Here is a 50,526-nt window from a genome sequence, read left to right on the forward strand (position 1 = left end):
CAGCACGATGGCGGGCTGCAGGGCGAAGCCGTTGGCGGTGACGAGCTGGCCATCGGCATTCAGGTGGAAGGTGCCGTCACGGGTGTAGTTGATGGTCCCGTCGGGCATGGTCACCTGGAAGAAGCCGTCGCCGTTGATGGCCATGTCCAGCGGCTGGTCGGTGGTCTGCAGCGAACCCTCGGTGAAGTTCTTCTGGGTGCCGACGATGCGCACACCGGTACCCAGCTGCAGGCCGGAGGGCAGCTGATTGTCCTGGGTGGACTGGGCACCCGGCTGGCGCCGGATCTGGTACAGCAGGTCCTGGAATTCGGCGCGGTCGCGCTTGAAGCCCGTGGTGGACACGTTGGCCAGGTTGTTGGAAATGGTGGTGAGGTTCATGTCCTGGGCGGACAGACCGGTCTTGGCGACCCACAGTGACGACATCATGATGGTATTCCTCGAAGTGCCGGTTTTACGTCGGCGCTAGCCTTGATCAGGAGAATTGCAAAACCTTTGCCAGCGCCGCGTCGTTGTCTTCGGCGCTGCGCATCATCTTCACCTGCAGTTCGAACTGGCGGGACAGCGACAGGATCGAGGTCATCTCCTCCGCCGCATTGACATTGCTCGACTCGACGAAGCCGGACACCAGGGACACATTGGCATCCATAGGCGGCGCCGCCTGGCCCTGCTTCATGTGCAGCAGGCCGTCGAGCCCCTTTTCCATCTGCTTGGTGTCGGGATTGACCAGCTTGATGCGATCGACCTGGGCCAGGGCATTGGCTGCCTGGCCGGAGCCGCGAATGGTGATGCTGCCGTCCTGACCGATTTCCACCTTGGAAGCGGGCGGCACGGCGATGGGTCCGCCATTGCCGAGCACCGGCATACCACTGCCGGTCCGCAGCATGCCGAGGGGATCGATCTGCAGACTGGAGGTACGCACATAGGCCTCCTTGCCGGAGGGATCCTGGACCGCGACGAAACCCGGCCCCTGGATGGCCACGTCCAGATCACGCCCGGTTTCCTGCAGCGCGCCGGGCGTGAAGTCCGTCGCCGGCCGTTCGCTCATGGAATAGACGCGCGACGGCATGGTCTCGCCGAACACCTGCATCGAGCGCGCCTGCTCGAGATCCTTGCGGAATCCCGAGGTCGAGACGTTGGCCAGGTTGTTGGCATGGGCGCGCTGGGCCATTTCGTTCTGGCTGGCGCCGGTCATGGCGACGTACAGCAGCTTGTCCATCTGATCCTCCGACGGCGGCCGATTGCCGCCAAGCTTGCGTTCGGAGGTTCTTTAGCAAGGCCCGTTCCAGAAAACGAAAAACCTGCTGAATCAAGGGCTTGAGAATAGAAAAGCCTCCCAAAGGAGGCTTTTCCTGACGTCTGAGCGGCAAGCCGTCAGAGAAACGACATCAACGCAGGTTGATGATGGTCTGGGTGATGGCGTTCTCGGTCTCGATGGTCTTAGCGTTCGCCTGGTAGTTGCGCTGCGCCACGATCATGTCGACCAGCTCGGTGGAGATGTCGACGTTGGACGCCTCCAACGCACCGGATTGCAGGGCCCCCAGGGTACCGGCCCGCGGCGTGCCCACCACCGGCTGGCCGGACTCGGCGGATTCGGTCCAGGAAGTCTTGCCCATGGGCGTCAGGCCTTGGACGTTGGCGAAGTTGGCCAGGATCACCTGACCCTGCACCTTGGACTGACCGTTGGTGTAGCGCGCGAAGATCTGACCGGTATCGTCGATCTCCAGACCGGACAGCTGACCGGTGGTGTAGCCGTCCTGGTTGACGCTGTTCACCGCGAAGGCCGTAGAGAATTGCGTCGAGCCGCGCGGATCGAAGGTGAAGCCGCCCGTGTTGCCCAGCGCGCCGTTCCAGCTGTAGTTCGCCGGGTTGCCACCATCGGATATCGCCGGGATCCAGCCACTGCCGCTCGAGCCGGTGGGGTCGGCGGCGAAGGTGATGATGTTGGTCTTGGGATCGATGCTGACGCCCGACGAAGAAGAGGTCACGGTGCTCAGCTTGCCGGCCGCATCGAAGGTCACGCCAAAGCTCTGCGGCTGGGTGCCATAGGCGGCCACTGCTGCGGCGACCGAGGCCGCAGTCGCACCGGTAGCGGCAGCTGCGTTGTTGGCGATGGTCTTCACCTGGGGCGTGGCCCCGGACATGTTGTTGACAGCCGTAGCGACATCATTCGCCGTGGCACCGGCAACCCCTGCCGCCGTATTGGCCGTTTTGGTGGCGATACCCGGATCCAGCGGATTGCGCCCATCGATCAGCACCTGCATCGACCACTGATTGGTGGCCGGCGCCGGTGCCTTGACGAAGTACTGCGACATGACGTGGGAGTTACCCTGGCTGTCATAGATGTTCAGCGAGGTCGAGGAGTTGTAGGTTTTCGGATCCGAGGGATCGAAGGGCGTCAGCGTCGGCGGTGCGCTGGTCGAGTTCAGGTTGAACTGCTGAGCGATCTGGGTGGTGGACTTGGGCGCCTGACTGGCCGTCTCGATGCGCAGGTCGCTGCGTACGCCGGGCTGCAGCAGGCCTTGGGCATTGGTGGTGTAGCCCTGCAGCTTGTAGCCGTTGTTGTCGACGATGAAGCCTTGCTTGTCGGTGCCGAAGTAACCCGCACGGGTGTACTGGACGGCACCGTTGTTGCTGGTCATGAAGAAGCCGTTGCCATTGATGCCCATGTCCAGCGCATTCTGCGTGGAATCGATGGTGCCCTGGTTGAACAGCTGGCCGACATTGCCCAGCAGCACGCCGCTGCCCTGGGCATTCTTGCCGGTGCCCAGCACCGAGGCGGCATAGAGATCCTGGAATTCCGCCCGCGACTGTTTGAAGCCGACGGTGCTGGCGTTGGCGATGTTGTTGCCGGTGATGTTGAGGTCACTGGACGCGGCCTTGATGCCGCTCAAACCGATATTGAAAGACATGCTGGATTCCTCTCGTGTGCCGCGCCTTACTGGCCGACCGCCTGGACTTTGGAGATGCCGATGCTGCCGACGCCGGCAAGGTTGAGTGTCATTTCGCCGCCGTTCTGCCCCAGCGTCACGCTGTCGACGTTAGCCGGCAAACTGGTTTTCATGGCTTCGGTCTTGCCATCGATGCTGGCCTGGGCCTCGAAGCGATAGGTGCCTGCGTCCAGCTTCTTGCCACTGGCATCGGTGCCATCCCAGGTAAAGTTCACCAGGCCGCTGGATTGCTGTCCCAGGTTCAGGCGGTTCACCTGACTGCCGCTGGTGTCATAGACGTTGACCCAGACATTGGAGCTGGAAGCGGTCAGGTTGAGCGCCCCCTTGAAGTCCGCGGTGGTATCCACCTTGACCTGGTCGCTGTCGACGATCACCTTGCGTCCCACCAGGGTGGACGCCTGCAACGCCTGGGAAGACTGGCTGCCGGAAAGGATCGAGCTGACGCTGGTGTTGAGGTTGGTGATGCCTTCGACGGTACTGAATTGCGCCAGCTGCGCGATGAATTCGCCATTGCCCTGGGGCTCCAGCGGATTCTGGTTGTTCATCTGGGCGACCATCAGCTTGAGGAACTCGTCCTTGCCGAGCTGGCTAGTCTTCTTGGTCTCGCTGCCGCTGCTGTCACCCGTGGCACTCGTCTTGTTGAGCGAGTACTTGTCGAGTACCGACTGAGCGGTGGAATTGGTCGTGCTTATGGCCATGGCGCCGGTTCCTTACTGACCGAGGGTCAGCACCTTCTGCATCATCTGTTTGGCGGTATTCATCATTTCCGCATTGGTCTGGAAGGCGCGACTGGCCGAAATCATGTCGGCCATCTCCTCCACCACGTTCACATTGGGGTAGTAGACGTAGCCGTCCTTGTCCGCCATCGGGTGGTTGGGCTCATAGCGCTTCTGTACCTCGCTCTGGTCCTCGACGATGCCCTTGACCTCCACCCCGACCCCGGCCTGATCCTGGTCGTCGAACAGCGAGGCGCCGCCCTGGGCCTCGTTGAGCTGGGCGGCGAACACCGGGTGCCGCGCCTTGTAGGTCTGGTCGACGCTGGAAGACACGGAATCGGCGTTGGCCATGTTGCTGGCCACGGTATTGAGGCGAACGTTCTGGGCGCTCATCCCGCTGCCGGCGATGTTGAACAGCGAACTCAGGGACATGGCTATTCTCCGCGCAGGGCCGACATCAGCCCCTTGAACTTGCTATTGAGCAGGGTGAAACTGGCCTGGAAATTCATCGCGTTCTCCGCGTAGTTGGCCTGCTCGACCTGCGCATCCACGGTGTTCTGGTCCACCGAGGGCTGAGTGGGGATGCGATATTTCAACGCCGAGTCGCCCATGCCCATGTCGAAGCCTTCGGCAGCGATATGGCGGCTGTTGGTGGTTTCCAGCTGATAGTGGCCGGAAGCCCCCGGCGCGCTCTTGGCCGCCTGCTCCGCCATCACGGCGCTGAAATCCAGATCCCGTGCCTTGTAGCCTGGGGTGTCGGCATTGGCGATGTTGTTGCCCAACACCTCGGCACGCTGCGAACGGAAGTTCAGCGCCTGCTCGTGCAACCCGAGTGCTTTGTCGAAACTGATGCTCATGTCGAGAGACCTTTGACGTGGCTTGCAAGCGATTTAGCAAGGCCCGTGCCAGTCTCCAGCATCCATCTAAATCAAGGGCTTAGCGCAGGGTGGCAGTCAGAACGACGGCAAGCGGCAAGGTTTTTCCGCCGTCTTTGCCGGGCCCCGAGGCCGGGGCGGCAAAACTTTGGCGCAAAAGAAAGGGCAGACCTGGGTCTGCCCTTGGGGTGTCCATCGACCGGCCTACTTGGCCTTGTAGATGATGCCCGGATTGCACTGCACCATCTGATAGAGATCCGGCAGGCCATTGAGGGCCTCGGAGGCGCCCAGGAACAGATAGCCGCCCGGCTTGAGGGTGCTGTGGATGCGCGTGAGGATGTCCTTCTTCACCTCGGCGGAAAAGTAGATCAGCACGTTGCGGCAGAACACCATGTCGAACTTGCCGAGGCTGGCATAGCTGTCCAGCAGATTCAGCGCACGGAATTCGATGCGGCTGCGAATCGCCGGCTTGACCGCCCAGCGCCCCGGCTGCTGCACGTCGAAGTAGCGCTGCAGGCGCTCCTGGGACAGCCCCCGACCGATCGCCAGCGAATCGTATTCGCCGGACTTGGCCGCGGTGAGAATGGCGCCGGACAGGTCGGTCGCCACGATCTGCATGCCGCCACGCCCCTGCCCTGCCGCACTGCGCTCGAATTCGTCCATGGTCATGGACAGCGAATAGGGTTCCTGACCCGAGGAGCAGGCCGCCGACCAGACCCGCAGGCGCTGGCCGAAGGTGTTCTTGGTCAACTCCGGCAAGAGGCGGTTCTTGAGCACCTCGAAGGGATAGGTGTCGCGAAACCACAGGGTTTCGTTGGTCGTCATCGCATCGATGACCTTTTCCCGCAACCCGCCACGGGGCTGCATCTGGATGCGCTGCACCAACTCCGACAACGTCTTGATCCCTTCGGTCTCCATCAGCTTGTTGAGCCGACTGGAGACGAGGTACTGCTTGTTGTCACCGAGCAGGATCCCGCTGGATTTCTCGAGGAAATCACGAAAAAGCACAAAATCCGCGTTGACTGCTGACACTGCCGCTCCGCCTTCTGGATACCGGGATAGAGACGCCTTCACCTAGTGACTGTCGACCGCGTTGATGCGCTCGGCTACCCGGGAGGCAAGATCATCGGGGCGGAACTTGGCCAGGAAGTCGTCCGCACCGACCTTCTTGACCATCGCCTGGTTGAAGACGCCGGACAAGGAGGTATGCAGCAGTATATGCACTTTCTGCATCCGCGAATCATGACGGATTTCCGCCGTCAGGGTGTAGCCATCCATTTCCGGCATCTCGATGTCGGAAATGATCATCAGCAATTCCTCTTCCGGGCGCTTGCCTTCGGCCACCATGGCCTGGAGGTAATTCAGGGCCTGGCGGCCGTCGTTGAGGGAGATGACCTCTACCCCGACGGTTTCCAGGCAGCGACTCACCTGCTTGCGGGCCACCGAGGAGTCGTCGACGATCAGGACGCGCTTGGTGACGGCCTTGGCCTGTACCACTTCGCTGATGACGCCGGCCGATACGGTTTCGACGGACGGTGCGACTTCGGACAGGATCTTTTCCACGTCGATGATCTCGACGAGCTGGTTGTCGACCCGGGTGACGGCGGTTAGGTAGTGATCACGACCGGTGCCCTTGGGCGGCGGGTTGATGCCTTCCCAGTTCATGTTGACGATCCGCTCCACCGAGCGCACCAGGAAGCCCTGCACCTTGGTGTTGTACTCGGTGATGATCACGAAGCAGTTGTTGATGTCTTCCAGCCCACGGCGACCGGTGGCCATGGCCAGGTCGATGATGGGAAAGGTGCCGCCGCGAATGCTGGCCACGCCCCGTACCACCGGACTCGATTTCGGCATCACGGTGAGTTTGGGGCACTGCAGCACCTCCTTCACCTTGAAGACGTTGATGCCATAGAGCTGCGAGCCGTCCAGGCGGAACAGCAGCAGTTCCAGACGGTTCTGGCCCACCAGTTGGGTACGTTGGTTGACTGCGTCCAATACACCAGCCATTTGGCGACTCCTCTCGTTGCCACGGACCGGTTGGAAAACTCGGCACAGGGCTTGCTTAGATGTGACTCATGAAGATCGAAGCGACGTGTTTCCGACCTATGAAGACTTCTTGCCGCTGGGCTGCGAATCTTTTGCTGATCCTGACATGCCTGGGCGGAAAGGCCTATGCAGAAGGCGACTACACCTCATCTGACGAACTTATCGGCGCCGTCGAAAGTTTTCTTGAGGAGCGCGTGCAGGAATATTTGCTGGAGACCCATTCCAACGCGCGCCATGAAACCCAGATCAACTCGCTGGATTCCCGCCTGCGCCTGGCCGCCTGCGACAAACCCCTGACGCTGTCGCAGCAGGGCAACCCGACCCCGGTGGGTCGGATAAACGTCAAGGTACGCTGCGAAGGCGCTAGTCCCTGGACGGTATTCGTGCCCGCGCAGGTCAAGTTGTATCGCCCAGTGGTGGTCACGCTGCAGCCCCTGTTGCGTGGCGCGGTGCTGGACAGCCAGAACGTGGCGCTGGTGGAGCGTGATGTCGGCACCCTGACCCAGGGCTACCTGACCAGCCTGGAACAGGTGATAGGCACCCAGCTGAAGCGTCAGGTGGTCAGTGAGCAGGTCCTGGCGCCGTCCTTTATCGAGCAGGCCGAACTCATTCGCAAGGGCGAGCAGGTGGTCATCAATGCCCGCAGCGCCTCCTTCAGCATCCGCATGCAGGGCGAGGCCCTCAGCGCCGGCGCCAAGGACGAGGAGATCCGCGTACGCAACCTCAGCTCCAACCGGGTAATTCACGGTCGGGTCGTCGATCAGGGCCAGGTGGAGGTAGCCCTTTAGCGCAAGAGCCAAAAGAGGTACCTTGAACGTCCGCTTCCTGAACCTCTGCGCGTCATCCTGTCGAAGGATGTGACGGGGCGCACAGGTCTACGGCTAAAGTTTCGGCATTGCACGCCGATAAGCCGGACATGCGAACGAGACGACACGAGGATCTCCACTCATGGCTCTAGATATCAATCGCCTGAATTCGTCCTCTACTGCGGGCATAGGCAATACCAAGGCGGCGTCAACCAAGGACGTGTCCGCGGCTCAGACCAGCGACGTCAAGGCTACCCAGAGCACCGCCTCCGGCGAGTCGGTCAGCTTGAGCGCTGAAGCCAAGCAACTGAGCTCCCTGACGGCAGGGCTCAAGGATCTGCCGGTGGTCGACAGCGACAAGGTCAGCCGCCTGAAACAGGCCATCGCCGATGGCTCCTACAAGGTCGACAGCCAGAAAGTGGCCGACAAACTGATGGCGTTCGAGTCCTGACGCCCGGTTCGGCACGGCCTTTCTGACGATCGTCACTAACGTTCGAAAGGAAACCGTGCCATGCCCAATGCCACCTTGCTCGAGATCACCCGCCACGACATCGACCTGAGCGAGCAACTGCTGGCCCTGATCGAGCAGGAATTCCAGGCCTTGAGCGAGCGTCAGCTCGATCGGCTGGAAGCCCTGCTGGGTACCAAGCAGATCCTGCTCAAGCAGCTCGACCAGCATGCCCAGCAGCGCACTGCCCTGCTCCAGGCCCACGGCCTGCGCTCGGATCTGCAGGGCTTGCAAGCCCTAGCGGCGCGGCTACCCGATGGGGAAGAACTGCTGGCGCTTTCCAGTCAGCTCGCGCAGCTCATGGAGCAGTGCAAGGCGCATAACGTCCGCAATGGCCAGATCATCCAGGCCAACCGCTTCGTGGTCGGCAAGCTGCTGAACGTGCTGCAGGGCACCTCGGCACCCACGCTGTACAACCGTCGCGGCAGCCAGACCGGTGGCGGTTATCAGCGTCCGCTGAGTTCGGCTTGAGCTCGAAGCTTTTCCCCCAACGCGTTTTTGCTGTACAGATGGCAGCTAGCCAGTATTCTTGCTGACCGCTGTTTACAGGAGTTTCCAGGTGCAAGGTTCTTCCGCTAGCGACAACGCCGCTCAGCCACCCCAGATCTATCGCTCCAAGGGCGAGATCCTGGCCTGCCTGCGGCCGGCGCAACAGCAGCACATTCCGCTGCGGATCACCTTCAATCGTCAGGGGCAGCAATTCCAGAGCTTCGTCGTCGAAATCGACGAAGCCAAGGGACTGATCGCGCTGGACGAATTCATCCCACGTGAAGCCGAACGCCTGCTCGAACAGGGCCAGGCGTTTCGGGTGGACAGCTTCCACGAGGGCATCAAGGTCACCTGGCAGATTGATCATCCGGTCGAGTTCAGCGAACTGGACGGCAACCGCTGCTATTGGATCGGCCTGCCCACCGAGCTCACCTATCACCAGCGGCGCAATGCCTATCGGGTCAAGCTGCTGCTGACCCAGCCGGCGACGGCCGAGTTGAGTCAGGGCAACAGCCAGATCCAGCTGCGTGGCCAACTGATTGATCTGTCGGCCACGGGCTGCAAGCTACGCTTTCCCGGCAACGTGACCCACTTGCTGCAACCCGGGCAGCGGGTCCAGAGCTTTACCGCCGAGTTGCCCATAGGCGCCATCAACACGCCGGTGACCATCCGCCACGTGGCCTGTCCGGACCGCCTGGAATACAGCGACGTGGGCGTCTGCTTCGACAACCTCAGTGGCGCAGCCCAGCGCCAAGTCGAGCGCTTCATCTACCAGCTGCAGCGAGAAAATCGCCGGTTCGAGTGACCGATCGGGCGCCCACGGCTGCTGGGCGCCCTCCTCCAACTCTCAGGTCGCCTTGGATTCAGGCGGATTCCGGGGAAACTCGATCTCTTCCTGCAGAGGCGCCCCCTCCTCGGCGGGTTCCTCCTCCATGACCGGATCAGTATGCATCTGGTCGTGTACCACCTGGCTATCGACCCGTGGATCCAGCGCGGCCGCCAGCGGCGAACTGGTCGACCCTTCGGGCATCTGCACATGGCTCAGCGGCGCCTCGTCGACCAGGTGCTTGCCCGTGACTGCATCCGGCCGGATGCGCCAGATCAGGATCGCCCCGCAGAGGACGACGAAGGCATAGAGCATATTGGGTCCGACCAGATTCATCAGAGCCCCCACCACCAGCGGACCGATACAGGCACCGATGCCAAAGGTCACCAGCAGCATGGCACTCAGGGAGACCCGGCGCTCCCCTTCGATATGGTCATTGGACAGCGCCACCGCCAGCGGATAGAGCACGAACTGCAGCAGGCTGGCGATGAGGCCGAGGGGTAGCAGCACCACTGGCGGCACATGGGGCAGCACGGCCAACGGCAGGGCGGCGAGAGTCAGGGCGATGGCGACCACGCGGATCAGCCAGCTGCGATCGTGCCGATCCGAAAGCCAGCCGATCGGCCACTGGGCGATCAGACCGGCGAAGATGCAGCAGGCCATGAACAGGCCGATGCGCTCGGTGGGCAGGCCCTGGGCGCTGGCATAGAGCGGCGCCAGGCCATAGAAGGAGCCGATCACCAGTCCAGCGACCAGGGTCGTCGTCAACGACTGCGGAATCCGCTGGATGAAGAACGTGGGCTCCAGCGGCGCCGGCTTGAGCGGCGCCGGGTGGATCTTGCCGGTGACCGCTACTGGCACCAGACACAGGGCATAGCAGATGGCGACCAGCATCAGCTTGTCGACGCCGAGATCGGGCGAGAGCACCAGCACCACCTGCCCCAGCGCCAGGCCAAGGTAGGAGGCGGTCATGTAGCCGGAAAAGACCTTGCCCCGCTCGCCAGGGCCAGCCTGCTCGTTGAGCCAGCTTTCCAGCACCATGTACTGGCACATCATGCCCATGCCGATCAGTACCCTGAGCGCCAGCCACACCGGCAACCAGGGCAGCAGGCCGATGCCCAGCACCGCGGCACCGACCACCCCGGCGCAGGTCACATAGGCGCGGATATGGCCAACCTTGGCGATCAGCCGATGCCCCAGCTTGCCGCCTATCACCAGTCCTGCGTAATAGGCGGCGGTCAGAGCGCCGACCCAGAGTCCCTGCACCTGATCGGCGGCCAGTCGCAGGCCGAGATAGGTACTCAGCAGACCGGTCCCGATCAACATCAACAGCGTCGCGAAATAGAGCCCGCGAAACGCCGACAGCACACGCACCATTGCCTACTCCATCGTCTCTTGCGCATCAGGCGAGCGCGACGGGATCAGCTTCGTCGTTGCGCCGCCAACTGGGCATCCTCGCCCAGGCGTGGGTTGTAGTGGCCTGCACAGGCCTTCATCAGTACCTGCAACACCGACAGATTACCTCTGACGCTGCTGATCTTGGTGGGTACCTCGCCCTTCGGATAGCGCCGCACGGTGGGGAGTTCCACGCAGCGATAGCCCAATTTCGGTACCCGGTAGGACAGATAGGCCAGCAACTCGTAGGTGGTGAACTCGTCGCGGAACGGTGCCACGCGCGGATCCAGCAGCATGGCCCGGCTGTAGGCGCGGAAACCCTGGGTGGTGTCGGTCCAGTGGAAACCCGAGGCCAGGCTCAGCATGGGTGCATGGATGAAGCGAATGGCGAAGTCACGGGACTTGGGGGTGTTCTCCGCCACGCCGCCGGCCAGAAAGCGCGAGGCCTGGACGAAATCGTAACCCTGCTCGATGGCTTCGATGAAGCGCGGGATGGCGTCCGGATCGTCCTTGTCGTTGCCGTCGATGGTCACGATGCCGGTGTAACCCTCGTCGAGGACGAAGGCATAGGCGCAGCGCAGCTGGGCGCTCAGCTTGCCCGGCGCGGTCTTGACCAGCAGTCCGCGGACGCCCAGTTCCTGCAGCCGTTGCGGCTCCAGCGAACCATCGGTGCTGCCGCCGTCGACGATGATGACATCGGCGATGTCGGCGATCCTGACCGCCGCCATGCGCCGCAGGAGGTTGAGAATGCGCTCGCCTTCGTTGATGACCGGAATCACCACGCAGTGCGGGCGGCTACGGCCGTTCCAGAAGGTCGTCGAATAGCTGGGCACCTGCCAGAGGGCGCGCTCGGTGGCGGGAATTGCAGTAGTCATAGGTCCTCCAGGTTCAACCGACACGGGCCGTGATGAGGGCGACGCCGGCGATGATCAGGACGATGCCTGCCGCCGTGGTCCAGGGAAAGGCTTCGCGAAAGATCACCACCGACAGCAGTGCGACGCTGGCGATGGCCCCGGCCGTCAGCACCGGATGCGCCACGTTCAGCGGCAGCTTGGCGAGGGCGGCGGCGTACAGCAGAAAGGCCAGGCCATACATGAACAGCCCGAGCCAGAACGGCCAGTTGGCCAGGGCGCCCATGGGATCGCTCAGGCTGGGAAAACGCCGCGGCGGCAGCATGGCCAGTTTCACCAGCACGCTCGCCGAGGCGTTGGACGCGATGCCCAGGATCAGGATCAGCCACTTCATGCGGCAGCCTCCGGCAGGTCTCGATAGGCCTTGACCGCGACCTGGACGCCACGCTCCAGCGCGGCCAGGTTGGAGCCCTGCTTGGCTGGCAGCATCTCGATGCTGACGACCTGTTCCGGCAGGCGGCGGGTCAGGGCGAAGGCGATGCCCTCGTGGTTGGTACCGCCCTCCCCCAAGGTCACCAGGTCCGGCTCGCTGGCATGGACGTGACCGATCAGCTCCGCATGCTCTTCGAGCACGCGAGCGGCATCTTCCTCGTTGATGGTCAGGGCGCCGGTATCGAGTTGCATGCGGATCGCCGGATGCTCGACCGCCCGCACCACGGCGGCGGTGGAATCGCTGTCGATCATGAAATTGGCGCCATAGCGGGGCGGATTCGGCTCCAGACAGATCTGCACGCCATGGGTCGCGGCCACATCGCCCAGACGGCGAAAGAAATCCCGTGCCTGTGCCAGGGCCTGGTCGTCACTCAAGCCCGAGCGATCGCGATTGCGCGGCGAGCCGAACACCAGGCGCGTCGCGCCCAGTCCCTCGGCGACCCGGCAGACGCCCTCCAGCTGCGCCAGCAGCGCGCGCTGGATATCGTCGGCGCCAAAGACATTGAGTCCGGTGGTGCCGAACAGCAGGGCCTGCATACCGGTGATCTCGATGCCGCGGGCCTGCCACTGCTGACGCACCGCCTGGATGTCCTGGGCGGTGGCCGTCTTGGGATCGGCGAAGTACTTGCCGGGCGCGATGTCGATGGCATCGACCCGGTATTGCTGCAGGATCTCGGCGACCATGGCGTCATCGGTCGGCTCCCAGGCGATATTGGAGATGGCGATGCGCATCACTGACCCTCCGCCTTGATGACCGGAGGTTCCGACTGGGCATAGGCGCGCACGGCCAGCAGGGTATCGCGGGCGCTGTACTGGTAGCCGTCACGCCCGCCGAAGACCTCGGCATGCACGCTGCGAAAATCGTAGCGCGCCGGCGTACCCTCCAGGGTATTGCCGAAGTCGCGTCCGAAGCCCTGGCGGGCGATGTCCGCCACGCTGATGGGCTCGGCGGTCAGGTGCACCAGGTCCAGCCCGGCGGCCTGGGCGGTCTGGATGTCATAGCCGAGATTGACCATCGGATAGAACTGGAAGACGCCGCGACTTTCCACGGCGTGCAGGTTGTTGTCGTTGAGCAGGTCATAGATCACGTTCTTGCGCAGGCCGGGACCGACCAGGCCAGGCAGGCGGACGATCAGGGCATTGGCGAAATGTTCCCGGACGAACTGCTCCAGTCGATAGCGATTGGCGCCGTACGCGTGCAGGCCCTCTTCGTCCACCGCGGTGGTCTCATCCACCCCGAGCGGCTGCTTGAAGACGTCCACGGTGCTGATCAGCACGAAGGAATCGCACTGGATCCGCGACAGATGACCGATCAGGCCATCGATCTTCTGGCGATCGGCCTCGGGATCGCGATTGGCGATCCACTTCTGGGCAGGGGCGCCGGCGCAGATGACCTGGCCATAGGGCTGGTCGCCGATCTGGTCGATATTGGTGGAGCGAAACAGCGCGCCGAAGGCCTTCTGCTTGAGCAGCGTCGACCCCACGAAGCCGCTGTACCCTATCAATGCGTCGGTCTTCATGTTGCTCACCCCTTGGTCTTGAATCTCAGGCAATAGTCCGGTTGGCACTCCTCGACGGGATAACGCTCGTCCAGGTAGGCCTTGAGTCGTGGAAACTTGTCGTGCATGGAAATGTTGTTCAGGTTGAATGACCAGAAGGTCGTCGAATACACCACCGCCGGCGGATCGGCATGCTGCAGATCGCTGAGCAGATCGGCCTCGTAGGGCGGCGTGGCATAGACCGGATAGATGTACTTGGTACAGGCCGGCAGATCGGTCACCCCGTTGATGACCCCGTTGTTGGCCAGGTCGAACACACAGTGGGCGCCGCTCTCCAGCAGGCGCTGCGAGGCCCATTGCACTCCGGGCGTTGCCAGGGCGGCGTCATCCGGCAAGGCGGCCAGCTTCGGCACCCAGGCGAGCCCCTGGGCCCACACTCGCTCCACCGGCGACTTGTAGAGGTTGAAGGCGGCGAGCAGCACCAGCAGCGCCGCCAGGGCGGGCACCAGCAGGCGCCGGCTGAAAGCCAGCAGCGCACCAACCAGCAGTACCGCGAAGAACGGCGAGGGATTAAGTCCGACCAGCCCCAGCAGCACCGCAGCGGCAATGGCCGCGACCGCCGCGCGCGGGTGGGCCGAGATATCCCAGCCACCGTTGCGCGCGAGGCGCTGCCGCCGGGCGGCATAGAGCAGACTCAGCAGGGGGACCCAGAAACCCATCTGGATGTGCTGGAAGTCCGCGCGATTGACCCCGATCTTGAAGAAGATCGCGAGCAACACGGCCAGGGCACCGATCAGTGGCAGATCCTCGCTCCAGCGCCATGGCCAGGGCAAACAACGGATCAGGGCGAAACCCGCCAGGGCCGTGGGCACCGCCAGCAGCAGGCTCAGGGCCAGCGGCCGGGCACTCAAGCCGTAGCCCCACTGGGACGAGGTCTCCAGGAGGAAGGTCAGGTTCTTGACGTAATCGGTCAGGGCGAAGAAATCGGTACCAACGCCAAGCCAGCCGACAGTCGCCACGAAGCTCAGCAGAGACAGGACATGCCGCCGCTGCAGGAGCAGCGTGAGCAGTACCGCCGAGCCGATGGCCAGCACCCCGGCGATGCCGCGGTCATAGGACCAGAACAGGTTGAAGCCGGCAGCCAGACCCAGCAGCACCTCGCACAGCAGTCGCCGCGGCGTGGTCTCCACCTTGCGATGCAGGCAGAAGAGAAACAGCGACAGCAGCAGGAAGAGATCACGATAGCCCACCACCTGGGTCGCCACGGCGCCCACGGCGACCAGCAGGATCAGGCGCGCGCGGCCCTTGGGCACCGGGCACAGCAACACGGCCGTTCCCCAGAGCAGCAGTGCCGCACCGGTGTTGCACAGTCCATAGAGGATCTGGGTCACCAGGAAGGTGTGCTGGGCGCCGAACCAGGTCTCCGCCAGCCATACCGGGATGAAATCCAGGCCACCATGGATGGTGAAGGCATGGGCGCCCGGCTGACTGTGCAGCAGCGTCGGCAATGTGGCGAAATACTCCCCCTGGTGGAAGGGATCGAGGATGACGCCCTTGCCGAACAGAAAGAAATTGATGATGGAAAAGACCAGAACGCTGATGAAGCCGGCGACGCCGGACACCCCCCTGGGTGTCGCTTCAGTGGAAGGGTTCGGCATCGAGGCGCTCCAGGGCATCGAAAATGTTGTCGATCTTGCCACCCAGCATCGAATAGCAGCCGGGCAGTTGGGGATGTTGTTCGAAGAGGATGGGACGGCCGTCGTCGCCTTCGTTCTTCATCAGAATGGTCTTCACTTCGAACAGCGAATCCCGGTACTCCACCCGCGCCGCTGCCGACATGTAGCGGGCCACGTCGCGCACCATCCAGTCCGCCCGCGAGGCGCGGTCATAGCCGTCCAGCAGCGCATAGGGATCGGTGCCATTGGCGTCTTCCCAGTTCAGGTGCGGGGTGTAGCGCACATGGGACAGGGTGTGCAGACCCCGGGCCGGGAACGGCATCATGGAAAAGAACGGACCGTCCATGACCGTCACCCCGAGGTTGCGCAGTTCCGGAGGCATCTCCACCAGCGCCATCTCGGTGATTTCGTGACGCAGCCGGGTGGCGGTCCCGGGGAAATCGCCACCGTACTGGTTGAGGCCGCTGTAGGTGCAGTTGAAGAGATAGCGGCACTGCATCTCCTCCTGGCCGCCGGCTTCGTCCACCACGTCGACCCCCAGGCCGCCGCGTTCGCCGCGGATCGCCGTCACGCGACTCTTGAAGCGCAACTCGACGCCGACGGCATCCAGTTCGCGACTCACTTCAGCGGCGAGTACGGCGGAGTTGAAGGCATATTCCTCGGTGAGATAAACCGCCTCGATCAGTCGATCGTCGAACAATCGACTTAATTCCTCGGACGCCGGTTGCAGCGACGCCTCGATCCCCTGACAGAAGCGTTCGAACTGTTTGGCCGTGACCTTGGAGTTGTTGCGGGCAATGGCATACAACTTGGTGAAGTCGCGCACCACCACATCCGGATAATCGCGCAAGAAGCGCGGCAAGTTGACTCGACTGCGAAAGGCCGTGACGAAACTGCGGGGATAGTGATAACCGTTATGGACGCGCGCCTGATTGTGATAAGAGGCGCGCTTCAACAGCCCGTCTTCCCGCTCGACCAGAGTGACTTTCGCAAAGCCTCTCACGCGCATGAGATACAGGGCCGTCATGGCCCCGTAAAATCCGCCACCTATGACGATCGCATCTCTCATGATCGTCAGGCCATGCCGGATTGAGTGGCCGGCCTTGCGGCATTGCCGCCCTGCACTACTTCGACATTGAGCTTGTCACGGCGCGTCATGACCGCACTCGTGAACTCCTGGGCGACATGATAGAGCGGCCCTTCGTTGACTCTGTGGGTCAACTGCAGGACATATTCGCCGAGCACCAGCAGGACCAGCGAAATGAGAAAGAACATGCCGGACTGCTGTAATGAAATCGTCACCCAACCTGGCGCGACGTCATCCTTGAACAGGCCGATGGCGATGACGTAGATCGAATAGAGCAGATTGGACAGGGCCCCAACGATGGACAGGAAACTGACCATGCGCATGGGCTTGCGGGTGGAGGACACCAGCAGCCGGGCACCGCGATCGAAGCTGCCGGACAAACGCTTGGGCTTGGTGCTGCGCGGCGGCATGCTGTATTCGAGATTGATCCGCGAGAAGCCCGCCGTCGCCGGCAGATGGCGATAGGTCAGCGCCGGCGCGGGGTGGCGCAGGATGTAATTGATGACCTTCTTGCTGAGCATCCGGTACTGAGGCGCATCCTTGGCCAGATCGACGCCGTTGAACTGCTTGTAGAGACTGTTGAAGCCCTTGGAGCAAAGACTGTAGGACAGGGTCTGCCGAACTTTCTGCTGATTGTTGGCGAACACCACGTCGATGCCACCGGCAGCCTGTTGCAACATGTCGGGCAAGAAGGCGATGTCATCGGTTTCCGGATCTATGACGACCGCGAAGTCCCCCAGCGCATTCTCCAGTCCCACCCAGGCGGCGGTATCGGAGTCCACTTCCTTGGTCAGGGCATATACCTGCAGATTGGGCAGGCCATTGATGCTGGTGAGTTGCTTCAATCGAGCTACGCTGTCATCAGAAGAGGCGTTGTCGACAATGATAAGTTCGTAGTCACTTACCAAGGGACCGATAACAGTTGCCGCGCGCTCCAGGACGCTCTGCAACTCGGTAGCCTGATTACGCACAACGAACACGACTGAAAGTAGGACGGGATAAAAGGCCATGACGCGAACCTCCAGAGGCGCTCCAGATACAAGCAATGCAGACGGTTAGCCAACGGAGAGTACAGATAAATTCGGCAGGTTTTTGTCTGCTGCTCTATGCTGTGATCACAGCCACAAATCGCCACTGGAAGAGCTTGGAAGTCGGACAAGGTCGCCGTTTTTGCCCTATCCTCCAAACTGCTGTAACGGTTCGGCAAGGGCAGTTGAAGGCGTCGGATCGCGAGGAGAGGTTCTGGAAAGGAATCTGGTGTCCCAGAGTGGGGTCGAACCACCAACCTTCCCCTTAGGAGGGGGATGCTCTATCCAATTGAGCTACTGGGACAGGAAAGGGCGCTCATGGTAACGAGCAGCGGAAGGTTTGTCATGTTCCGGTTCAGGCAGCGCGACACTGCGCGCGGGGCGGCACAGGCAGGAAGTTCTTCAGCAGCTTTGCAATTTGTTCTGTACGTCGGTAAATTGACGTCAATAAAAACAGATACCTAGGGACAGGTGGTTACAGAGTCCAAGGTGCCGTGAGTGCTAGCGGAACGAGACGAGGGCTTATGCCTTCACTGATTTTTGACTCCAGATGAAGTACCTCAATGACCCAGGCCATTAGATCCTACTCAAGCCGTACCGCTGACAAATTCGTCGTGCGTCTGCCCGAGGGCATGCGAGAGCGCATCGCGGATGTGGCCCGCAACCATCATCGCAGCATGAACTCCGAAATCATCGCGCGTCTCGAGCAGAGCTTGCAGCAAGAGGGCGCCCTTGGGGACGAACCCGGGCTTCGCCTGGACAGTCCGGAGATCACCGCCAGCGAGCGGGAGTTGCTGCAGCGCTTTCGGCAACTGTCGGGTCGCCAGCAGAACGCCCTGATCTCGCTGATCGCCCACGACATCGACGCCGCATCCTGACGGCGTCCGGGCTGCCCTGCGCCTGGGCAGCCCGCTGCACCCTGCCCTGCCCTACATCAGGAACAGGGTGGCGAGTCCCAAGAAGATGAAGAAGCCGCCGCTGTCGGTGACCGCAGTGATCAGGACGCTCGACCCCATGGCCGGGTCGCGACCGAAGCGCTGCAGGGTCATGGGAATCAGCACGCCCATGAACGCCGCCAGCAGCAGATTCAGGGTCATGGCCCCCATCATCACCAGGCCCAGGGACCAGCTGCTGTAGAGATAGAAGGCCACCAGCCCTATCACCCCACCCCAGATGACGCCATTGCACAGGGCGACGCCCATCTCCTTGCGTAGCAGGCGCGCGGTGCTGGTCACGCTGATCTGCCCCAGCGCCATAGCGCGCACGATCATGGTGATGGCCTGGTTGCCCGAGTTGCCGCCAATGCCGGCGACGATGGGCATGAGCGCGGCCAGGGCCACCAGTTTCTCGATCGAGCCCTCGAACAGGCCGATGACCCGCGAGGCGATGAAGGCCGTGATGAGGTTGGTGGCCAGCCAGGTCCAGCGGTTGCCCACCGATTTCCACACCGAGGCGAAGACGTCTTCGTCTTCGCGCAGACCAGCCATGTTGAGGACTTCGCTTTCGCTTTCCTCGCGGATCAGGTCGACCATCTCGTCGATGGTGAGACGGCCAATCAGCTTGCCGTTCTTGTCCACCACCGGCGCCGAAACCAGGTCGTAGCGTTCGAACGCCTGGGCCGCGTCATAGGCGTCGCCGTCCGGATGGAAGGCCACCGCCTCCTTCGCCATGACCTCGACCACCAGCTTTTCCGGATCGTTGACCAGCAGTCGCTTGATCGGCAGCACCCCCTTGAGGATGCTGTCGTTGTCGACCACGAACAGCTTGTCGGTGTGGTCGGGCAGCTCTTTCAGCCGGCGAAGATAACGCAGCACCACTTCCAGGGCGACGTCATCGCGGATGGTCACCATCTCGAAGTCCATCAGCGCGCCCACCTGGTCCTCTTCGTAGGACAGGGCGGAGCGCACCCGCTCGCGCTGCTGGGCGTCGAGGGCCTCCATCAGTTCATGGACGACGTCGCGCGGCAGGTCCGGCGCCAGGTCGGCGAGTTCGTCGGCGTCGAGCTGACCGGCCACCGCGAGGATTTCCTGATCGTCCATGTCGGCGATCAGCGTTTCACGGACGGCGTCCGAGACCTCCAGCAGGATCTCGCCGTCACGCTCGGTCTTGACCAGCCCCCAGACGGTCAGGCGGTCTTCCTGCGGCAGGGCTTCGAGGATGAAGGCGACGTCGGCCGGGTGCAGCTCGTCCAGCCGGGCACGCAGCTCTTCGAGGCCCTCTTCGGGGATATCGGCGGGGGATACGGGGGCGCGATCGTGGTCTTCACGCGCCTCGACGGCGAGGTCGTAGCGCTCCAGCAACTCGACGACCTGGGCGAGACGCTCCTGCAGCGTCTCGTGGGGCTTTCTGATTTCTGCTTCGTTCACTACGGTCATAGCGCACTCCGGCCCGCCGGCGGAGCGCACCGACGAACCCTATCTCAACAACGGGACGAAAAAGGCGATTGAGTGTTGACTGGGTAAGTCCATAAGGGGGGATGACCACTGCCCCGGCGGGGCTGACGGCGGGGATGATACACCGGACCGGTTATGGGTGCGAACGCAAAAGGTTTTCAAAACAGCTATTTGCAAGGGCTCTGGGCCGGTATCGAAGCCGCGCTTGCAACGCTCGTCCCGCGGTCGTTAACCCGCTAAGCTTGAGCGCTACGTCAAGGAGGACGTCCCATGAAGAAGCTCGTCGTGCTCGGCCTGTTGCTGGGCTGCGCCTCTGCCCAGGCGGCCACGGTCTATCGTTGCGAAGATGCCGCCGGCCACCTCACCTTTTCCACCAGCGGCTGTGCTTCGGACAGCGACAGCCGCCTGCAACGCGCGGACAATCCCCGCCCGGGCGGCGCCAGGCCCACGCTGATGGCGAAACCCAAGGCCCCTCCGCGCAAGGAGGCGCAACGCCCACCAACAGTGGTGGCAGCCAGAACGGATGGGTGCGGCGATCTGCTCAGCCCCAGCGAAAGGCGGCAGGCGATCATCCGGGGACAGGTCAGGGTCGGCATGAGCCGGGCGGACGTGGAGAACGCCCTGGGACCACCGCAGCGGATTTCCCAGCTGGATGCCCTGACTCGTTATCACTACGAGGCGCGCCAGCGCAAGGAACGCTCGCGCCTGGTGACCTTCGACGACAAGGGTTGCGTGCGTCGACGCTGACGCCCGCAACCGGCCGGCGCCGCCTCAGAGCACGGCGCGGGGGTAGGAACCGAGGACCTTGAGCGCCACGGCGCTGGTGGACAGGCGCTCCAGCACATCGCGGATCAGCGGATCGGCCTGGTGGCCGAGGAAATCAATGAAGAAGACATAGGTCCACTTGCCGCTGCGCGAGGGCCGCGTCTCGATCCGGCTGAGATCGATGTTGTTGGTATGGAACGGCAGCAGCAGCTCGTGCAGGGCACCCGGCTTGTTCTGCATGGAGACGATGATGGAGGTCTTGTCGTCGCCACTGGGCGGCACCTCCTGGTTGCCGATGATGAGGAAGCGCGTGGAGTTGTCCGGGCGATCCTCGATCTTCTGCTGCACCGGGGTCAGGCCATAGAGCGAGGCCGCCATGTCACCGGCGATGGCCGCGCTGTTCCACTCCCCCTTCACCCGCCGCGCCGCTTCGGCATTGCTGGCCACCGCCACCCGCTCGACGCTGGGGTAGTAGGAGTCCAGCCACTTGCGGCACTGGGCCAGCGACTGGGCGTGGGAATAGATGCGGGTGATGCTGTCGGCCTTGGTGTTCTCGCCGATCAGCAGGTGGTGGTGGATGCGCAGCTCCACCTCGCCGCAGATCGACAGGTTGTGCTCGAGGAAGCTGTCCAGGGTGTGGTTGACCGCCCCTTCGGTGGAGTTTTCCACCGGCACCACGCCGAAGTTGGAGGCGCCGGCGGCAACCTCGCGGAAGACCTCGTCGATGGCCGCCATGGGCCGGGTCACCACGGCCTTGCCGAAGTGCTTGAGCGCCGCGGCCTGGGAGAAGGTACCTTCCGGGCCGAGGTAGGCCACGTGCAACGGCTCTTCCAGGGCCAGGCAGCAGGACATGATCTCGCGGAACAGTCGCGCCATGTCTTCGTCACGGACCGGACCGCCGTTGCGCTCCATCACCCGCTTGAGCACCTGGGCCTCGCGCTCGGGCCGGTAGAACACGGGCTTTTCGCCCTCCGCCAGCGTTCCCATCTTGACCCGGGCCACGTCCTGGGCGCAGCGGGCACGTTCGCTGATCAGCTCCTGGATGCGTTCGTCCAGACTGTCGATACGCAGGCGCAGGGCCTTGAGCTCGTGTTCGGACATGATCAGCCGTGCTCCTTCTCGAATTCGGCCAGATAGGTCACCAGCGCCTGGACGGCTTCCAGGGTCACGGCGTTATAGATGGAGGCGCGCATGCCACCCACCGAACGATGGCCCTGCAGATACAGCAGACCGCGCGCTTCGGCGCCCTCGAGGAAGGCCTTGTCGAGGCGCTCGTCCGCCAGGCGGAAGGGCACGTTCATCCAGGAGCGGTCGTTCTTGGCGATGGGGTTGCTGTAGAAGTCGCTGGCGTCGATGAAGCCGTACAGCAGCTCCTTCTTCTGGCGATTCAGGCGCTCCATGGCGGGCAGACCGCCCTGCTCCTTCAGCCACTTGAACACCAGGCCCGACAGGTACCAGGAGAAGGTGGCCGGGGTGTTGTACATGGAGCCGTTGTCGGCCTCGACCTTGTAGTCGAGCAGCGTCGGGCAGGCGGCGCGGGCGCGACCCAGCAGGTCTTCGCGGACGATCACCACCACCAGGCCGCTCGGCCCGATGTTCTTCTGCGCGCCGGCGTAGATCAGCCCGAAACGCGAGACGTCCAGCGGGCGCGAGAGGATGTCGGAAGAGGCATCCGCCACCAGGGGCACGTCACCCACGTCCGGAATCCAGTCGAACTCCAGACCGCCGATGGTTTCGTTGGGGGTGTAGTGGACGTAGGCGGCGTCCTTGGACAGCTGCCATTCGTGCTGCCCCGGAATGGCGAAGTAGTCGTAGCCCTTGGAACTGGCGGCGACGTTGACGGTGCCATAGTGCCGCGCCTGCTCGATGGCCTTGCGCGACCAGATGCCGGTGTCGATGTAGTCGGCCTTGCCGCCCTCGGGCATCAAATTCATCGCCAGCTGGGCGAATTGCAGACTGGCGCCGCCCTGCAGGAACAGCACCTTGTAGTTGCTGGGGATGGCCAGCAACTCGCGCAGGTCGGCCTCGGCCTGGTTCGAGATGGCGGTGAAGTCTTCACCGCGGTGGCTCATCTCCATCACCGACAGGCCACGGCCCTGCCAATCCAGCAGATCGGCCTGGGCCTGGCGCAGCACAGCTTCAGGCAGGGCCGCCGGGCCGGCGCAGAAGTTGTAGGCACGCTTGCTCATCACTCGTCATCCTCGTTGGGCAGATCATCGCTCGGCACGTCGCTGGCACCGGGCAGCACATCGTCCTGGTCGGGTTCGTGGCTGTCGACCGGCAATTCCTTGTCGAGCACCTCGTCGTCCAGCTCGGCTTCGTGGTCCAGCAGCTCTTCGTCGACCGAAGGCTCCTGCACCCGCTCCAGGCCCACCAGCTTCTCGCCCTTGCCGAGCTTGATGAGGGTGACGCCCTGGGTGTTGCGGCCGGTACGGGAGATGCCCTCGACCGGCGTCCGCACCAAGGTGCCCTGGTCGGAGATCAGCATGATCTCCTCGCCGTCCAGCACCTGGATGGCGCCGATCAGGGGGCCGTTGCGCTCGTTGATGACCATGGCGATCACGCCCTGGCCGCCACGACCACGCTGCGGGTATTCGGCCATGGCGGTGCGCTTGCCGAAGCCGTTGAGGCTGGCGGTGAGGATCTCGGCGCCCGGCTCGGGGATCAGCATGGAGATCAGCCGCTGGTTCTCGGCCAGACGCATGCCCCGCACGCCGCGGGCGGTACGGCCCATGGTGCGCACATGGCGTTCCTTGAAGCGGATGACCTTGCCACCGTCGGAGAACAGCATGACCTCGCGGGCCCCATCGGTGATGGCGGCGGCGATCAGGCTGTCGCCCTCTTCCAGCTTCAGCGCGATCAGGCCGTTGCTGCGCGGACGGCTGAACTGCACCAGCGGGGTCTTCTTCACGGTGCCGTTGCGGGTGGCCATGAAGATGTAGGCGCCGGTGGGCTCGTCCTGGTCGGCATCGAGGAGTTCGCCCTCTTCGCCTTCGCTTTCGCTTTCGCTTTCGACATCGTCTTCCACCAGCACGGCGTCTTCGATGTCCAGGTTGTCGTCCTGCTCGCCCAGGTCCTCGTCACCGGCCGGCGCCTGCTGACGTATGGCTTCCAGATCGACCGGCAGCATGGCGGTGATGCGCTCGCCTTCGGCCAGCGGCAGCAGGTTGACCAGCGGACGGCCACGGGCGGCGCGGGAGGCCTCGGGGATCTCGTAGGTGCGCTTCCAGTAGACCTTGCCCAGGCTGGAGAACAGCAGCAGGGTGGTATGGCTGTTGGCGACCAGCAGGTGTTCGATGTAGTCCTCTTCCTTGACCGCCGAGGCCGAGCGGCCGCGGCCGCCCCGGCGCTGGGCCTGGTAGGCGTGCAGCGGCTGGGACTTGGCGTAGCCGCCATGGGAGATGGTGACGACGCGGTCTTCCTCGGTGATGAGGTCGGCGATGGTCAGGTCCACCTGGGAGGCGATGATTTCGGTACGACGCTTGTCGCCGAACTCGGCCTTGACCTTCTCCAGCTCCTCGCGGATGACTTCCATCAGCCGCTCGGGATTGGTGAGGATGCGGATCAGCTCGCCGATCTGCTGCAGGATCTCCTGGTACTCGGCGATGAGCTTCTCGTGCTCCAGGCCGGTCAGGCGGTGCAGACGCAGATCCAGGATAGCCTGGGCCTGCTCGGGCGAGAGGTGATACTTGCCCTCGTGTAGACCGTATTGCTCGGGCAGGTCGTCCGGACGGCAGGAGTCGGCGCCGGCGCGCTCGACCATCTCGCGTACCGCGCTGGATTCCCAGGGCGTGGCGATCAGGCGTTCCTTGGCTTCGGCCGGGGTCGGCGAGCTCTTGATCAGCTCGATGACCGGATCGATGTTGGACAGGGCGACCGCCTGGCCTTCGAGGATGTGGCCACGCTCGCGCGCCTTGCGCAGTTCGTAGACGGTGCGCCGGGTCACCACTTCGCGACGGTGGCGAATGAAGGCTTCCAGCAGTTCCTTGAGGTTCAGGGTTCGCGGCTGGCCGTCGAGCAGGGCCACCACGTTGATGCCGAACACCGTCTGCAGCTGGGTCTGGGCGTAGAGGTTGTTGAGCACCACCTCGGGGGTCTCGCCGCGACGCAGCTCGATGACCACGCGCATGCCGTCCTTGTCGGACTCGTCGCGCAGCTCGGTGATGCCTTCGATCTTCTTCTCTTTCACCAGCTCGGCGATCTTCTCGATCAGCCGTGCCTTGTTGAGCTGGTAGGGCAGCTCGGTGATGACGATCTGCTGGCGATTGGCGCTCTTGTCGATGTCCTCGACTTCGGCGCGGGCCCGCACATAGATGCGGCCACGACCGGTGCGATAGGCCTCGATGATGCCGGCGCGACCGTTGATGATGCCCGCGGTCGGGAAGTCCGGACCGGGGATGTACTGCATCAGGTCGTCGACGGTCAGCTCGCTGTTCTCGATCAGCGCCAGGCAGCCATCGATGACCTCGCCGAGGTTGTGCGGCGGGATGTTGGTGGCCATGCCGACCGCGATGCCGCTGGAACCGTTGACCAGCAGGTTGGGGATGCGCGTGGGCATTACCGCCGGGATCTGCTCGGTGCCGTCGTAGTTGGGCACCCAGTCGACGGTTTCCTTGTCCAGGTCGGCCAGCAGTTCGTGGGCGAGCTTGGACATCCGCACTTCGGTGTATCGCATGGCCGCGGCGTTGTCGCCGTCGACCGAACCGAAGTTGCCCTGGCCATCCACCAGCATGTAGCGCAGCGAGAAGGGCTGGGCCATCCGCACGATGGTGTCGTAGACGGCGGTGTCGCCGTGGGGGTGGTACTTACCGATGACGTCACCCACCACACGGGCGGATTTCTTGTACGGCTTGTTCCAGTCGTTGCCCAGCTCGCTCATGGCGTAGAGCACGCGCCGGTGCACCGGTTTGAGGCCGTCGCGCACATCCGGCAGGGCCCGGCCGACGATGACGCTCATCGCGTAGTCGAGATACGACTGCCGCAATTCGTCTTCGATATTGACCGGGAGGATTTCTTTGGCCAGTTCACCCATGAGAAGCCTGGTTCCTTCTGATCTGAAAAGCGCTAGGGCTCGTCCGCATGTCGGCCGAGCCTGATATAGGAGAGGCGAAAGCCCGTCTGGCGGCGCCTGCCACCGGCGGCGCGAAGGCGCTCCAGCCGGTTTTCAGCACTGCATCGCCGCCTGCCGAGGGCTTTCGAACAAAGCCTGTGCAAAGAGCGAAATTCTAACACATTCAGGGATGTATCCGCCCCTGGCGATCACCTCAATGCAGGCGGCGCCGATTCATCAGCTCGGCCATCTTCTTGGCGTCCGGACGCTCCACCACACCGCGCTCGGTGACGATGGCATCGATGAGATCGGCCGGGGTCACGTCGAACACCGGATTGAAGGCCTCGACCTCGGCGGCGATGCGCTGGCCTCCGGCTTCCAGCAACTCGTGACCGGCGCGCTCCTCGATGGGGATGTCGTCACCGGACGCCAGATTCATGTCGATGGTGGAGCTGGGCGCCACCACCATGAAGCGCACGCCGTGGTGCATGGCGATGACCGCCAGGTTGTAGGTGCCGATCTTGTTGGCCACGTCGCCGTTGGCGGTGATGCGATCGGCGCCGACGATCACCCAGGCGACGTTGCGCGTCTTCATCAGGTGCGCCGCGGCGGCATCGGCGTTGAGGCTGACCGGGATGCCCTCGCCGGCCAGCTCCCAGGCGGTCAGGCGCGAGCCCTGCAGCCAGGGGCGGGTCTCGTCGGCGTGGACGCATTCCACCAGGCCGTCCAGGTGCGCGGCGCGCAGGACGCCCAGGGCGGTGCCGAAACCACCGGTGGCCAGGGCGCCGGTGTTGCAGTGGGTAAGGAAGGTCTGCTTGCTGGCGTCGTGCTTGCGGATCAGCTCGACGCCCAGCTGGGCCATGGTCAGGTTGGCCTCGCGATCGCTCAGGTGGATGGCCACCGCCTCGGCTTCCAGCGCCGCCAGGGCACCCTCCCCGGCCATGCGCGTCAGGCGCTCGCGCATCCGGTTGAGCGCCCAGAATAGATTGACGGCGGTGGGACGCGAAGCGGCCAGCAGTTCGAAGTCGGCACTGACGGTGGCTTGCCAGTCCTCACCCGCCGCGGCACGCTGCCGGGCACCCAGCACCACGCCATAGGCGGCGCTGATGCCGATGGCCGGCGCGCCGCGTACCAACATGTCGCGGATGGCCTGGGCCACCTCGGCGGCGCTGTGACAGGCGACCCAGTGTTCGCGCAGCGGCAACAGGCGCTGGTCGAGCAGGTGCAGGGCACCGTCCCGCCATTCGATCGCCTTGATCTTTTCCGCCGCCAGCAGACGCTCTCGCATGATCTCTCCTCGACCTGAATCTGTAGCCAGCCAGTATACCGGCATCGGCGTGCGGATTTAGCGGTAGCGCCGCAAGGACCGCTATACTGCCGGCTCGCCCCCCCTTGGAACCGCCGCCGATGCCCACCCCCGCGCCCCTGGACCTCTTGTTGCTCCCCAGCTGGATCGTGCCGGTGGAGCCTGCCGGAGTAGTCCTGCGCGATTACGCCCTGGGCGTGCGCGACGGCTGCATCGCCCTGCTCGCGCCGCGTAGCGAGGCCCTGCGCCAGCCGGCCAAGGAGACCCTGGAGCTGCCGGGCAAGGTGCTAATCCCCGGGCTGATCAACGCCCATGGTCACGCCGCCATGACCCTGTTTCGCGGCATGGCCGACGACCTGCCGCTGCAGACCTGGCTGCAGGATCACATCTGGCCCGCCGAAGGGCGCTGGGTCGACGAGGACTTCGTCCGCGACGGCACCACCCTGGCCATCGCCGAGCAGATCCGCGGCGGCATCACCTGCTTCTCGGACATGTATTTCTACCCCCAGGTGGCCTGCGAGGCGATCCATCGCACCGGGGTGCGCGCCCAGGTCTGCCTGCCGATCCTCGACTTCCCCATTCCCGGCGCCCGCACCGCGGACGACATGATCCGCCGTGGCCTGGAACTGTTCGACGACATGAAGCTGCACGAGCGCATCAGCGTGGCCTTCGGCCCCCATGCGCCCTATACCGTGGCCGACGCCAAGCTCGAACAGATCCTGGTCTTGGCCGAGCAACTGCAGGCACCGATCCAGATGCACGTGCACGAGACCGCCTTCGAGGTGGAGCAGGCGCTGCAGCAGACCGGTGAGCGGCCGCTCAGCCGGCTGCGGCGACTGGGCCTGCTCGGGCCGCGCTTCCAGGCGGTGCACATGACCCAGGTGGATGACGAGGATCTGGAAAACCTGGTCGAGACCAACAGCCATGTCATCCACAGTCCCGAATCCAATCTCAAGCTGGCCAGCGGCTTCTGTCCGGTGGAGCGGCTCTGGCAGGCCGGCGTGAACGTCGCCATCGGCACCGACGGCGCGGCCAGCAACAACGACCTCGATCTGCTCGGCGAGACCCGCACCGCCGCCCTGCTGGCCAAGGCCGTCGCCGGCTCGGCCACCGCCCTCGATGCCCACCGTGCGCTGCGCCTGGCCACCCTGAACGGTGCTCGCGCCCTGGGGCTGGAGCGCTGCCTGGGTTCGCTGGAAGTCGGCAAGGCCGCCGACCTGACCGCCGTCGACCTCAGCGGCCTCGCCCAGCAGCCGCTCTACGACCCCGTTTCGCAACTCATCTATGCCACCGGCCGCGACCGCGTCAGCGACGTCTGGGTCGGCGGCGTGCCGCTGCTGCGCCAGAGCGAACTCGTGCGCCTGGACGAGGCCGAACTCATAGCCAATGCGCAGCAGTGGGCCACCCGTATCCAGCAGGGCGCCTGACGCGCCCCGCTCCCTTGCCTCTGGAGAACCCCATGTCCAACGTCGATAACGCCGAGATCGCCAAGTTCGAGGCCCTCGCCTACCGCTGGTGGGATCGCGAGAGCGAATTCAAGCCGCTGCACGACATCAATCCGCTGCGCGTCAACTGGATCGACCAGCACGCGGGCCTAGCCGGCAAGAAGGTGCTGGACGTCGGCTGCGGTGGCGGCATCCTCAGCGAGGCCATGGCCCAGCGCGGTGCCCAGGTGACCGGCATCGACATGGCCGAGGCGCCCCTGGCCGTCGCCCGCCTGCACCAGCTGGAATCCGGCGTGCCGGTGGAGTACATCCAGGAGACCACCGAGGACCACGCGCGCAAGCACGCCGGCACCTATGACGTGGTGACCTGCCTGGAGATGCTCGAGCACGTGCCGGATCCCTCCTCGGTGATCAAGGCCTGCCACGACCTGGTCAAGCCGGGCGGCCAGGTGTTCTTCTCCACCATCAACCGCAATCCCAAGGCCTATCTGTTCGCCATCGTCGGTGCCGAATACGTGCTGCGCTTGCTGCCGCGGGGCACCCACGATTTCCGCAAGTTCATCCGCCCCTCGGAACTGGGTGCCTGGGCCCGCGCCGCCGGCCTCAACCTGCGCGACGTCATCGGCCTCACCTACAACCCGCTGACCAAGAGATACAAGCTCGAAGGCGACGTGACGGTGAACTACATGGTGCGCACCCAGCGCGAGGACTAGGCCATGCGTCTGCAAGCGGTCCTCTTCGACATGGACGGCACCCTGCTCGACACGGCGCCGGACTTCATCGCCATTATCCAGGGCATGCGCCAGGACAGGGGCCTCGCGCCCGCCGATGAGGCCCGCCTGCGCGGCGTCATCTCCGGTGGTGCCAAGGCGATGATCCTGGCCGGCTTCGAGATCGACCCCCTGGGCGCCGAACTCGAACCCCTGCGCCTGGAGTTTCTCGAGCGCTACCAGACGCAATGCGCGGTCCACACCCGGCTGTTCGACGGCATGGACGAAATCCTGCGCGATCTCGACGCCGCCCGGTTGCGTTGGGGCGTGGTGACCAACAAGCCGGTGCGCTTCGCCGAGCCGATCATGCAGCGCCTGGGCCTGGCCGAGCGCTCGGCCTGCCTGGTCTGCCCGGACCACGTCACGCACAGCAAGCCGGATCCGGAGATGGTGCTGCTGGCCTGCCGGCAACTGGACGTGGATCCGCAGACCGCCCTGTTCATCGGTGACGACCTGCGCGACATCGAATCCGGTCGCGCCGCTGGCAGCAAGACGGTGGCAGCGCGCTACGGCTACATCCATCCGGACGACCGCCCCGAGCACTGGGGCGCCGACGCCATCATCGACCATCCGCTGGAATTGCGCGCCCTGCTCGATCGCGCGCTGTGCGGCTGCTAGAGGTTCAGATGTTCGACTACCAGGCTCCGGCCGAGCTGCTCAAGGACCGCGTCATCCTCGTCACCGGTGCCAATCGCGGCATCGGCGCCGCCCTCGCCAAGGGCTGCGCCGCCCTGGGCGCCAGCGTCATCCTCCAGGGTCGCGATGCCGCGGCGCTGGATCAGGTGTGTCAGGAGATCCTGGCCAGCGGTGGCCAGGCCGAGACCCTGATACTGGATCTCGAACAGGCCGATGCGGCCGCCTATGCCGCCGTGGCGGAGCGGCTGAGACAACGTCACGGGCGCCTGGATGGCCTGGTACACAACGCCGGCCTGCTCGGGCCGCGGGTGCTGCTGGAAGAGACGCCCGCCGCCGCGCTGGCGCAGGTGCTGCAGGTCAATGTCCAGGCCGGCTTCGCCCTGACCCAGGCCCTGCTGCCGCTGCTCAGGGCGGCCGGTGAGGCCTCGCTGATCTTCACGTCCAGCAGTGTCGGTCGCAAGGGTCGGGGCGGCTGGGGCGCCTATTCGGTGTCCAAGTTCGCCACCGAGGGCCTGATGCAGGTCTGGGCCGAGGAGCTGGCCGAGGACGGCATCCGGGTCAACAGCGTCAACCCGGGCGGTACCCGCACCGCCATGCGGGCGGCGGCCTATCCCGAAGAGGACCCGGCCCGGGTGCCCGCGGCGGAGGCCATCCTGCCGGTCTATCTCTATCTGCTCGGTCCGGCCAGCCGGGGCACCACTGGCCAGGCGCTCAACGCCCAGTAGCGGAGTCGATCAGACGTGGAAGCGCTGCACCAGGCGCGCGAGCTCGTCACCCAGTTCGGCCAGCTCGCGGCTGGCTGAGGCCGTGGCCGCCATCGCCTGGCTGGACTGATCGGCGCCGTCGCGAATCCGGGTGACATTGACCGCCACCTCTTCGGCCACCCCGCGCTGCTGTACCGCCGCCGCGGCGATCTGCTGATTCCTCTGCTGGATGCTGGCCACCGCCGTGGCGATACCGGCAAAGGCGCGCCGGGTATCGCCGGCACTGTCCAGGGTGTCGACGAGCAGGGTCTCGCTCTGCTGCATCCGTGCGACCGCTTCGCCGCTGCCCTTCTGCAACACCACGATGAGCCGTTCGATCTCGACGCTCGACTGCTGGGTACGGCGCGCCAGGGCCCGGACTTCGTCAGCGACCACGGCGAACCCTCGCCCCTGCTCACCGGCACGCGCCGCCTCGATGGCCGCGTTGAGCGCCAGCAGGTTGGTCTGCTCGGCCACCGCCTTGATCACGTCCAGCACACTGCTGATCGCCTGGCTGTCGTGGGACACGCCTTCGAGGCGCTCCGCCGCGGACCGGACATCCACCCCCAGGGTCTCGATACCGGCCAGACTGCGGCCGATCACCGCCTGGCCATCGCTGACCTGGCGCTCGGCCTGATCGCCGGCACCAGCGGCGGCCTCGGCGTCCGCGGCGACCCCCTGGGCCGTGGCGGCCAGTTCGGCCATGGCCGCGGCTACCTGATCGGTTTCCTCGCGCTGCCGGGTCACGCCCCGCTGCGCCTCGCGGGCCTGTTCGGCCAGGGCGGCGGCGGACTGGCCGAGCCGGCCGATACCGCTCTGCAGCTGCAGGACCATGCCGCGCAGCGCCGCCACCATGCTGGCGCTGGAACGCTGCAACTGGCCGATCTCGTCGCCCCGATCCACTGTCAACTCGACATCCAGCTGGCCCTGGGCGATGCGCTCGGCGGCGGCGATCACCTTGCGCAGCGGCCGGACGATGGCCAGGGTGATGATCAGCGCAGCCAGGGCGCCGACGATCAGCGCCAGCAGGGCCACGCCGCCGATGGTCAGCAGGCGCTTGGTCATCATCGCCTGCAGTTCGGTCTCCTGTTGCCCATAGAGGGCATCGACCCGCTGCACCGCGGTCTCCGCAAGGCTGGTCATCCGCGCACCGGCGGTCTGCTCCTGGGCCAGGGCGGCGGCATAGTCGCCGAGGCGGCGGATGAATTCCTTGATGTTGGTGGAGACGTCCTGGATGACCGAGGAATAGGCCGGATCGCTCAGTTGCGGCTCGACCTTGGCCAGCAATTCCAGGGCGGCACTGGCCGAGGGCAGCGGCTGGTCGTCCACCGTGCTCTTGCCGGCTCGCGCCTGGGCTTCGTCGAGACTCTTGAGCATCAGGCGATAGAGTTCGCCGACCTGCTGCGACAGGGTCAGGAGTTCGGCGCCCTGCTTGCCGCCGGAATCCTTGAGGGCATAGGCGCCGTCATCCAGCAGACCGGACTGGAGGATGTCCAGGCTGTTGGCCGCGCCCTCTACCAGAAAGGCGGCCCCCTCCATGGCCAGACGGCGCGAGGTGTGGAGTCGTTCGAAGTCGGCGAAGGCAGCGCCATAGGCCTGGATGGCCTCACGGGCGGCGCCGAGGTCGACAGCGTTGGCACTGCCCACCTCGGCCTCCAGCTGTCCCAACCGCTCGAGCACTGCCGGCAGGGCCTGCCGTAGATGCTCGGCCTGGGCGGCCTCGCCACTCAGGCGAAAGCCCTGCTCCAGGGCGCGGACCTGCATCACCTGCCGGTTGATCGCCGCCATGTCGCGCAGGGAGCCGAATCTATGCTCGACATCCTTGAGTGCGAGCCCGCCCTGCAGGGCCACCACCAGGGTCAGCAGCAGCACCAGCCCGAAGCCCACCGCCAGCTTGGTCGCGGTTCGCCAATTGGCCAGGCGATAGCGCGCAATCCCTTTCATACCGCACCCCGACAAAATGAGTTCTACCGACGCTGTCGTCTGCAGAAGCCGATTCTTGAGAGGGTGCGGAGCAAACCGCCACTATCCGTCGCGCGCGGTTATGTCGGCGTCGCTTTGGACGGCGGCCGTTGGCCAGGGGGCCAAGCGATCAGCGACCGGCGCGGGACTCGCGAATGTAGAAGCGCGCCTTTTCGGCGTTCTTCACGCAACCGGTGTAGGCCTCGACCTGCTGCTGCGTCTTGGCGGTGGACAGCAAGGCCAGCGCCTTGGAGTAGCTCACCGTGCCGGAAAAGCCTTCGGCCTTGGCCAGGTCGAGTTCCTGCCAGGCGGAACGGGTCTGGGCGGCGCAGCTGTCGCGATTGACCACCTTGCCCGAACAGCCGGCGAGCACCACGGCAGCCAGCGTAGCGGCCAGGACGGGAACCAGTTTCGCTTTCATCTCTCTTTCTCCTTGCACCTGCAACCGGCCGGAACGGCCGGATAACCGCAGCGTAGACCGCCAACCCCAAGCGCTGTTCAGCGCCGGTTGCGCAGAAACTCGACCACTGCGGCCTGGTCACCGCTGAAGATCACCCGGGACGCCTTGCTCTCGCGCTGATAGGCGTACATGGGATCGTAGTATTCCGCCAGCAGGCCCTCGATCCAGCCGCGATGCGCCGCGACGTCACCCGAGCGCTCCTGCTCGGCGAGGGCGTCCTCGAGAATGGCCGACAGGCGCTGGAAGCGTTCGCCCCCCAGGCGCTTGGCGATGCCGGAGAGACTCTTGCGCAGCTGCTCGGCGAACAGGCCGAAGCCCTGTTCGGGGCCGTACAGGGCCACGAATTCCGCCGCCAGGTCGATGACGTAGTCGCGCAGGATGCGCTCGATACGGTTTTCCCGGCTGTCTTCCAGCCAGACCAGCGGGTACTGCTGCATGCCCTGGTGCAATTCCAGCGGCAGGGAGCAGCGACCGACCAGGCGCGATTCGTCTTCCAGCACGAATTGCGCCTGCCCCCCATGACGGCGGCGCAGCAGGTCGATGGCCAGGCTGTTCTCGAAATCGATCTGGCCCGGCTGGGGCGTGGCCCGCTTGCCGAAGCTGGAGCCGCGGTGATTGGCATGGCCTTCGAGGTCGACGGCGTTGTCGAGCTGGGCCACCACCTCGGTCTTGCCGGTGCCGGTCATGCCACCGACCACCACGAAGCCGCACTCGGCCAGGGCCTGCTGCAGCGTATCGATGAGAAAGGTACGCATGGCCTTGTAGCCACCCACCACCCGTGGATAGGCGATGCCGGCTTCGCTGCGCAGCCATTCCTGGCTGATCTGGGAGCGCAAGCCACCGCGGAAGCAATAGAGGTAGCCCTCCGGATGGGCCCGGGCGAAGTCGGCCCAGGCCTGGATGCGCGCCTCCTTCACCGCCCCGGACACCAGCTGGTGACCCAGTTGCAGCGCCGCCTGCTGACCCTGCTGCTTGTAGCGGGTGCCGACGCGCTGGCGCTCCAGGTCATTCATCAGCGGCAGGTTGGTGGCCTGGGGAAAGGCGCCCTTGGCAAATTCCACGGGGGCGCGGACATCGACCAGGGGGACATCGCTCAGGAACAGCGCCCGCAGGTCGCGGGCATCCTCACGCTGGCTCATCAGGCCACCTCGACCGCATGGGCGCGCCGGCTCACCAGCTGCCCTATGGGTTGCAGGGCCAGGCCCAGCTCCGCCGCCACGGCGAGAAATTCCGCCTCGCCCTCGGGTGCCACGGCCACCAGCAGGCCGCCACTGGTCTGGGGGTCGCACAGCAGCTGGCGGCGGCCTTCGTCCAGCGGGGCGATACGGCTGCCGTAGCTGTCGAAGTTGCGCTCGGTCCCGCCAGGCACGCAGCCCTGCTGCAGATAGAAATCCACGCCTTCCAGGCGGGGAATGGCGGCGAAGTCGAGTTCGGCGGTGAGGCCACTGCCGTCGGCCATCTCCACCAGGTGGCCGAGCAACCCGAAGCCGGTGACGTCGGTCATCGCCGTGACGCCGGCCAGGCGGCCGAAACGGCTGCCGGGACGATTGAGCTGGCACATGGTGTCACGCGCCAGATGGCGATCCTCGGGGCGCAGCAAGGCCCGCTTCTCGGCGGTGGTGAGGATGCCGATGCCCAGCGGCTTGGTCAGATAAAGGCGGCTGCCCAGGGTCGCGGTGTCGTTGCGCTTGAGATGGCGCTTTTCCACGATCCCGGTGACGGCCAGGCCGAAGATCGGCTCGGGGGCGTCGATGGAATGACCGCCGGCCAGGGGAATGCCGGCTTCGTCGCACACGCGGCGACCGCCAGCGATGACCTCGCGCGCCACTTCCGGCGGCAGCACGTTGACCGGCCAGCCGAGGATGGCGATGGCCAGCAGGGGATCGCCGCCCATGGCGTAGATGTCGCTGATGGCATTGGTGGCGGCGATGCGCCCGAAATCGAAGGGATCATCGACGATGGGCATGAAGAAATCGGTGGTGGAGACCACGCCGCGTTCTTCGTCCAGGCCATAGACCGCCGCATCGTCGCGCGAGGCGTTGCCCACCCACAGCCGCGGATCCAGGTGCTGGGCGCCGCTGCCGGCCAGGATGGTCTCCAGGGTCTTGGGGGCGATCTTGCAACCACAACCGGCGCCGTGGCTGTATTGGGTGAGGCGAATGGGATCGGTCATCGTTACTCCGGTTCAGCGGTGGCGCTGGTTCGACAGCCAGCGCGAAGGGGCGTAATAGTAGCAAATGCCCGTCAGCCGGCGGGCACCGACCGCGCCTAACAGATCGCCAGCCAAAGCAAAAGGGCTGTTTTCTGGCGGTAATCCACAGTTGCTGTGGATAACCTCGTGGAAAACCTCCAACCGACCCCGGACAAGCGAGCGGCGGTGCGGCGATGGACGAACTGGCGATTTTTTAGCCGGTCCGCCAACTATTTTTTCCCGTTGAAGGGTAGCGAACGGAAGCGCCGTGCGTTATGGCCAGGGTGCGCTAGCATTGCCAGTTCCCCCGGTCATAGCCGTACTCATGTCTTCTCCAGCCTCCTCCCCCCTTACCCCCTGGCAACGCGGCCTGCTGCTCGCCAGCCTCATGCTCATCGCCCTCAACCTGCGCCCGGCGCTCTCCAGCCTGGCGCCCCTGTTGCGGCAGATCGAGGCCAGCACGGGTCTTTCCAGCAGCGCCATCGGTCTGCTCACCACCCTGCCGGTGCTCTGCCTGGGGCTGTTCGCGCCCCTGGCTCCGCGCCTGGCCCGCCGCTGGGGCAGCGAACGCACGCTCGGCGCCATCCTGGCATTGCTGGCCGCTGGCATCGTCCTGCGCAGCCTGCTGCCACCCCTTGGGCTGTTTGTCGGCAGCCTGATCGCCGGCGCCTGCATCGGTATCCTCGGCGTCCTGTTGCCGGCCCTGGTCAAGCGCGATTTCCCCGCCCAGGCCGGCCAGCTGATGGGGCTCTACACCATGATGCTGTGCATAGGCGCCGCCGTGGCCGCCGGGGCCACCGCGCCGCTCGCCGAGGCCTTCGACGGCCGCTGGCAACCGGCCCTCGCCACCTGGGCCCTGGTCGCCGTGGTGGCCCTGCTGGTCTGGCTGCCGCAATTGCGCCAGCCACCCACCATCGCACCGCGCCGCGGGGCTGGCGGTTCGCTGTGGCGCAATCGGCTGGCCTGGCAGATCACCCTGTACATGGGCCTGCAGTCGTCGCTGGCCTATATCGTCTTCGGCTGGCTGCCCACCCTGCTGATGGATCGCGGCCTGGGCATGGTGCAGGCCGGCCTGATGCTGTCGGGCTCGGTGATGACCCAGCTGGTCAGCGCTCTCACCGCCCCCTGGCTGGCGACGCGGGGCCAGGACCAGCGCCTGGCCATCGTGGTGGTGATGAGTCTGACCCTCGCCGGCCTGCTGGGCTGCCTTTACGCCCCGGTCGGCAGTCTCTGGCTGTGGGCGGTGATACTCGGCCTGGGCCAGGGCGGGACCTTCAGCCTGGCGCTCGCCCTGCTGGTGCTGCGCTCGCGGGATGCGGAAACCGCCGGACGGCTGTCGGGCATGGCCCAGGGCGCGGGCTACAGCCTGGCCTCGCTCGGTCCGCTGCTGGTGGGCATCATCCACGACGCTACCCACGGCTGGGCCCCCATGGGCGTGCTCTTCACCCTGATCGCCGTGCTGGCCACGTTGTTCGGCCTAGGTGCGGGGCGGACCCGCTACGTCAACGACGTCTAGCGGCGATAGAGTCCGGCGGCTCGACTGGCCTCGGTCTGCAGCCGCGGCGCGCGGATACCCGCTTCGCGCAGGGCACGCTGCCAGGCGTCTGCCTGGTCGCCGCCCAGGGTCACCGCCACATCGCCATTGAGCGCCAGGCCCGCCGCCAGCCGGGCGATCCAGGGTTGCTCCGGGGCCTGCTCAAGGGCGGGCAGGAGCAGCTGACCGTCGCGCTGCAACTCCTTGAGCAGGGTGGCGGCGCTCGGCAACAGTTCAGGGAGGGGCTGGCCTGCCTGCAGCCGCTCGGCATGCAGGTAGCCGCGACGATTGCCGCGGGTGATGCCATAGAGCGTCAGCACCGTCTGCGGCTCCGCCAGTTGCAGCACCAGCAGCCCCTGCTGATCGTCCGGTCCATAGAGCATGGCCTCGCCCAGCAGGCTGTTGGCGATGACGTTGCTGGCGCCGCAATCACGCCCTTCGCACCAGTAGAGCAGCGTCGCGCCCTGCTGCTGCAGGCGCTGCCGCTCGCTGTCCAGCCGCGCCAGCGGCGGATGGCCGCTGGCCAGCTCGAAGGTCTGGGTCTGGAGCTGGCCCTCCACCTGCAGCGAATCCTCCAGGCGCAGGCGACCGCCGATGCGACTGACCGGTCCCAGCGGATAGAGGCGTTCGGCGCTGGCCGGTGCGCTTTCGCGCACCAATTGGGCATGGTCCATGGGTGCGATCTCCGGCAGCACCTCCGCCTGCGTCGTCCCAACGGACAGCAGCAGGCCGATCAGCAGGAGGCGTCGCAGGGAGCGGGAGCGCGGGCAGAACAGACGGCTAGGCATGCCGCATTATTCGTCGTGCCCGGTGCCGGCGGCAAAGAAGGCATTGAAACAATCTGCGACGGCCTGGGCGCCTGCTGCATCGTCCAGATGCAGATGGTGCCCGCCCGGCAATTCGTGAAGGCTGAAGTTCGGCTGTTCTCGCGCCAGGCGCATGGCCTCGGCATGGGGCGCCACCAGGCCACCCGCGGCCACCACCAGGGCTGTGGGGCAGCGCACCGCGCGCAGACAGGCTTCGGCCTGCTCCGGGGTGAACCTCATTCGACTGGGCAGCCTCAGGTGGGGATCAGAACGCCAGGTGTAGCCACCGGGTACCGCCATCAAGCCACGCTCGGCGAGCAGCTCGGCGGCTTCCCGACTGACCGTCAGCGACCCCTTCAGCCGCGCCGCCACGGCGTCTTCCACCGTGGCGTAGACCGGCTTGCGCCGGTTGGGCAGCTCCAGCTCCGCCAGTAGCGCCTTGCCGAGTTTCTCGGCGATCTCCTCTGCCGGCGTTGTATAGGGCAGCAGGCCATCGATCAGCGCCAGGCGCTCGATCTGCTCCGGCAGGGCCGCGGCCGCGATGACGCCGACGATGGCGCCCATCGAATGGCCAAGCAGACCGAAGCGATCCCAGCCCAGTTGCCGCGCGGCCGCGAGCACATCCAGCCCATAGTCCTGAATCGCATACCCAACGCCTGCGGGACGATGGGCCGACAGACCATGACCCGGCAGGTCCAGAGCGACGATGCGCAGGCCGTGCAGCCGTGGCGCGAGCTGGGCGAAGGTCATGGCATTGTCCAGCCAGCCATGCAGCGCCAGCACCGGATAGCCATCTTCCGGACCGAAGGTCCGGGCGCTCAACTCGATATGGGGCAATTCCAGCCGCAATTCCTGCACCTGGGCGGTCATGATTTCCACTCCGCGGGTGCCAGTGCGCGCTTCATGCCGGGGAGGCATCCCGCTGCAAGGGCACCACGGCTACCGTGAGCCGTGAGACACAGGTCAGGCGCCCCTCTTCATCGCTCAGGCGGATGTCCCAGACATGGCTGCTGCGCCCCAGGTGCAGGGGACGCGCCACCGCCGTCACCCGCCCGGAGCGCACGCCCCGCAGGTGGTTGGCATTGATTTCCTGACCCACGCAATAGAAGCGCGAGCGATCCACGCAGAGCATGCTGGCGATCGAGCCCACGGTTTCCGCCAGGGCCACCGAAGCGCCGCCATGCAGCAACCCCATGGGCTGGTGGGTGCGGCGGTCGACCACCATGCTGGCGGTCAGGCTGCTGTCGTCCCAGGCCTCAATCCGCATGTCCAGGTGTTCGGCCAGGGTGTTCTCGAGCGCACGCCCGAGGTCCTCAGGATCCGGAAGGGTCTGCCAGATGCTCATGTACTTTCCTTGCAAGGACGTCAGCCATGGAAGCGACTGACCAGATCGAAACCGCCGGCCAGGGGCAGCGGCGCCTCCAGGCACAGCAGGGACGCGGTACCCATGGCCACCGGCGCCTGCCGATGACCGTGCAGCAACCAGCCGGCCAGTTCACCGACGAAGGGATTGTGAGTCACCAGCAGCAGCTCCTCCACCTCCAGTCGCGCCAGTTCCGCCAGGGCGCGTTCCGGCTCGCCGTCGGGCGTGGCCCAGGAAACGCTGCGCAACTCGCCTGGCCAGCCCAGCTGCTGTTGCACCAGGGCCGCCGTCTGCTGCGCGCGCACATAGGGACTGGCGAGGATGAGCTGCAGCTGCGCATCCTTGAGCTGCAGGGCGCTGCGCAACACCTCGGCGCGACCGGTCGCGGTCAGCTCGCGCAGCTCGTCACTGGGCGCCCGCGCCTCGGCTTCGCCATGCCGCAGCAGCCAGAGCTTCATGGCGCGGTGGCGGAACGGTCGTCGGGTTGCTCGGTGGCCGGCCAGTCGGCGAAGGGCCAGGGCTTCACTTCGCTGGCGAAGGTGCCGAAGCGGACGATCTGCGCCAGATAGCTGCCCAGGGCCGCGCCAAAGGCGGTCAGACCGGGATTGGCTTCGCCCTTGATCAGGCGCACCACCAGTTGCACCAGCACCACTACCGCCAGCACGTACTGCGCACCCAGCCAGACGAACAGGAACAGCAGCATCCAGATCAGGCGCAGGCCTAGCAGCTCGCGGGAATGTTCGGGTTGGGACATGGGAATTCCTCTTTTCAGACAGTGTAGCGGCTCAATTGAAGGGGGCGTCCGCCACATCCACATCGGTCTTGGGCTCGCCGCCCATCAGGGCCTCGATCACCTGCCCCAGGCTGCGGCCCTCGAACAGGATCGCATAGAGGCCGTTGACCAGGGGCATGTAGACGCCCAGCTCGTCCGCTTTTTCCTTGAGCACGCGCAGGGTATTGACGCCTTCCGCGGTCTCGCCGATCTGCGCCACCGCCTCGTCCAGGGTCAATCCTCGCCCCAGGGCATGGCCGACCCGGTAGTTGCGGCTCTTCTCCGACGAGCAGGTCACGATCAGGTCCCCTACCCCGGCCAGGCCCAGGTAGGTGATGGGATTGGCGCCGCGCTGCACGGCGAAGCGGGTCATCTCGGCCAGGGCCCGGGTGATCAGCATGCTGCGGGTGTTCTCGCCCATCGCCAGGGCCGCGGCCATGCCGGCGATGATGGCGTAGACGTTCTTCAGGGCGCCGGCCAGCTCCACGCCGAGACGGTCGGCACTGGCATAGACGCGGAAGGTGCGGCCGTGCAGCGCCGCCTGGACCCGCCGGCACACGGCTTCGTCCTCGCTCGCCACCACCGTGGCGGTGAGTTGGTGCTCGGCGATCTCGCGAGCGAGGTTGGGCCCGGAGATGATGCCGATGCGCGCCCGCGGCACGATTTCCGCGAGGATCTCGCTCATCAGCATGAAGGAATGCGCTTCGATGCCCTTGGTGGTGCTGACGAGGAAACGCCCTTCCAGCTGCTGGGCGATGGGTGCCAGGGCCTGGCGCAGCGCGCTCGACGGCAGGGCCACCAGGATCAGCTCGCAGCCCTGGATGGCGCCCTGCAGGTCACTGGTAGCCTCGACCGCGGCGTGCACCTTGATACCCTTCAGATAGCGCGGATTCTCGCGCTCGCGGCGGATGGTCTCGGCCTGGTGCGGATCGCGCATCCACAGGCGCACCGGCAGCCCGTTCTCGGCGACCAGATTGGCCAGGGCGGTACCGAAGCTGCCGCCGCCCAGGACGGCGATGGGGGATTGGACTGTCATCGAAACTCTCGGCTTCACCGCGATCGCGCGGCCTCGTCGCTCAGTATACGGTAGCCGCGCGCCGGCCTCAGGGCCCGTTCATGGTCTGCCGCGTATCGGCCGAACGGTATTGAAAACGCCCGAGGAATACTTATCTAGGGTGGGCAAACACCCCTTTCCCGGTACTGCCCGCCGCGTCGCCCCAGGGCGCGCGCGACCCCGAGCGGGCGCCCAGGATGGAGAATTGACTGCGAAAAGTGCACAATGGTCCGTTAACGAGCGGGGCGCTGGCCTGTGACTTTCCCGATGCCCCGGCAGTCTACTGCTACACGAAGCCATACCCAGAGCGACCTTCGGAGTCGCCAGAGCCTGGACCTAGGCCAGCTACAGGAGCTTGCATGACCAAACAACACGCCTTTACCTACGAAGACTTGCTGCGCTGCAGCCGTGGCGAGCTCTTCGGTCCGGGCAATGCCCAATTGCCCGCACCGAACATGCTGATGATCGATCGGATCACGCATATCAGTGAGGTAGGCGGGAAATACGGCAAGGGCGAACTGGTGGCGGAACTCGATATCCGTCCCGACCTCTGGTTCTTCGGTTGCCATTTCGAAGGTGACCCGGTGATGCCGGGCTGCCTGGGCCTGGATGCCATGTGGCAGCTGGTCGGTTTCTACCTTGGCTGGCAGGGCAATCCGGGTCGCGGTCGCGCCCTGGGCTCTGGTGAAGTGAAGTTCTTCGGCCAGGTACTGCCGACTGCCAAGAAGGTCACCTACAATATCCATATCAAACGCACCATCAACAGGTCGCTGATTCTGGCCATCGCCGATGGCACCGTTAGCGTGGACGGCCGCGAGATCTACTCCGCCGAAGGTCTGCGCGTCGGCCTGTTCACTTCCACCGATAGCTTCTAAGGGCTTTTCGCATGCGTCGCGTCGTCATTACCGGTCTGGGTATCGTTTCGTGCCTGGGCAATGATAAAGACACCGTTTCCGCCAACCTGCGCGCGGGTCGTGCCGGCATCCGTCACAATCCGGAATATGCCGAGATGGGTCTGCGCAGCCAGGTTTCCGGTTCCATCGACCTGAACCTCGAAGAATTGATCGACCGCAAGGTCAAGCGCTTCGTCGGCGATGCCGCCGCCTACGCCTATCTGGCGATGGAGCAGGCGATCAAGGACTCCGGTCTGTCCGAAGAGCAGGTCTCCAACCCCCGTACCGGCCTGATCGCCGGTTCCGGTGGCGCTTCCACCTTCAACCAGATGGAAGCCCTGGACATCCTGCGCGAGAAGGGCGTCAAGCGCGTCGGTCCCTACCGCGTGACCCGGACCATGAGCAGCACGGTCTCCGCCTGCCTGGCCACCCCCTTCAAGATCAAGGGCCTGAACTACTCCGTAGCCTCGGCCTGCGCCACCAGCGCCCACTGCATCGGCCTGGCCATGGAGCAGATCCAGCTCGGCAAGCAGGACGTGGTCTTCGCCGGTGGCGGTGAGGAAGAGCACTGGACCCAGAGCATGCTGTTCGATGCCATGGGCGCGCTCTCCAGCGACTACAACGAGACGCCGGAAAAGGCTTCCCGTGCCTACGACAGCAAGCGTGACGGCTTCGTCATCGCTGGCGGCGGCGGCATGGTGGTGGTCGAGGAGCTCGAACACGCCCTGGCCCGCGGCGCCAAGATCTACGCCGAGATCGTCGGCTACGGCGCGACCTCCGATGGCTACGACATGGTCGCCCCGAGCGGCGAAGGCGCCATCCGCTGCATGCAGCAGGCGCTGTCCACCGTCGACGGTGAGATCGACTACCTGAACACCCACGGCACCTCCACCCCGGTGGGCGACGTGGCCGAGATCAAGGGCGTGCGCGCCGTGTTCGGCGACAAGGCTCCGGCCATCAGCTCCACCAAGAGCCTGTCGGGTCACTCCCTGGGCGCTGCCGGTGTGCACGAGGCCATCTACTGCATGCTGATGATGGAAGGCAACTTCATCGCCGGTTCGGCCAACATCGACGAACTGGATCCGGAAGTCGCCGACCTGCCGATCCTGCGCGAGACCAAGGAAAACGCCAAGCTGGATCTCATCATGAGCAACAGCTTCGGTTTCGGCGGCACCAACGCCACCCTGGTACTCAAGCGCTGGCAGGGCTGATAGCCCTCGCTTGTGTGACCCAAACGGCGCCTCTGGCGCCGTTTTTCATTTCTGCTCCCTGCCCTGCTGAACCGGTCACGGGCCCCGCGGTCGAAGGCGCCGGCACTTCGCCTGCGAACCTCCAGGAAGAATGGATTCAGCAGCACGAATAGCTTAATCTCGCGCCGCTTCGCTGTACCTGCGCAGCCGCCATAGACAGCGCTGTCCGAACTAGCGGGCAGAAACAAGAAACTGTTGTACCCATGGAGCCCCAATGCACAATCAAAACCAGAGCTACCGCGGACCCTTGATCGTCCTCACCATGCTGTTCTTCATGTGGGGTCTGATCACCTCGCTGAACGACATCCTGATCCCCCACCTCAAGGCGGTCTTCACCCTCAGCTATCTGCAGGCCTCGCTGATCCAGTTCTGCTTCTTCACCGCCTACTTCATCGTCTCCTTCCCGGCCGGTCGCCTGGTGGAAAGCCTGGGCTACAAGAAGGGCATCATCGTCGGCCTGCTCACCGCCGGCGTCGGTTGCGTACTGTTCTACCCGGCCGCCGGAGCCCACTCCTACGGCTTCTTCCTGACTGCCCTGTTCGTGCTGGCGGCCGGTATCACCGTGCTGCAGGTGGCGGCGAACCCCTACGTCACCATCCTCGGCAAGCCGGAAACCGCGGCCTCGCGCCTCAACCTGACCCAGGCCTTCAACTCCCTGGGTACCACCGTCGGCCCGCTGGTGGGCGCAGTGACCATCCTGGCGCTGGTCGGTGAAGACTCCGCCGCCCATTCGGTACAGCTGCCCTACCTGATCCTGGCCGGCATGCTGGTCGCCCTGGCGGTGATCATCGGCCTCTTCCGCCTGCCGCAGATCAAGGACACCGAGCAGGACAACGCCACCGACGAGAACGCCCTGACCGCCAACAGCGTCTGGGCCTATCGCCACCTGCTGCTCGGCGTGGTCGGCATCTTCATGTACGTGGGTGCGGAAGTGTCCATCGGCAGCTACCTGGTAAGCCTGATGGAAAGCCCGGACGTGGCCGGCCTGAACGCCGCCACCGCCGCCAAGTACCTGTCCCTGTACTGGGGTGGCGCCATGGTCGGTCGCTTCATCGGCGGCGTGATCATGACCAAGGTGCGGCCGAACCTGGTGCTGACCTTCAACGCCATCGCCATTGGCGTGCTGCTGGCCGTGGCCGTGCTGCAGGGTGGCAAGGTCGCCATGTGGGCGCTGCTGGCCATCGGCTTCTTCAACTCCATCATGTTCCCGACCATCTTCTCCCTGGCACTCAAGGGCCTGGGCAAGTTCACCTCCAAGGGTTCGGGCCTGCTGTGCATGGGTATCGTCGGTGGCGCACTGGTGCCGGCCATCCAGGGCTACTTCGCCGACACCATCGGCCTGCTGCCCTCCTTCCTGATCCCGCTGGTCTGCTACCTCTACATCCTGTTCTACGGCGTAATGGGCTATCGCCCCACCCTGCGTCGCTGATCCACCCCGAAGCGCTGGCGGCCTGCCAGCGCTTCGTCCCTTCTGCTACCCCTCCGCTCTCCTCCCTCCTTATCTCCCGCCTGATCGACTGACCTGCACACCTGCCAGATAGCGGGCTGTACGACCCTGCACGCGCGATCTGACCCATCCTGCGCCATCACCGCACCTCCCGCCATGCAGCATCGGCAGGGGCCGTCTGAAGGGCCCCGTCTTGCCCTTCGCTCTCGGCGTAGCCAAGCCGGCTTGGAGGGCTCTCCCATACCTGCCAATCGAAGGGCCTGGCCTTACGGCCTGACGCGGCGCGGCCACCCTGCTCCGGCCAGATCCCAGGCAAAAGAAAACGCCCGTATCTTTCGATACGGGCGTCTTGTCGTTACCGCAGGGACCGCTCCAGGAGCGGCCCTCGCGTCAGGCTCAGGCAGGCTGGCGAGCTTCCTCGACTTCGACGGCGTTCGGGCCGCGAGCGAGTTCGGTCTTCAGGGTCTGCTCGTCCAGCTGGCCGCACCACTTGGCGACCACGATGGAGGCCACGCCGTTGCCGACCAGGTTGGTCAGGGCGCGGGCTTCGGACATGAAGCGGTCGATACCCAGGATCAGCGCCAGGCCGGCGACCGGTACGTGACCGACGGCGGACAGGGTGGCGGCCAGTACGATGAAGCCGCTACCGGTGACGCCTGCAGCGCCCTTGGAGGATATCAGCAGCACCAGCAGCAGGGTGATCTGGTGGGTGATGTCCATCTGGGTGTTGGTGGCCTGGGCGATGAACACCGCAGCCATGGTCAGGTAGATGGAGGTGCCGTCGAGGTTGAAGGAGTAGCCGGTGGGGATCACCAGGCCGACCACCGACTTCTCGGCGCCCAGCTTCTGCATCTTGGTCAGCATGCGCGGCAGGGCGGACTCGGAGGACGAGGTACCCAGCACGATCAGCAGTTCTTCACGGATGTACTTGATGAACTTGAGGATGCTGAAGCCGTGCATGCGCGCCACGGCACCCAGCACCACCAGCACGAACAGCAGGCAGGTGATGTAGAAGCAGGCCATCAGGTAGCCCAGCTGCACCAGGGTGCCGACGCCGTATTTGCCGATGGTGAACGCCATGGCACCGAAGGCGCCGATGGGGGCGAGCTTCATGATGACGTTGATGATGTTGAAGAAGACGTGGGAGATGCGGTCGATGAAGTTGAACACCAGTTGACCGGTCTCGCCCAGGCGATGCAGGGCATAGCCGAACAGCACGGCGAAGAACAGGACCTGCAGGATCTCACCGGTGGCGAAGGCGTTGACGACCGTCGACGGGATGATGTTCATCAGGAAGTCGATGGTGCTCTGCTTCTCGCCAGCCGCGGCGTAGGCAGCGATGCCCTTGGTGTCCAGGGTGCTGACGTCGACGTTCATGCCGGCGCCCGGCTGGACGACGTTGACCACGATCAGGCCGATCAGCAGCGCGATGGTGGAGAAGATCTCGAAGTACAGCAGCGCCATGCCGCCGGTCTTGCCCACGGCCTTCATGTTCTGCATGCCGGCGATACCGGTCACCACGGTGCAGAAGATGATGGGCGCGATGACCATCTTGATCAGCTTGATGAAACCGTCACCCAGCGGCTTCATGGCAGCGCCGGTCTGGGGATAGAAGTGGCCGAGCAGCACACCCAGGACGATCGCCACGATCACCTGGAAATAGAGACTCTTGTAGAGCGGCTGCTTGACGGGACGCTTGGGCGCGGGAGCTGTGGTAGTTGTTGTTGTGTCGACGGTTGCTGTCATGGCTCTTTCCCTTGTGGCCACTACCTGACGTCCTGTCTGAGTGGGCACCTGACTGAAGTTGGCTCTCTCATCCTGAGAGCTTTTTGTTGTGGACCTGGCGGCCGCGCGACGGTGACACCAGTATCTGGCTGGATATAAGCAATCGCCGTTCCACTTCTTGGTGCGCAATCAAAGGGCCAGCTTTCATGCACCTTTCAGTCGAAAGTCTAGTTGTCAGCGGTGGGCGGAACCCCGCCACCCGACGAAAAGGGGCGGAAATCCCCCACCGCGCGAGGCGGTTTTCCGCCAGTCGCCGTCGGTAGTCGGCTATCCTTTGCGCGCCTTTCCAGCGGCGCCTGCCCTGATCCGTTGCCGCCTTCGAGGAGTATCCGGCCGAGATGCCCGCCCTGCCCCCTACCGACCTGCCCGGCTGCTGCACAGCGCCCGCGCCGCTGCCGCCGCTGGCGGAGGAATTCGACGCCCTGGCCCTGCTGCATTGCCGCTTCGATCCCGCCCAGCTGAGCTTCGAGCGCGACGCCCTGCGCCTGGGCGCCCTGCCGCCGGACAACATCCGTCGCGCCGTGGCCAAGCGCCAGGCCGAATACCTGGCCGGGCGTCTCTGCGCCCGCGAGGCCCTGCGGCAGCTCAGTGGCTCTCCGGCGGTACCCGGTCATCGCCGCGAAGACCGTGGCCCCGCCTGGCCCGCCGGCTGGGTCGGCGCCATCACCCACAGTCACGGCTGGGCAGCCGCGGCGGTAGGCAGCGCCCGGGACTACCTGGGTCTCGGCCTGGATGTGGAAACCCTGCTCGAACCGGCCAAGGCCATGCGTCTGGCCGACCAGATCCTCACCCCGGCCGAACGGGAAAGCGTGCAGGCGCTGGATGAAGAGCAGCAGGCCTTTGCCATCACCTTGGCGTTTTCCGCCAAGGAGAGTCTGTTCAAGGCGCTGCATCCCCAGGTCGGGCAGATGTTCTTCTTCCAGGATGCCGAGATCCTTGTCATCGATCCCGGCGGGACCTTCGATATTCGGCTGCTGATCGAGTTGTCGCCGCGCTGGTCCGCCGGGACCTCACTGCGCGGTCACTACCGCCTGGACGAAGAACGGCGGTTGCTCACGCTGATCGCGCCCCGTCGCTGAGGCTCTCCTATATAGAGAAAGGGTCGTCCGGTCGATCGGGTGCACAAACGCTGGCCGGGGCAGAACGTCGCAGCGGCTATCGAACGTTTTCTTATGGTGGAGAAAATGCTCATAGCGAACCGGTATATCCCGTGACGCTTTTGTCTCACCCGCCCAGTCACGTTGTACGTTATTTGACCACTTCGCTCTGATCCTAGCCTTCACGCGCACTGGCTGGGCACCGCCCCCAGGATACCCCCCAGTCCCGAACAGCTTATCCACGTCTTATCCACAGCCGGAAACGTGACAAACGCGACATCTAGTGGCCCTTGCACCCCCGCACCACCATATATAGCAGTTCGTCGGCATGGCCTGGGACGGCGAAACACCCCTCTGTCAAGACTGTCTTCCCTAACGAGGAGGGCTTATCCTGTCGCCCGAATTATGAATTTCCAGGGTCCCTGACCCCGAACGCCGGCTCCTGCGGGAATCGGCGCTGGTACGGCTTTTCGTTGGAATCTTCATTGGTAATGGCGCGACAGGCAGTCGTCGCGCAGGCCCACGGGCCGACACTCTTCCGGATCGCCGGCGCGCCGACGATCCCCTCTTTCCGATCAAGGGAGTTCCGCATGCACACCGACCTGACCCGCGAGCAAGCCCAGCAGGGCCGCCCGGCGCAAGATGCCAGCCAGGACCTGGGCGCCACCGCCCCCGGGCAACTGCGCGTCATCAAGCGCAACGGTACCGTCGTCCCCTACACCGACGACAAGATCACCGTGGCCATCAGCAAGGCTTTCCTCGCCGTGGAAGGCGGTACCGCCGCGGCCTCCTCGCGCATCCACACCACCGTCAAGCAGCTCACCGACCAGGTCAGCAGCACCTTCAAGCGCCGCATGCCCTCCGGTGGCACCATCCACATCGAAGAGATCCAGGACCAGGTCGAACTGGCCCTGATGCGCGCTGGCGAGCAGAAGGTCGCCCGCAGCTACGTGATCTACCGTGAAGCCCGCAGCCAGGAGCGCAAGCAGGGCGCCGCCAGCGACATCGCCGAGCCGCACCCGAGCATCCGCGTGACCAAGGCCGACGGCACCACCCAGCCGCTGGACATGGGCCGCCTGAACACCATCATCAGCGAAGCCTGCGAAGGCCTCGAAGAGGTGAACGGCGAGCTGATCCAGAAGGAAACCCTGAAGAACCTGTACGACGGCGTGGCCGAGAAGGACGTCAACACCGCCCTGGTGATGACCGCCCGTACCCTGGTTGAGCGCGAGCCCAACTACTCCTACGTCACCGCCCGCCTGCTGCTGGACAGCCTGCGCGCCGAAGGCCTGAGCTTCCTCGGCGTCGCCGAGTCCGCCACCCACCACGAGATGGCCGACCTCTACGCCAAGGCCCTGCCCGCCTACGTCGCCAAGGGCGTGGAGCTGGAGCTGCTGGACCCGAAACTGGCTACCTTCGACCTGGCCAAGCTGGGCGCCGCCATCGATCACGAGCGCGACCAGCAATTCACCTACCTCGGCCTGCAGACCCTGTACGACCGTTACTTCCTGCACAGCCACGGCACCCGCTTCGAGCTGCCGCAGCTGTTCTTCATGCGCGTGGCCATGGGTCTTGCACACATGGAGAAGGACAAGGAAGCCCGCGCCATCGAGTTCTACAACCTGCTGGCCAGCTTCGACTACATGGCGTCCACCCCGACGCTGTTCAACGCCGGCACCCTGCGTCCGCAGCTGTCCAGCTGCTACCTGACCACCGTGCCCGACGACCTGTCCGGCATCTATGGCGCCATCCACGATAACGCCATGCTGTCGAAGTTCGCCGGCGGCCTGGGCAACGACTGGACCCCGGTGCGCGCCCTGGGCTCCTACATCAAGGGCACCAACGGCAAGAGCCAGGGCGTCGTGCCCTTCCTCAAGGTGGTCAACGACACCGCCGTGGCGGTCAACCAGGGCGGCAAGCGCAAGGGCGCGGTCTGCGCCTACCTGGAAACCTGGCACCTGGACATCGAGGAATTCCTCGAGCTGCGCAAGAACACCGGTGATGACCGTCGTCGTACCCACGACATGAACACCGCCAACTGGATCCCCGACCTGTTCATGAAGCGCGTCTTCGAGGACGGTAACTGGACCCTGTTCTCCCCCGCCGACGTGCCCGATCTGCACGACCTCTACGGCAAGGCCTTCGAAGAGCGCTACGAGTACTACGAAGCCCTGACCGAGTACGGCAAGCTCAAGCTGCACAAGACCATCAAGGCCAAGGACCTCTGGCGCAAGATGCTGTCCATGCTGTTCGAGACCGGCCACCCGTGGCTGACCTTCAAGGATCCGTGCAACCTGCGCAGCCCGCAGCAGCACGTGGGCGTGGTGCACAGCTCCAACCTCTGCACCGAGATCACCCTGAACACCAACAAGGACGAGATCGCCGTGTGCAACCTGGGTTCGGTGAACCTGGTGAACCACATCGTCGACGGCAAGCTGGACACCGCCAAGGTCGCCCGCACCGTTAAGACCGCCGTGCGCATGCTCGACAACGTCATCGACATCAACTACTACTCGGTGCCCCAGGCGGAGAACTCCAACCTCAAGCACCGTCCGGTCGGCATGGGCATCATGGGCTTCCAGGATGCGCTGTACCTGCAGCACATCGCCTACGGTTCGGATGCCGCCGTGCAGTTCGCCGACACCTCCATGGAAGTGATCAGCTACTACGCCATCCAGGCCTCCTGTGACCTGGCCGAAGAGCGTGGCAGCTACTCCAGCTTCCAGGGTTCGCTGTGGTCCCAGGGCATCCTGCCGATCGATTCCGAGAAGCGCCTGATCGAAGAGCGCGGCGCCAAGTACATCGAGGTCGACCTGTCCGAGACCCTGGACTGGGCCCCGCTGCGCGAGCGTGCCAAGAAAGGCATCCGCAACTCCAACATCATGGCCATCGCGCCGACCGCGACCATCGCCAACATCACCGGCGTGTCCCAGTCGATCGAGCCGACCTACCAGAACCTCTATGTGAAGTCGAACCTCTCGGGCGAATTCACCGTCATCAACCCCTACCTGGTACGCGACCTCAAGGCCCGCGGCCTGTGGGACTCGGTGATGGTCAACGACCTCAAGTACTACGACGGCTCCGTGCAGCAGATCGAGCGCATCCCGCAGGATCTGAAGGACCTGTACGCCACCGCCTTCGAAGTGGAGACCAAGTGGATCGTCGAGGCCGCCAGCCGTCGCCAGAAGTGGATCGACCAGGCCCAGTCGCTGAACCTGTACATCGCCGGCGCCTCGGGCAAGAAGCTCGACGTGACCTACCGCATGGCCTGGTTCCGCGGGCTGAAGACCACCTACTACCTCCGTGCCCTAGCCGCCACCAGCACCGAGAAGTCGACCATCAACACCGGCAAGCTGAACGCCGTGAGCGCCGATCCCATCACCGGCGTCCAGGCCAGCGCGGCCCCCGCCCCGGCGCAGAAGGTCGAAGCGGCGCCCGCCGCGGCACCAGCTCCGGTGCCCAAGGCTTGCAGCCTCGACGATCCCGAGTGCGAAGCCTGCCAGTAAGTACCCAAGCCCTCTCTTAGCAGAGGGCTGCTCTTTATCCCCTCTCCCCCTGGGAG

General features: G+C 64.9%; 48 protein-coding genes and 1 tRNA gene (1 of these 49 cut by a window edge). 16 read left to right on the forward strand and 33 right to left on the reverse strand.

Annotated features, from left to right (window positions below; translation table 11 throughout):
- The 8 genes from flgG to OXS31_RS14545 all read right to left on the reverse strand — a co-directional run.
- Window positions 1-426 carry the 5' portion of a flagellar basal-body rod protein FlgG gene (flgG, locus tag OXS31_RS14510; RefSeq protein ID WP_027598031.1) on the reverse strand. The gene continues 360 nt to the left of window position 1, outside the view, so the window shows 426 of its 786 coding nt (coding positions 1-426); it begins with the start codon at window positions 424-426; the stop codon falls past the left edge of the window.
- A 46-nt stretch (window positions 427-472) separates the two neighbouring features.
- On the reverse strand, window positions 473-1,216 hold the full coding sequence (locus OXS31_RS14515; protein ID WP_027598032.1) for a flagellar basal body rod protein FlgF: 744 nt from the start codon (window positions 1,214-1,216) through the stop codon (window positions 473-475).
- A 169-nt stretch (window positions 1,217-1,385) separates the two neighbouring features.
- Window positions 1,386-2,909, reverse strand: a complete 1,524-nt coding sequence (locus OXS31_RS14520; protein ID WP_181083282.1) for a flagellar hook protein FlgE — start codon at window positions 2,907-2,909, stop codon at window positions 1,386-1,388.
- A 26-nt stretch (window positions 2,910-2,935) separates the two neighbouring features.
- Window positions 2,936-3,646, reverse strand: a complete 711-nt coding sequence (flgD, locus tag OXS31_RS14525) for a flagellar hook assembly protein FlgD (RefSeq protein WP_197851417.1) — start codon at window positions 3,644-3,646, stop codon at window positions 2,936-2,938.
- 12 nt (window positions 3,647-3,658) lie between these two features.
- A complete protein-coding gene (gene flgC, locus OXS31_RS14530; protein WP_267399844.1) occupies window positions 3,659-4,096 on the reverse strand; it encodes a flagellar basal body rod protein FlgC in 438 nt (145 codons plus the stop codon).
- Window positions 4,097-4,098: 2 nt separating this feature from the next.
- Window positions 4,099-4,521, reverse strand: a complete 423-nt coding sequence (gene flgB / locus OXS31_RS14535; protein ID WP_017642008.1) for a flagellar basal body rod protein FlgB — start codon at window positions 4,519-4,521, stop codon at window positions 4,099-4,101.
- A 222-nt stretch (window positions 4,522-4,743) separates the two neighbouring features.
- On the reverse strand, window positions 4,744-5,571 hold the full coding sequence (cheR, locus tag OXS31_RS14540; protein ID WP_267399847.1) for a protein-glutamate O-methyltransferase CheR: 828 nt from the start codon (window positions 5,569-5,571) through the stop codon (window positions 4,744-4,746).
- Between the two features lie 42 nt (window positions 5,572-5,613).
- Window positions 5,614-6,546: a chemotaxis protein CheV gene (locus OXS31_RS14545; protein WP_007160449.1), complete on the reverse strand. Its 933-nt coding sequence runs from the start codon at window positions 6,544-6,546 to the stop codon at window positions 5,614-5,616.
- A 233-nt stretch (window positions 6,547-6,779) separates the two neighbouring features.
- Here OXS31_RS14545 and flgA point away from each other — a divergent pair, with 233 nt between their 5' ends.
- The 4 genes from flgA (at window position 6,780) to OXS31_RS14565 (ending at window position 9,193) form a co-directional block, all read left to right on the forward strand.
- On the forward strand, window positions 6,780-7,373 hold the full coding sequence (flgA, locus tag OXS31_RS14550) for a flagellar basal body P-ring formation chaperone FlgA (protein WP_255211779.1): 594 nt from the start codon (window positions 6,780-6,782) through the stop codon (window positions 7,371-7,373).
- A gap of 160 nt (window positions 7,374-7,533) precedes the next feature.
- Window positions 7,534-7,842 (forward strand): flagellar biosynthesis anti-sigma factor FlgM, encoded by a 309-nt coding sequence (flgM, locus tag OXS31_RS14555; RefSeq protein ID WP_027598038.1) that lies wholly within the window; start codon window positions 7,534-7,536, stop codon window positions 7,840-7,842.
- A gap of 60 nt (window positions 7,843-7,902) precedes the next feature.
- On the forward strand, window positions 7,903-8,370 hold the full coding sequence (locus tag OXS31_RS14560) for a flagellar protein FlgN (protein ID WP_267399852.1): 468 nt from the start codon (window positions 7,903-7,905) through the stop codon (window positions 8,368-8,370).
- Between the two features lie 88 nt (window positions 8,371-8,458).
- Window positions 8,459-9,193 carry a flagellar brake protein gene (locus tag OXS31_RS14565; protein ID WP_077172390.1) on the forward strand — a complete coding sequence of 245 codons (735 nt, stop codon included), beginning with the start codon at window positions 8,459-8,461 and terminating at the stop codon, window positions 9,191-9,193.
- A gap of 42 nt (window positions 9,194-9,235) precedes the next feature.
- Here OXS31_RS14565 and OXS31_RS14570 read toward each other — a convergent pair whose 3' ends face one another.
- The 9 genes from OXS31_RS14570 to OXS31_RS14610 all read right to left on the reverse strand — a co-directional run bounded on the left by OXS31_RS14570 (window position 9,236) and on the right by OXS31_RS14610 (window position 17,546).
- A complete protein-coding gene (locus OXS31_RS14570; protein WP_267399856.1) occupies window positions 9,236-10,591 on the reverse strand; it encodes an MFS transporter in 1,356 nt (451 codons plus the stop codon).
- 44 nt (window positions 10,592-10,635) lie between these two features.
- A complete protein-coding gene (locus tag OXS31_RS14575) occupies window positions 10,636-11,484 on the reverse strand; it encodes a glycosyltransferase family 2 protein (RefSeq protein WP_027598042.1) in 849 nt (282 codons plus the stop codon).
- Window positions 11,485-11,497: 13 nt separating this feature from the next.
- Window positions 11,498-11,854, reverse strand: a complete 357-nt coding sequence (locus tag OXS31_RS14580) for an SMR family transporter (RefSeq protein WP_007160456.1) — start codon at window positions 11,852-11,854, stop codon at window positions 11,498-11,500.
- Window positions 11,851-12,684, reverse strand: a complete 834-nt coding sequence (locus tag OXS31_RS14585; protein WP_267399860.1) for a sugar phosphate isomerase/epimerase family protein — start codon at window positions 12,682-12,684, stop codon at window positions 11,851-11,853. Before OXS31_RS14585 ends, OXS31_RS14580 begins: the two co-directional genes overlap by 4 nt.
- Window positions 12,684-13,472, reverse strand: coding sequence for an NAD(P)-dependent oxidoreductase (locus tag OXS31_RS14590; RefSeq protein WP_037007070.1), 789 nt, complete (start codon window positions 13,470-13,472; stop codon window positions 12,684-12,686). Before OXS31_RS14590 ends, OXS31_RS14585 begins: the two co-directional genes overlap by 1 nt.
- A 5-nt stretch (window positions 13,473-13,477) precedes the next feature.
- Complete coding sequence (locus OXS31_RS14595; protein ID WP_267399863.1) at window positions 13,478-15,109, reverse strand: hypothetical protein; 1,632 nt, start codon at window positions 15,107-15,109, stop codon at window positions 13,478-13,480.
- Window positions 15,090-16,196 carry an FAD-dependent oxidoreductase gene (locus tag OXS31_RS14600; protein ID WP_267399864.1) on the reverse strand — a complete coding sequence of 369 codons (1,107 nt, stop codon included), beginning with the start codon at window positions 16,194-16,196 and terminating at the stop codon, window positions 15,090-15,092. Before OXS31_RS14600 ends, OXS31_RS14595 begins: the two co-directional genes overlap by 20 nt.
- A 5-nt stretch (window positions 16,197-16,201) precedes the next feature.
- Window positions 16,202-17,224, reverse strand: coding sequence for a glycosyltransferase (locus OXS31_RS14605; RefSeq protein WP_027598048.1), 1,023 nt, complete (start codon window positions 17,222-17,224; stop codon window positions 16,202-16,204).
- Between the two features lie 245 nt (window positions 17,225-17,469).
- Window positions 17,470-17,546 (reverse strand) — tRNA-Arg (locus OXS31_RS14610).
- 259 nt (window positions 17,547-17,805) lie between these two features.
- On the opposite strand from OXS31_RS14610, the gene OXS31_RS14615 reads away from it, so the two are divergent.
- On the forward strand, window positions 17,806-18,120 hold the full coding sequence (locus OXS31_RS14615; RefSeq protein ID WP_007160462.1) for an Arc family DNA-binding protein: 315 nt from the start codon (window positions 17,806-17,808) through the stop codon (window positions 18,118-18,120).
- Window positions 18,121-18,171: 51 nt separating this feature from the next.
- Here OXS31_RS14615 and mgtE read toward each other — a convergent pair whose 3' ends face one another.
- Window positions 18,172-19,608 (reverse strand): magnesium transporter, encoded by a 1,437-nt coding sequence (gene mgtE, locus OXS31_RS14620; RefSeq protein ID WP_027598049.1) that lies wholly within the window; start codon window positions 19,606-19,608, stop codon window positions 18,172-18,174.
- Between the two features lie 297 nt (window positions 19,609-19,905).
- Between mgtE and OXS31_RS14625 the strand changes: the two genes are divergently transcribed.
- Window positions 19,906-20,382, forward strand: coding sequence for a DUF4124 domain-containing protein (locus OXS31_RS14625; protein ID WP_042132897.1), 477 nt, complete (start codon window positions 19,906-19,908; stop codon window positions 20,380-20,382).
- A 24-nt stretch (window positions 20,383-20,406) separates the two neighbouring features.
- Here OXS31_RS14625 and pheA read toward each other — a convergent pair whose 3' ends face one another.
- The 4 genes from pheA to mtnA form a co-directional block, all read right to left on the reverse strand.
- Window positions 20,407-21,504 carry a prephenate dehydratase gene (gene pheA, locus OXS31_RS14630; protein WP_169853341.1) on the reverse strand — a complete coding sequence of 366 codons (1,098 nt, stop codon included), beginning with the start codon at window positions 21,502-21,504 and terminating at the stop codon, window positions 20,407-20,409.
- A complete protein-coding gene (serC, locus tag OXS31_RS14635) occupies window positions 21,504-22,589 on the reverse strand; it encodes a 3-phosphoserine/phosphohydroxythreonine transaminase (RefSeq protein ID WP_007160466.1) in 1,086 nt (361 codons plus the stop codon). The genes pheA and serC overlap by 1 nt, the downstream gene beginning before the upstream one ends.
- Window positions 22,589-25,432 (reverse strand): DNA gyrase subunit A, encoded by a 2,844-nt coding sequence (gene gyrA, locus OXS31_RS14640; RefSeq protein WP_267399876.1) that lies wholly within the window; start codon window positions 25,430-25,432, stop codon window positions 22,589-22,591. Before gyrA ends, serC begins: the two co-directional genes overlap by 1 nt.
- A 232-nt stretch (window positions 25,433-25,664) precedes the next feature.
- On the reverse strand, window positions 25,665-26,738 hold the full coding sequence (gene mtnA, locus OXS31_RS14645) for an S-methyl-5-thioribose-1-phosphate isomerase (protein WP_007160468.1): 1,074 nt from the start codon (window positions 26,736-26,738) through the stop codon (window positions 25,665-25,667).
- A gap of 119 nt (window positions 26,739-26,857) precedes the next feature.
- On the opposite strand from mtnA, the gene OXS31_RS14650 reads away from it, so the two are divergent.
- Genes OXS31_RS14650 through OXS31_RS14665 form a run of 4 tightly spaced genes read left to right on the forward strand, consistent with a single transcriptional unit; the run spans window position 26,858 to window position 30,332 of the window.
- Window positions 26,858-28,183 carry a TRZ/ATZ family hydrolase gene (locus tag OXS31_RS14650; protein ID WP_007160469.1) on the forward strand — a complete coding sequence of 442 codons (1,326 nt, stop codon included), beginning with the start codon at window positions 26,858-26,860 and terminating at the stop codon, window positions 28,181-28,183.
- 32 nt (window positions 28,184-28,215) lie between these two features.
- Entirely contained in the window at window positions 28,216-28,914 is a 699-nt protein-coding gene (gene ubiG / locus OXS31_RS14655; protein ID WP_007160470.1) for a bifunctional 2-polyprenyl-6-hydroxyphenol methylase/3-demethylubiquinol 3-O-methyltransferase UbiG, read from the forward strand.
- A 3-nt stretch (window positions 28,915-28,917) separates the two neighbouring features.
- Complete coding sequence (mupP, locus tag OXS31_RS14660; RefSeq protein ID WP_027598053.1) at window positions 28,918-29,589, forward strand: N-acetylmuramic acid 6-phosphate phosphatase MupP; 672 nt, start codon at window positions 28,918-28,920, stop codon at window positions 29,587-29,589.
- A gap of 8 nt (window positions 29,590-29,597) precedes the next feature.
- Window positions 29,598-30,332, forward strand: a complete 735-nt coding sequence (locus OXS31_RS14665; protein WP_267399884.1) for a YciK family oxidoreductase — start codon at window positions 29,598-29,600, stop codon at window positions 30,330-30,332.
- Between the two features lie 9 nt (window positions 30,333-30,341).
- Here OXS31_RS14665 and OXS31_RS14670 read toward each other — a convergent pair whose 3' ends face one another.
- From OXS31_RS14670 to selD, 4 genes are all read right to left on the reverse strand, one after another.
- Complete coding sequence (locus tag OXS31_RS14670; RefSeq protein WP_027601628.1) at window positions 30,342-32,294, reverse strand: methyl-accepting chemotaxis protein; 1,953 nt, start codon at window positions 32,292-32,294, stop codon at window positions 30,342-30,344.
- Between the two features lie 148 nt (window positions 32,295-32,442).
- A complete protein-coding gene (locus OXS31_RS14675) occupies window positions 32,443-32,733 on the reverse strand; it encodes a hypothetical protein (protein ID WP_007160474.1) in 291 nt (96 codons plus the stop codon).
- 77 nt (window positions 32,734-32,810) lie between these two features.
- Window positions 32,811-33,911, reverse strand: coding sequence for a tRNA 2-selenouridine(34) synthase MnmH (mnmH, locus tag OXS31_RS14680; RefSeq protein WP_267399888.1), 1,101 nt, complete (start codon window positions 33,909-33,911; stop codon window positions 32,811-32,813).
- Complete coding sequence (gene selD / locus OXS31_RS14685) at window positions 33,911-34,945, reverse strand: selenide, water dikinase SelD (RefSeq protein WP_027601626.1); 1,035 nt, start codon at window positions 34,943-34,945, stop codon at window positions 33,911-33,913. The genes mnmH and selD overlap by 1 nt, the downstream gene beginning before the upstream one ends.
- Before the next feature lie 343 nt (window positions 34,946-35,288).
- Between selD and OXS31_RS14690 the strand changes: the two genes are divergently transcribed.
- On the forward strand, window positions 35,289-36,479 hold the full coding sequence (locus OXS31_RS14690; protein WP_241495371.1) for a CynX/NimT family MFS transporter: 1,191 nt from the start codon (window positions 35,289-35,291) through the stop codon (window positions 36,477-36,479).
- Here OXS31_RS14690 and OXS31_RS14695 read toward each other — a convergent pair.
- Genes OXS31_RS14695 through OXS31_RS14720 form a run of 6 tightly spaced genes read right to left on the reverse strand, consistent with a single transcriptional unit; the run spans window position 36,476 to window position 40,474 of the window.
- Window positions 36,476-37,285, reverse strand: a complete 810-nt coding sequence (locus tag OXS31_RS14695; RefSeq protein ID WP_144957735.1) for a DUF4892 domain-containing protein — start codon at window positions 37,283-37,285, stop codon at window positions 36,476-36,478. The two genes, OXS31_RS14690 and OXS31_RS14695, sit on opposite strands and share 4 nt — an antisense overlap.
- 6 nt (window positions 37,286-37,291) lie before the next feature.
- Window positions 37,292-38,173, reverse strand: coding sequence for an alpha/beta hydrolase (locus OXS31_RS14700; RefSeq protein ID WP_267399900.1), 882 nt, complete (start codon window positions 38,171-38,173; stop codon window positions 37,292-37,294).
- A gap of 31 nt (window positions 38,174-38,204) precedes the next feature.
- A complete protein-coding gene (locus tag OXS31_RS14705) occupies window positions 38,205-38,648 on the reverse strand; it encodes a hotdog fold thioesterase (RefSeq protein WP_017641977.1) in 444 nt (147 codons plus the stop codon).
- 20 nt (window positions 38,649-38,668) lie between these two features.
- A complete protein-coding gene (sixA, locus tag OXS31_RS14710) occupies window positions 38,669-39,124 on the reverse strand; it encodes a phosphohistidine phosphatase SixA (RefSeq protein ID WP_145153598.1) in 456 nt (151 codons plus the stop codon).
- Window positions 39,121-39,426 (reverse strand): DUF4389 domain-containing protein, encoded by a 306-nt coding sequence (locus OXS31_RS14715; protein ID WP_169742402.1) that lies wholly within the window; start codon window positions 39,424-39,426, stop codon window positions 39,121-39,123. The genes sixA and OXS31_RS14715 overlap by 4 nt, the downstream gene beginning before the upstream one ends.
- A 25-nt stretch (window positions 39,427-39,451) precedes the next feature.
- On the reverse strand, window positions 39,452-40,474 hold the full coding sequence (locus OXS31_RS14720) for an NAD(P)H-dependent glycerol-3-phosphate dehydrogenase (RefSeq protein ID WP_077172378.1): 1,023 nt from the start codon (window positions 40,472-40,474) through the stop codon (window positions 39,452-39,454).
- Window positions 40,475-40,851: 377 nt separating this feature from the next.
- Here OXS31_RS14720 and fabA point away from each other — a divergent pair, with 377 nt between their 5' ends.
- From fabA to OXS31_RS14735, 3 genes are all read left to right on the forward strand, one after another.
- On the forward strand, window positions 40,852-41,367 hold the full coding sequence (fabA, locus tag OXS31_RS14725) for a 3-hydroxyacyl-[acyl-carrier-protein] dehydratase FabA (RefSeq protein WP_007160484.1): 516 nt from the start codon (window positions 40,852-40,854) through the stop codon (window positions 41,365-41,367).
- Window positions 41,368-41,378: 11 nt separating this feature from the next.
- Complete coding sequence (fabB, locus tag OXS31_RS14730; RefSeq protein ID WP_027598063.1) at window positions 41,379-42,596, forward strand: beta-ketoacyl-ACP synthase I; 1,218 nt, start codon at window positions 41,379-41,381, stop codon at window positions 42,594-42,596.
- A gap of 253 nt (window positions 42,597-42,849) precedes the next feature.
- The gene (locus OXS31_RS14735) at window positions 42,850-44,064 is read left to right on the forward strand and encodes a sugar MFS transporter (RefSeq protein ID WP_027601621.1); all 1,215 of its coding nucleotides are present in this window, start codon (window positions 42,850-42,852) and stop codon (window positions 44,062-44,064) included.
- A 414-nt stretch (window positions 44,065-44,478) separates the two neighbouring features.
- Here the strand turns inward: OXS31_RS14735 and OXS31_RS14740 are convergent, their stop codons facing one another.
- Window positions 44,479-45,828 carry a dicarboxylate/amino acid:cation symporter gene (locus tag OXS31_RS14740; RefSeq protein ID WP_027598064.1) on the reverse strand — a complete coding sequence of 450 codons (1,350 nt, stop codon included), beginning with the start codon at window positions 45,826-45,828 and terminating at the stop codon, window positions 44,479-44,481.
- Window positions 45,829-46,205: 377 nt separating this feature from the next.
- Here OXS31_RS14740 and OXS31_RS14745 point away from each other — a divergent pair, with 377 nt between their 5' ends.
- A complete protein-coding gene (locus tag OXS31_RS14745; RefSeq protein WP_267399914.1) occupies window positions 46,206-46,946 on the forward strand; it encodes a 4'-phosphopantetheinyl transferase superfamily protein in 741 nt (246 codons plus the stop codon).
- A 608-nt stretch (window positions 46,947-47,554) separates the two neighbouring features.
- A complete protein-coding gene (locus OXS31_RS14750; protein ID WP_044340963.1) occupies window positions 47,555-50,470 on the forward strand; it encodes a ribonucleoside-diphosphate reductase subunit alpha in 2,916 nt (971 codons plus the stop codon).
- The last annotated feature ends 56 nt before the right edge of the window (window positions 50,471-50,526 follow it).

Source organism: Pseudomonas sp. GM_Psu_1, from assembly GCF_026544185.1.
Taxonomy (GTDB): domain Bacteria; phylum Pseudomonadota; class Gammaproteobacteria; order Pseudomonadales; family Pseudomonadaceae; genus Chryseomonas; species Chryseomonas oryzihabitans.

Bases quoted from the DNA above. Each gene is read 5' to 3' on its own strand.
- OXS31_RS14515 (WP_027598032.1), bottom strand. From the start codon at position 1,216: ATGGACAAGCTGCTGTACGTCGCCATGACCGGCGCCAGCCAGAACGAA.
- OXS31_RS14520 (WP_181083282.1), bottom strand. From the start codon at position 2,909: ATGTCTTTCAATATCGGTTTGAGCGGCATCAAGGCCGCGTCCAGTGAC.
- flgD (WP_197851417.1), bottom strand. From the start codon at position 3,646: ATGGCCATAAGCACGACCAATTCCACCGCTCAGTCGGTACTCGACAAG.
- flgC (WP_267399844.1), bottom strand. From the start codon at position 4,096: ATGTCCCTGAGTTCGCTGTTCAACATCGCCGGCAGCGGGATGAGCGCC.
- flgB (WP_017642008.1), bottom strand. From the start codon at position 4,521: ATGAGCATCAGTTTCGACAAAGCACTCGGGTTGCACGAGCAGGCGCTG.
- OXS31_RS14545 (WP_007160449.1), bottom strand. From the start codon at position 6,546: ATGGCTGGTGTATTGGACGCAGTCAACCAACGTACCCAACTGGTGGGC.
- flgM (WP_027598038.1), top strand. From the start codon at position 7,534: ATGGCTCTAGATATCAATCGCCTGAATTCGTCCTCTACTGCGGGCATA.
- OXS31_RS14560 (WP_267399852.1), top strand. From the start codon at position 7,903: ATGCCCAATGCCACCTTGCTCGAGATCACCCGCCACGACATCGACCTG.
- OXS31_RS14570 (WP_267399856.1), bottom strand. From the start codon at position 10,591: ATGGTGCGTGTGCTGTCGGCGTTTCGCGGGCTCTATTTCGCGACGCTG.
- OXS31_RS14575 (WP_027598042.1), bottom strand. From the start codon at position 11,484: ATGACTACTGCAATTCCCGCCACCGAGCGCGCCCTCTGGCAGGTGCCC.
- OXS31_RS14580 (WP_007160456.1), bottom strand. From the start codon at position 11,854: ATGAAGTGGCTGATCCTGATCCTGGGCATCGCGTCCAACGCCTCGGCG.
- OXS31_RS14585 (WP_267399860.1), bottom strand. From the start codon at position 12,684: ATGCGCATCGCCATCTCCAATATCGCCTGGGAGCCGACCGATGACGCC.
- OXS31_RS14590 (WP_037007070.1), bottom strand. From the start codon at position 13,472: ATGAAGACCGACGCATTGATAGGGTACAGCGGCTTCGTGGGGTCGACG.
- OXS31_RS14595 (WP_267399863.1), bottom strand. From the start codon at position 15,109: ATGCCGAACCCTTCCACTGAAGCGACACCCAGGGGGGTGTCCGGCGTC.
- OXS31_RS14600 (WP_267399864.1), bottom strand. From the start codon at position 16,196: ATGAGAGATGCGATCGTCATAGGTGGCGGATTTTACGGGGCCATGACG.
- OXS31_RS14605 (WP_027598048.1), bottom strand. From the start codon at position 17,224: ATGGCCTTTTATCCCGTCCTACTTTCAGTCGTGTTCGTTGTGCGTAAT.
- OXS31_RS14615 (WP_007160462.1), top strand. From the start codon at position 17,806: ATGACCCAGGCCATTAGATCCTACTCAAGCCGTACCGCTGACAAATTC.
- OXS31_RS14625 (WP_042132897.1), top strand. From the start codon at position 19,906: ATGAAGAAGCTCGTCGTGCTCGGCCTGTTGCTGGGCTGCGCCTCTGCC.
- serC (WP_007160466.1), bottom strand. From the start codon at position 22,589: ATGAGCAAGCGTGCCTACAACTTCTGCGCCGGCCCGGCGGCCCTGCCT.
- gyrA (WP_267399876.1), bottom strand. From the start codon at position 25,432: ATGGGTGAACTGGCCAAAGAAATCCTCCCGGTCAATATCGAAGACGAA.
- mtnA (WP_007160468.1), bottom strand. From the start codon at position 26,738: ATGCGAGAGCGTCTGCTGGCGGCGGAAAAGATCAAGGCGATCGAATGG.
- OXS31_RS14650 (WP_007160469.1), top strand. From the start codon at position 26,858: ATGCCCACCCCCGCGCCCCTGGACCTCTTGTTGCTCCCCAGCTGGATC.
- ubiG (WP_007160470.1), top strand. From the start codon at position 28,216: ATGTCCAACGTCGATAACGCCGAGATCGCCAAGTTCGAGGCCCTCGCC.
- mupP (WP_027598053.1), top strand. From the start codon at position 28,918: ATGCGTCTGCAAGCGGTCCTCTTCGACATGGACGGCACCCTGCTCGAC.
- OXS31_RS14665 (WP_267399884.1), top strand. From the start codon at position 29,598: ATGTTCGACTACCAGGCTCCGGCCGAGCTGCTCAAGGACCGCGTCATC.
- OXS31_RS14670 (WP_027601628.1), bottom strand. From the start codon at position 32,294: ATGAAAGGGATTGCGCGCTATCGCCTGGCCAATTGGCGAACCGCGACC.
- OXS31_RS14675 (WP_007160474.1), bottom strand. From the start codon at position 32,733: ATGAAAGCGAAACTGGTTCCCGTCCTGGCCGCTACGCTGGCTGCCGTG.
- mnmH (WP_267399888.1), bottom strand. From the start codon at position 33,911: ATGAGCCAGCGTGAGGATGCCCGCGACCTGCGGGCGCTGTTCCTGAGC.
- selD (WP_027601626.1), bottom strand. From the start codon at position 34,945: ATGACCGATCCCATTCGCCTCACCCAATACAGCCACGGCGCCGGTTGT.
- OXS31_RS14690 (WP_241495371.1), top strand. From the start codon at position 35,289: ATGTCTTCTCCAGCCTCCTCCCCCCTTACCCCCTGGCAACGCGGCCTG.
- OXS31_RS14695 (WP_144957735.1), bottom strand. From the start codon at position 37,285: ATGCCTAGCCGTCTGTTCTGCCCGCGCTCCCGCTCCCTGCGACGCCTC.
- OXS31_RS14700 (WP_267399900.1), bottom strand. From the start codon at position 38,173: ATGACCGCCCAGGTGCAGGAATTGCGGCTGGAATTGCCCCATATCGAG.
- OXS31_RS14705 (WP_017641977.1), bottom strand. From the start codon at position 38,648: ATGAGCATCTGGCAGACCCTTCCGGATCCTGAGGACCTCGGGCGTGCG.
- sixA (WP_145153598.1), bottom strand. From the start codon at position 39,124: ATGAAGCTCTGGCTGCTGCGGCATGGCGAAGCCGAGGCGCGGGCGCCC.
- OXS31_RS14720 (WP_077172378.1), bottom strand. From the start codon at position 40,474: ATGACAGTCCAATCCCCCATCGCCGTCCTGGGCGGCGGCAGCTTCGGT.
- fabA (WP_007160484.1), top strand. From the start codon at position 40,852: ATGACCAAACAACACGCCTTTACCTACGAAGACTTGCTGCGCTGCAGC.
- fabB (WP_027598063.1), top strand. From the start codon at position 41,379: ATGCGTCGCGTCGTCATTACCGGTCTGGGTATCGTTTCGTGCCTGGGC.
- OXS31_RS14735 (WP_027601621.1), top strand. From the start codon at position 42,850: ATGCACAATCAAAACCAGAGCTACCGCGGACCCTTGATCGTCCTCACC.
- OXS31_RS14740 (WP_027598064.1), bottom strand. From the start codon at position 45,828: ATGACAGCAACCGTCGACACAACAACAACTACCACAGCTCCCGCGCCC.
- OXS31_RS14745 (WP_267399914.1), top strand. From the start codon at position 46,206: ATGCCCGCCCTGCCCCCTACCGACCTGCCCGGCTGCTGCACAGCGCCC.
- OXS31_RS14750 (WP_044340963.1), top strand. From the start codon at position 47,555: ATGCACACCGACCTGACCCGCGAGCAAGCCCAGCAGGGCCGCCCGGCG.